Source organism: Nocardiopsis protaetiae, from assembly GCF_045446735.1.
GTDB classification, from domain to species: domain Bacteria; phylum Actinomycetota; class Actinomycetes; order Streptosporangiales; family Streptosporangiaceae; genus Nocardiopsis; species Nocardiopsis protaetiae.
The window spans coordinates 1-52,940 of sequence record NZ_JBJJBV010000031.1; the positions used below are offsets into that span (position 1 = coordinate 1).

Annotated in this window: 52 protein-coding genes; 35 read left to right on the forward strand and 17 right to left on the reverse strand. The window is 71.5% G+C overall.

Annotated features, from left to right (window positions below; translation table 11 throughout):
* Positions 1 to 127 precede the first annotated feature (127 nt).
* The 7 genes from ACJOT3_RS07605 to ccsB all read left to right on the forward strand — a co-directional run bounded on the left by ACJOT3_RS07605 (position 128) and on the right by ccsB (position 7,171).
* Complete coding sequence (locus tag ACJOT3_RS07605) at positions 128 to 1,288, forward strand: acetoin utilization protein AcuC (protein WP_406970351.1); 1,161 nt, start codon at positions 128 to 130, stop codon at positions 1,286 to 1,288.
* Positions 1,289 to 1,549: 261 nt separating this feature from the next.
* Positions 1,550 to 2,347, forward strand: a complete 798-nt coding sequence (locus tag ACJOT3_RS07610) for a phosphatase (protein WP_406970257.1) — start codon at positions 1,550 to 1,552, stop codon at positions 2,345 to 2,347.
* Positions 2,348 to 2,599: 252 nt separating this feature from the next.
* Positions 2,600 to 2,803 carry a helix-turn-helix domain-containing protein gene (locus ACJOT3_RS07615; RefSeq protein WP_013155995.1) on the forward strand — a complete coding sequence of 68 codons (204 nt, stop codon included), beginning with the start codon at positions 2,600 to 2,602 and terminating at the stop codon, positions 2,801 to 2,803.
* Between the two features lie 231 nt (positions 2,804 to 3,034).
* On the forward strand, positions 3,035 to 3,769 hold the full coding sequence (locus ACJOT3_RS07620; protein ID WP_406970260.1) for a TlpA family protein disulfide reductase: 735 nt from the start codon (positions 3,035 to 3,037) through the stop codon (positions 3,767 to 3,769).
* Positions 3,769 to 4,569 carry a cytochrome c biogenesis CcdA family protein gene (locus ACJOT3_RS07625; RefSeq protein ID WP_406970262.1) on the forward strand — a complete coding sequence of 267 codons (801 nt, stop codon included), beginning with the start codon at positions 3,769 to 3,771 and terminating at the stop codon, positions 4,567 to 4,569. Before ACJOT3_RS07620 ends, ACJOT3_RS07625 begins: the two co-directional genes overlap by 1 nt.
* Entirely contained in the window at positions 4,569 to 6,179 is a 1,611-nt protein-coding gene (resB, locus tag ACJOT3_RS07630; RefSeq protein WP_406970264.1) for a cytochrome c biogenesis protein ResB, read from the forward strand. Before ACJOT3_RS07625 ends, resB begins: the two co-directional genes overlap by 1 nt.
* A complete protein-coding gene (ccsB, locus tag ACJOT3_RS07635; RefSeq protein WP_406970266.1) occupies positions 6,176 to 7,171 on the forward strand; it encodes a c-type cytochrome biogenesis protein CcsB in 996 nt (331 codons plus the stop codon). The genes resB and ccsB overlap by 4 nt, the downstream gene beginning before the upstream one ends.
* Here ccsB and ACJOT3_RS07640 read toward each other — a convergent pair.
* Complete coding sequence (locus ACJOT3_RS07640) at positions 7,162 to 8,136, reverse strand: LacI family DNA-binding transcriptional regulator (RefSeq protein ID WP_406970268.1); 975 nt, start codon at positions 8,134 to 8,136, stop codon at positions 7,162 to 7,164. The two genes, ccsB and ACJOT3_RS07640, sit on opposite strands and share 10 nt — an antisense overlap.
* 161 nt (positions 8,137 to 8,297) lie before the next feature.
* Here ACJOT3_RS07640 and ACJOT3_RS07645 point away from each other — a divergent pair, with 161 nt between their 5' ends.
* Positions 8,298 to 9,587: a pectate lyase family protein gene (locus ACJOT3_RS07645; protein WP_406970270.1), complete on the forward strand. Its 1,290-nt coding sequence runs from the start codon at positions 8,298 to 8,300 to the stop codon at positions 9,585 to 9,587.
* A gap of 85 nt (positions 9,588 to 9,672) precedes the next feature.
* Here ACJOT3_RS07645 and ACJOT3_RS07650 read toward each other — a convergent pair whose 3' ends face one another.
* Entirely contained in the window at positions 9,673 to 10,029 is a 357-nt protein-coding gene (locus tag ACJOT3_RS07650) for a PLD nuclease N-terminal domain-containing protein (protein WP_406970272.1), read from the reverse strand.
* A 237-nt stretch (positions 10,030 to 10,266) separates the two neighbouring features.
* A complete protein-coding gene (locus ACJOT3_RS07655) occupies positions 10,267 to 10,467 on the reverse strand; it encodes a BldC family transcriptional regulator (protein WP_220563472.1) in 201 nt (66 codons plus the stop codon).
* A gap of 419 nt (positions 10,468 to 10,886) precedes the next feature.
* Between ACJOT3_RS07655 and ACJOT3_RS07660 the strand changes: the two genes are divergently transcribed.
* Positions 10,887 to 11,234, forward strand: a complete 348-nt coding sequence (locus tag ACJOT3_RS07660; RefSeq protein WP_406970274.1) for a DUF4229 domain-containing protein — start codon at positions 10,887 to 10,889, stop codon at positions 11,232 to 11,234.
* Here the strand turns inward: ACJOT3_RS07660 and ACJOT3_RS07665 are convergent.
* Positions 11,231 to 12,457, reverse strand: a complete 1,227-nt coding sequence (locus ACJOT3_RS07665; RefSeq protein ID WP_406970276.1) for an MFS transporter — start codon at positions 12,455 to 12,457, stop codon at positions 11,231 to 11,233. The genes ACJOT3_RS07660 and ACJOT3_RS07665 overlap by 4 nt on opposite strands.
* The gene (locus ACJOT3_RS07670) at positions 12,454 to 13,032 is read right to left on the reverse strand and encodes a helix-turn-helix domain-containing protein (protein WP_406970278.1); all 579 of its coding nucleotides are present in this window, start codon (positions 13,030 to 13,032) and stop codon (positions 12,454 to 12,456) included. The genes ACJOT3_RS07665 and ACJOT3_RS07670 overlap by 4 nt, the downstream gene beginning before the upstream one ends.
* A 406-nt stretch (positions 13,033 to 13,438) precedes the next feature.
* Here ACJOT3_RS07670 and ACJOT3_RS07675 point away from each other — a divergent pair, with 406 nt between their 5' ends.
* Complete coding sequence (locus tag ACJOT3_RS07675) at positions 13,439 to 13,879, forward strand: hypothetical protein (protein WP_406970280.1); 441 nt, start codon at positions 13,439 to 13,441, stop codon at positions 13,877 to 13,879.
* A gap of 36 nt (positions 13,880 to 13,915) precedes the next feature.
* Here the strand turns inward: ACJOT3_RS07675 and ACJOT3_RS07680 are convergent, their stop codons facing one another.
* Positions 13,916 to 15,178: a delta-60 repeat domain-containing protein gene (locus tag ACJOT3_RS07680; RefSeq protein WP_406970282.1), complete on the reverse strand. Its 1,263-nt coding sequence runs from the start codon at positions 15,176 to 15,178 to the stop codon at positions 13,916 to 13,918.
* A 149-nt stretch (positions 15,179 to 15,327) separates the two neighbouring features.
* Here ACJOT3_RS07680 and ACJOT3_RS07685 point away from each other — a divergent pair, with 149 nt between their 5' ends.
* From ACJOT3_RS07685 to ACJOT3_RS07765, 17 genes are all read left to right on the forward strand, one after another.
* Positions 15,328 to 16,038: a demethylmenaquinone methyltransferase gene (locus ACJOT3_RS07685; protein WP_406970284.1), complete on the forward strand. Its 711-nt coding sequence runs from the start codon at positions 15,328 to 15,330 to the stop codon at positions 16,036 to 16,038.
* A 505-nt stretch (positions 16,039 to 16,543) separates the two neighbouring features.
* Positions 16,544 to 17,860, forward strand: coding sequence for a geranylgeranyl reductase family protein (locus ACJOT3_RS07690; RefSeq protein WP_406970286.1), 1,317 nt, complete (start codon positions 16,544 to 16,546; stop codon positions 17,858 to 17,860).
* 140 nt (positions 17,861 to 18,000) lie between these two features.
* The gene (locus ACJOT3_RS07695; protein WP_306367399.1) at positions 18,001 to 18,360 is read left to right on the forward strand and encodes an NADH-quinone oxidoreductase subunit A; all 360 of its coding nucleotides are present in this window, start codon (positions 18,001 to 18,003) and stop codon (positions 18,358 to 18,360) included.
* A gap of 64 nt (positions 18,361 to 18,424) precedes the next feature.
* A complete protein-coding gene (locus tag ACJOT3_RS07700) occupies positions 18,425 to 18,970 on the forward strand; it encodes a NuoB/complex I 20 kDa subunit family protein (RefSeq protein ID WP_406970288.1) in 546 nt (181 codons plus the stop codon).
* 1 nt (position 18,971) lies between these two features.
* Positions 18,972 to 19,712: an NADH-quinone oxidoreductase subunit C gene (locus ACJOT3_RS07705; RefSeq protein WP_406970290.1), complete on the forward strand. Its 741-nt coding sequence runs from the start codon at positions 18,972 to 18,974 to the stop codon at positions 19,710 to 19,712.
* A 49-nt stretch (positions 19,713 to 19,761) separates the two neighbouring features.
* Entirely contained in the window at positions 19,762 to 21,057 is a 1,296-nt protein-coding gene (locus ACJOT3_RS07710) for an NADH-quinone oxidoreductase subunit D (RefSeq protein ID WP_406970292.1), read from the forward strand.
* Between the two features lie 38 nt (positions 21,058 to 21,095).
* A complete protein-coding gene (gene nuoE, locus ACJOT3_RS07715; protein ID WP_406970353.1) occupies positions 21,096 to 21,803 on the forward strand; it encodes an NADH-quinone oxidoreductase subunit NuoE in 708 nt (235 codons plus the stop codon).
* The gene (gene nuoF / locus ACJOT3_RS07720) at positions 21,800 to 23,119 is read left to right on the forward strand and encodes an NADH-quinone oxidoreductase subunit NuoF (RefSeq protein WP_406970294.1); all 1,320 of its coding nucleotides are present in this window, start codon (positions 21,800 to 21,802) and stop codon (positions 23,117 to 23,119) included. Before nuoE ends, nuoF begins: the two co-directional genes overlap by 4 nt.
* The gene (locus ACJOT3_RS07725) at positions 23,116 to 25,575 is read left to right on the forward strand and encodes an NADH-quinone oxidoreductase subunit G (protein ID WP_406970296.1); all 2,460 of its coding nucleotides are present in this window, start codon (positions 23,116 to 23,118) and stop codon (positions 25,573 to 25,575) included. Before nuoF ends, ACJOT3_RS07725 begins: the two co-directional genes overlap by 4 nt.
* Complete coding sequence (gene nuoH / locus ACJOT3_RS07730; RefSeq protein ID WP_406970298.1) at positions 25,572 to 26,939, forward strand: NADH-quinone oxidoreductase subunit NuoH; 1,368 nt, start codon at positions 25,572 to 25,574, stop codon at positions 26,937 to 26,939. Before ACJOT3_RS07725 ends, nuoH begins: the two co-directional genes overlap by 4 nt.
* Positions 26,932 to 27,483, forward strand: coding sequence for an NADH-quinone oxidoreductase subunit NuoI (gene nuoI / locus ACJOT3_RS07735; RefSeq protein ID WP_406970300.1), 552 nt, complete (start codon positions 26,932 to 26,934; stop codon positions 27,481 to 27,483). Before nuoH ends, nuoI begins: the two co-directional genes overlap by 8 nt.
* Positions 27,480 to 28,433 (forward strand): NADH-quinone oxidoreductase subunit J, encoded by a 954-nt coding sequence (locus ACJOT3_RS07740; RefSeq protein WP_406970302.1) that lies wholly within the window; start codon positions 27,480 to 27,482, stop codon positions 28,431 to 28,433. Before nuoI ends, ACJOT3_RS07740 begins: the two co-directional genes overlap by 4 nt.
* On the forward strand, positions 28,421 to 28,720 hold the full coding sequence (nuoK, locus tag ACJOT3_RS07745; protein WP_013156051.1) for an NADH-quinone oxidoreductase subunit NuoK: 300 nt from the start codon (positions 28,421 to 28,423) through the stop codon (positions 28,718 to 28,720). Before ACJOT3_RS07740 ends, nuoK begins: the two co-directional genes overlap by 13 nt.
* A 14-nt stretch (positions 28,721 to 28,734) precedes the next feature.
* Positions 28,735 to 30,678, forward strand: coding sequence for an NADH-quinone oxidoreductase subunit L (gene nuoL / locus ACJOT3_RS07750; RefSeq protein WP_406970305.1), 1,944 nt, complete (start codon positions 28,735 to 28,737; stop codon positions 30,676 to 30,678).
* Between the two features lie 3 nt (positions 30,679 to 30,681).
* Positions 30,682 to 32,301 (forward strand): NADH-quinone oxidoreductase subunit M, encoded by a 1,620-nt coding sequence (locus ACJOT3_RS07755; protein ID WP_406970307.1) that lies wholly within the window; start codon positions 30,682 to 30,684, stop codon positions 32,299 to 32,301.
* Entirely contained in the window at positions 32,298 to 33,944 is a 1,647-nt protein-coding gene (nuoN, locus tag ACJOT3_RS07760) for an NADH-quinone oxidoreductase subunit NuoN (RefSeq protein WP_406970309.1), read from the forward strand. The genes ACJOT3_RS07755 and nuoN overlap by 4 nt, the downstream gene beginning before the upstream one ends.
* 181 nt (positions 33,945 to 34,125) lie before the next feature.
* Positions 34,126 to 35,130: a polyprenyl synthetase family protein gene (locus ACJOT3_RS07765; RefSeq protein ID WP_406970311.1), complete on the forward strand. Its 1,005-nt coding sequence runs from the start codon at positions 34,126 to 34,128 to the stop codon at positions 35,128 to 35,130.
* 219 nt (positions 35,131 to 35,349) lie between these two features.
* Here ACJOT3_RS07765 and ACJOT3_RS07770 read toward each other — a convergent pair whose 3' ends face one another.
* The 3 genes from ACJOT3_RS07770 to rarD all read right to left on the reverse strand — a co-directional run bounded on the left by ACJOT3_RS07770 (position 35,350) and on the right by rarD (position 39,029).
* On the reverse strand, positions 35,350 to 36,807 hold the full coding sequence (locus tag ACJOT3_RS07770) for a hypothetical protein (protein WP_406970313.1): 1,458 nt from the start codon (positions 36,805 to 36,807) through the stop codon (positions 35,350 to 35,352).
* A gap of 204 nt (positions 36,808 to 37,011) precedes the next feature.
* Positions 37,012 to 37,956 (reverse strand): flagellar associated protein, encoded by a 945-nt coding sequence (locus ACJOT3_RS07775; protein WP_406970315.1) that lies wholly within the window; start codon positions 37,954 to 37,956, stop codon positions 37,012 to 37,014.
* A gap of 119 nt (positions 37,957 to 38,075) precedes the next feature.
* Complete coding sequence (rarD, locus tag ACJOT3_RS07780; protein ID WP_406970317.1) at positions 38,076 to 39,029, reverse strand: EamA family transporter RarD; 954 nt, start codon at positions 39,027 to 39,029, stop codon at positions 38,076 to 38,078.
* Between the two features lie 77 nt (positions 39,030 to 39,106).
* On the opposite strand from rarD, the gene ACJOT3_RS07785 reads away from it, so the two are divergent.
* Entirely contained in the window at positions 39,107 to 39,964 is an 858-nt protein-coding gene (locus ACJOT3_RS07785) for a phosphorothioated DNA-binding restriction endonuclease (protein ID WP_406970319.1), read from the forward strand.
* 3 nt (positions 39,965 to 39,967) lie between these two features.
* Here the strand turns inward: ACJOT3_RS07785 and ACJOT3_RS07790 are convergent, their stop codons facing one another.
* Positions 39,968 to 40,570 (reverse strand): Uma2 family endonuclease, encoded by a 603-nt coding sequence (locus ACJOT3_RS07790; protein ID WP_406970321.1) that lies wholly within the window; start codon positions 40,568 to 40,570, stop codon positions 39,968 to 39,970.
* 259 nt (positions 40,571 to 40,829) lie between these two features.
* Between ACJOT3_RS07790 and hppD the strand changes: the two genes are divergently transcribed.
* Both hppD and ACJOT3_RS07800 read left to right on the forward strand, forming a co-directional pair.
* The gene (gene hppD, locus ACJOT3_RS07795; RefSeq protein ID WP_406970323.1) at positions 40,830 to 41,867 is read left to right on the forward strand and encodes a 4-hydroxyphenylpyruvate dioxygenase; all 1,038 of its coding nucleotides are present in this window, start codon (positions 40,830 to 40,832) and stop codon (positions 41,865 to 41,867) included.
* A gap of 129 nt (positions 41,868 to 41,996) precedes the next feature.
* Positions 41,997 to 43,646, forward strand: coding sequence for an FAD-dependent oxidoreductase (locus ACJOT3_RS07800; RefSeq protein ID WP_406970325.1), 1,650 nt, complete (start codon positions 41,997 to 41,999; stop codon positions 43,644 to 43,646).
* Positions 43,647 to 43,699: 53 nt separating this feature from the next.
* Here ACJOT3_RS07800 and ACJOT3_RS07805 read toward each other — a convergent pair whose 3' ends face one another.
* Both ACJOT3_RS07805 and ACJOT3_RS07810 read right to left on the reverse strand, forming a co-directional pair.
* Positions 43,700 to 44,128, reverse strand: coding sequence for a phosphatase domain-containing protein (locus ACJOT3_RS07805; RefSeq protein ID WP_406970327.1), 429 nt, complete (start codon positions 44,126 to 44,128; stop codon positions 43,700 to 43,702).
* A 648-nt stretch (positions 44,129 to 44,776) separates the two neighbouring features.
* Positions 44,777 to 45,241 (reverse strand): winged helix-turn-helix transcriptional regulator, encoded by a 465-nt coding sequence (locus ACJOT3_RS07810; protein WP_406970329.1) that lies wholly within the window; start codon positions 45,239 to 45,241, stop codon positions 44,777 to 44,779.
* Between the two features lie 131 nt (positions 45,242 to 45,372).
* On the opposite strand from ACJOT3_RS07810, the gene ACJOT3_RS07815 reads away from it, so the two are divergent.
* Positions 45,373 to 46,248: an aldo/keto reductase family oxidoreductase gene (locus ACJOT3_RS07815; RefSeq protein ID WP_406970331.1), complete on the forward strand. Its 876-nt coding sequence runs from the start codon at positions 45,373 to 45,375 to the stop codon at positions 46,246 to 46,248.
* A 34-nt stretch (positions 46,249 to 46,282) separates the two neighbouring features.
* On the opposite strand, the gene ACJOT3_RS07820 is transcribed toward ACJOT3_RS07815, so the two are convergent.
* From ACJOT3_RS07820 to ACJOT3_RS07840, 5 genes are all read right to left on the reverse strand, one after another.
* A complete protein-coding gene (locus ACJOT3_RS07820; protein ID WP_406970333.1) occupies positions 46,283 to 46,774 on the reverse strand; it encodes a hypothetical protein in 492 nt (163 codons plus the stop codon).
* 606 nt (positions 46,775 to 47,380) lie between these two features.
* Positions 47,381 to 47,701: a hypothetical protein gene (locus ACJOT3_RS07825; protein ID WP_406970335.1), complete on the reverse strand. Its 321-nt coding sequence runs from the start codon at positions 47,699 to 47,701 to the stop codon at positions 47,381 to 47,383.
* Complete coding sequence (locus tag ACJOT3_RS07830) at positions 47,698 to 47,970, reverse strand: hypothetical protein (protein ID WP_406970337.1); 273 nt, start codon at positions 47,968 to 47,970, stop codon at positions 47,698 to 47,700. Before ACJOT3_RS07830 ends, ACJOT3_RS07825 begins: the two co-directional genes overlap by 4 nt.
* Positions 47,970 to 48,512, reverse strand: coding sequence for a hypothetical protein (locus tag ACJOT3_RS07835; RefSeq protein ID WP_406970339.1), 543 nt, complete (start codon positions 48,510 to 48,512; stop codon positions 47,970 to 47,972). The genes ACJOT3_RS07830 and ACJOT3_RS07835 overlap by 1 nt, the downstream gene beginning before the upstream one ends.
* 199 nt (positions 48,513 to 48,711) lie before the next feature.
* A complete protein-coding gene (locus tag ACJOT3_RS07840) occupies positions 48,712 to 49,797 on the reverse strand; it encodes a serine hydrolase (protein ID WP_406970341.1) in 1,086 nt (361 codons plus the stop codon).
* Positions 49,798 to 50,104: 307 nt separating this feature from the next.
* On the opposite strand from ACJOT3_RS07840, the gene ACJOT3_RS07845 reads away from it, so the two are divergent.
* The 4 genes from ACJOT3_RS07845 to ACJOT3_RS07860 all read left to right on the forward strand — a co-directional run bounded on the left by ACJOT3_RS07845 (position 50,105) and on the right by ACJOT3_RS07860 (position 52,590).
* Positions 50,105 to 50,980, forward strand: a complete 876-nt coding sequence (locus ACJOT3_RS07845; protein WP_406970343.1) for a helix-turn-helix domain-containing protein — start codon at positions 50,105 to 50,107, stop codon at positions 50,978 to 50,980.
* Entirely contained in the window at positions 50,977 to 51,222 is a 246-nt protein-coding gene (locus ACJOT3_RS07850; protein WP_406970345.1) for a DUF397 domain-containing protein, read from the forward strand. The genes ACJOT3_RS07845 and ACJOT3_RS07850 overlap by 4 nt, the downstream gene beginning before the upstream one ends.
* 234 nt (positions 51,223 to 51,456) lie before the next feature.
* On the forward strand, positions 51,457 to 52,107 hold the full coding sequence (locus ACJOT3_RS07855; protein ID WP_406970347.1) for a DUF4333 domain-containing protein: 651 nt from the start codon (positions 51,457 to 51,459) through the stop codon (positions 52,105 to 52,107).
* Positions 52,108 to 52,191: 84 nt separating this feature from the next.
* A complete protein-coding gene (locus tag ACJOT3_RS07860; protein ID WP_406970349.1) occupies positions 52,192 to 52,590 on the forward strand; it encodes a VOC family protein in 399 nt (132 codons plus the stop codon).
* Positions 52,591 to 52,940: the final 350 nt, after the last annotated feature.

Consider the following 52,940-nt stretch of genomic DNA (forward strand, 5'->3'; position numbering starts at 1 on the left):
CCCGCGCCGTTCCCGCACCCCCCGGGGTTCTGACCACTGCCCGCCCTTGCGTACTGTGTGGTTCGGAACACGCACACCTGAAACGGGGGTCACCGACATGGGAGGGCGCACGTCCTGCTCGCTCCGGGTGGCATGGGACGACGGGCTGACGGCCTACGACTTCGGCCCGCAGCATCCGATGGCACCGATCCGGGTCGAGCTGACCATGGCGCTCGCCCGTGAACTGGGAGTCCTGAACGCCCCCGGCGTCTCGCTCCTGGACGTGGAACCCGCCTCCGACGACCTCCTGGAACTGGTGCACGACCGCGCGTACATCGAGGCGGTCAAGCGGGCCGGGCGGACTTTGGAACCGGACGACGCCCACATGCTCGGCACCGCCGACAACCCCGTGTTCAAGGACATGCACGACGCGGCGGCGCTCATCTCCGGCGCCTCCGTCGCCGCGGCCAGGGCGGTGTGGACCGGCGAGTCCGTGCACGCCGCCAACATCGCGGGCGGCCTGCACCACGCCATGCGCGCCAACGCCTGGGGTTTCTGCGTCTACAACGACGCGGCGCTGGCCATCGCCTGGCTGCTGGAACAGGGCGCCAAGCGCGTCGCCTACGTCGACATCGACGTCCACCACGGGGACGGCGTCCAGCGCGCCTTCTACAACGACCCCCGGGTGCTCACCATCAGCCTCCACGAGTCGCCGGTCACCCTGTTCCCGGGCACCGGCCAGGCGGGGGAGACCGGCGGCCCCGACGCCGAGGGGTACTCGGTCAACGTCGCCCTGCCCGCCGGGACCGGCGACAGCGGCTGGCACCGCGCCTTCGACGCGGTGGTCCCGCCGCTGCTGCACGAGTTCCAGCCGGAGATCCTGGTGACCCAGCAGGGCTGCGACACCCACGCCCTGGACCCGCTCGCCAACCTCACGCTCAGCGTGGACGGCCAGCGGCGCGCCTACGCGGAGCTGCACAAGCTGGCCCAGCGCACCGCGGGCGGCCGCTGGGTGCTGTTCGGCGGCGGCGGGTACGGGCTGGTGCACGTGGTGCCCCGGGCCTGGACGCACCTGCTCGCCGAGGCGGCGGGCCGCCCGGTCGACCCCGACTCCGAGACCCCGCAGGCCTGGCGCGACTTCGTCCGGGAACGCACCGGCGAGCTGGCCCCGCTGTACATGACCGACGGCCGTGACGTGGTGTTCTCGCCGTTCGAGGACGGATACGACCCCGGAAATCCGGTGGACCGCGCCATTCACGCCACCCGGACCGCGGTGTTCCCGAGCCACGGTATCGACCCGAGTCTGTGATCACGACACGTTCGGGCGGCTTCTCACGAAGACACCCTTTCGTTCCGATCTCTTCTATTTTCTAACCCGATGTCCGTGATCCCGGTATCGTTTCCGGGTGAGCGATGTCGCCCGGTGAGTGCGGGGGTGAATTCCCGCGGACGGGGCGTGGCGCGCGTCCAGCGGGTAGGAAGAGGTTGAATACCGGGCGAACGTGAGCAGGCGCCGTGGTGGCCGTACGGCGCGTCACGTGTTCGCCCCGACGAGGAAGGGGAACACCTGGTGACGCCGCCGACACGTGCTGAACTCATCTCCCATCTGGTGCGGACGGGAATCGCCGGACACGTCGACACCTCGCGCCAGAACAACCTTCGGCACTATCGGCGCCTGGTCCAGAAGGACCCCTACCACCAGTTCGGCCTCACCTTCTCCCACGACTGGACCTTCTCCGAGGTCCTCGCGCTGATGAGCAAGCGGTGCGGCGTCGTCGGCGACGAGGAGTACGTCTGGGGCATCGACACCATCGACCCCGACCTCACCGTCGACGCCCTGGAGGTCGTCGCAGACCGGCTGGCGCTGGCCGCCGAGCGCCGCGAACGCGTCATGTTCGCCACCGGCCACCCCGACAAGCTCCAGGGCACCTACCGCGTCTGGAAGGACGCCCTGGCCGCCCGCGGCTGCCCCGTCCTCACCGCCGCCGCCGGCTACACCTACGAGGTCACCACCGAACGCCCGCCCAACCGGCGCTTCGTGGTCTGGCGGGACGACGTCGCCATCGTCACCGACGGGCACCTGGCCCGGCACAGCCACCACCCGTTCGCCATGCGGGCCATCCTCGCGGACCTCTCCGACCGCGGGGAGGCATGGCCGCAGTTGGTCATCGCCGATCACGGGTTCGCGGGTGCGGCAGGGGAGGCGGGAGTGCCCACACTGGGGTTCGCCGACTGCAACGACCCCGCCCTCTTTCTTGCGGAACACGAGGGAAAACTACTGGTCACGGTCCCTTTGGACGATGGTTATCTGACCGAGGACTACGCGCCGCTGCGCGATTACGTTCTCGCCCGGGCGGGCCTCTCCTGAGCCGTGGCGGCCATTTATACCCACCGTTAAACCTCACACGGGGTGCCTTCCGCGTATTGCTCGGAAGACACCACAAACGACCTTTCGCAGACGGGAACTCCGCTCTACTCTGAAAACGGACGTGTCAGTAGTGACAGCATGACACGCCGGCATGGCGTTGGGACGGGGCACATACCGGGGTCGCTCCGACCGGCACCACGCCGGGCTGAACTGGTAGGCAATACTCACGTCCGGGAATGAGGGCGTCGGAAGATGAACGGGAGCAAGCCGCCTCTCGAAGAGGTCAGGTTCCTGACCGTGGCGGAGGTCGCCACGATCATGCGAGTGTCCAAGATGACCGTGTACCGCATGGTGCACTCGGGTGTTCTCCCCGCGATCCGCGTGGGGCGCTCCTACCGGGTGCCCGAGCGGGCCGTCCACGACTACCTCCGTGAGGCTTTCGTCGAGGCGGGATGATCGCGGTACGGCCGGGCCGGGTCGGGGTGTGGAGCCCCTCCCGGACGGCCGCCGGAACGCGTAGGGCGGGACACCCGAACCCCCACGGGTGATCCCGCTCTCGTGACGGCCCCGTCCACCAGGGACGCACGCCTCTTGCACCGGGGCGAAGGAACGGGTCCCAGGGTGTCTACTACACTTTGTCGTTGTCGTAGTCCGCCCAGTTCACACCCCGTTCGCGAGGTCTCCTCGATGCCCAGTGCCAGAACCGGCGCGCGGTCCCGTCGCGCTCCGACGCGCCTTGCCGCGGCCGCGGCGGTCGCCGTCCTCGCCCTGACCGGCTGTGCCGGGGGCAACGCGATCGAGACCGGCGGTGAGGACGACCGCTTCATCTCCGGCGACGGCAGCGCCACCGCCTTCCCCGCCGACGAGCGGGTCGACGCGCCCGACGTCTCCGGCACCACCCTGGACGGCGACGAGATCGCGCTGGCCGACTACGCCGGCGGCATCGTCGTCCTCAACGTCTGGGCCAGCTGGTGCGGGCCCTGCCGCACCGAGCAGCCCGTCCTGGACGAGGTGTACGCCGAGTACGCCGACCTGGGCGTGGACTTCCTGGGCGTCAACATCAAGGACGACGACACCGCCGCCCGCACCTACCTCCAGACCAAGGGCGTCGAGTACCCGAGCCTGTACGACCAGCCGGGCGAGGTGCCCCAGGCGTTCCGCGGCACGGTCCCGCCGCGCGCGATCCCCAGCACCCTGGTCATCGACCCGGACGGGCGCATCGCCGCCCGCGTCATCGGGCCGACCACCTACGGCCAGCTCACCGAGCTGCTCAACCCGATCGTCGTGGAGTACGGCCTCGGCGACCCGGAGGAACGGCCCCGGGTGGCCGAGCAGGAGGCCGAGGCACGGGAGTCCGAGGGGGCGGAGGCGCCGGACGAGAGCCCGGAGCCGGGCCCGAGCCCCGACGGGGACGACGCCTGATGGACCCCGTCGGCACCACCGTCCTCACCGGATCCCTCCTCATGGCCGTCCCGCTGGCGCTCGCCGCGGGACTGGTCTCCTTCCTGTCCCCGTGCGTGCTCCCCCTGGTCCCCGGCTACCTCTCGTACGTGACCGGGATGAGCGCCGCCGACGTGCGCGGGCGCACCGCGGTCGGCGGCGGCACCGCCACCCTCGCCGAGGTCGACGACGAACTCGCCGAACGCCGCTGGACCATGGTCACCGGCAGCGTCCTGTTCATCGCCGGGTTCACCCTGGTGTTCGTGGCCGTGGGCGGCTTCATCGGCTGGCTCGGCGACCTCCTGGTCGACTACACCGACCCCATCACCCGGGTCCTGGGCGTGCTGACGGTCGTCCTGGGCCTGGCCTTCATGGGCGTCCTGCCCGGCTTCGCCCGCGAGTTCCGCTTCCACCGCCTGCCCAGGGCGGGGCTGGCCGGCGCGCCCCTGCTCGGGGTGCTCTTCGGCCTGGGCTGGACCCCGTGCATCGGCCCCACCCTGGCGGCCGTGCAGACGCTCGCGTTCGTCGAGGGCGGCGCCGGGCGCGGAATGCTCCTCTCCCTGGCCTACTGTGTGGGCCTGGGCCTGCCGTTCATCGTCGCCTCGCTGCTCTACCGCCGCGCGCTCACCGCCTTCGGGCGGCTCAAGCGCCACACCCGCACGGTCACCGTGATCGGCGGTGCCATGCTCGTCCTGGTCGGCCTGGCGATGGTGACCGGTCTGTGGACCCAGTGGACCATCGCCATGCAGGGCTGGGCCGCCGACTTCCAGACGGTGATCTGATGAGTACGACCACGACCGACACGACCGCGGGCACCGCGGAGGCCGCCGCGGCCGGGCCCAGGGGGCTGGGCCCCCTGGGCTGGCTGCGCTGGGCCTGGCGCGTCCTCACCTCGATGCGGACCGCGCTGATCCTGCTGTTCCTGCTGGCGGTCGGGGCCATCCCCGGCTCGATCCTGCCGCAGAACGTGGTGAGCGTCGACGAGGTCAACAACTACTTCCGGGAGAACCCCGACCTGGCCCCCTGGCTGGACCGGTTCCACCTCTTCGACGTCTTCTCCTCGCCCTGGTACGCGGCCATCTACCTGCTGCTGTTCGTGTCCCTCGCGGGCTGCGTCATCCCGCGCGCCCTGGTGCACGCCCGGGCCGTCCGCGCCCGGCCGGTGCCCACCCCGCGCAACCTGGGCCGGATGCCCTACGCCGCGAGGTTCACCACCGACGCCGACCCCGAGACCGTGCTGGAGCAGGCGGGGAGCGTGCTCAAGCGGTACCGGGTGGACCGCCACGGCGACTCCGTCTCGGCCGAGACCGGCTACCTGCGCGAGGCCGGGAACGTCCTGTTCCACCTGGCCCTGCTCGGCCTGCTGCTGGCACTGGCCGCCGGGTCGTTCTTCGGCTACCGCGGCAACATGCTCGTCGTCGAGGGCGACGGGTTCGCCAACACCCTGCCCTCCTACGACGCGATCTACCCCGGCCACTGGACCGACATGGACGCGATCGCGCCCTTCACGATCCACCTCGACGACTTCGAGGCGGGCTTCATCGAGGAGGGGGACCTGCGCGGGCAGGCCGCCTCCTACGTCGCCGAGCTCGGCTACACCGAGGAGCCCGGCGGCCCCGAGCGGACGCACCGGCTGGAGGTCAACCACCCGCTCAGCGTCTCCGGCGTGCAGGTCTACCTGCTCGGCCACGGGTACGCGCCGGAGTTCGTCGTCCGCAACGGCGACGGCGACGTGGTGTTCGACCAGGCCGTGCCGTTCCTGTACCGGGACACCATGAGCTTCGTGTCCGACGGCGTGGTCAAGGTCCCCGACACCGGGGACGAGGACGCCGCGCAGCTCGGCTTCGTCGGCGTCTTCCTGCCGACCGCCGCCGAGACCCCCGACGGCGAACTGACCTCCAGCTTCCCCGGCGCCACGAACCCGCGGGTCACCCTGGAGGGGTACGCGGGCGACCTGGGCCTGATCGACCCGCAGTCGGTGTACCAGCTGCGCACCGAGGGCATGGAGTCCCTCGGCGAATCCCCGGTCATGGAGATCGGCGACGTCTGGGAGCTGCCCGACGGCGCCGGGTCCATCGAGTTCTCCGGGTACAAGGAGTACGTCAGCCTCCAGGCCAACCGGGACGGTGCCCGGCTGCCCGCGCTGCTCACCGCGGCCACCGCCGTCGGCGGCCTGCTGCTGACCCTGTTCATCCGCCCGCGCCGGGTGTGGGTGCGCGCCACCCGCGGCGAGGACGGCCGGACCCGCGTGGAGCTGGCCGGCCTCGGCAAGACCGAGGTCGCGGGCAACAACGCCGAGTTCCACGAGATCACCACCGAGCTTGCCGCACGACTCCGCAACGGGTCGGACGACAACCCCCAGAACCCTTCCGACACCAGGAGTGACCGGTGACGTACACTCTCGCCGCGCCAGTGAACGAGTCCATGGCGTCGGCCAGCGACACGCTGGTCATCGCCATGATCGTGACCTACGCCGCGGCCCTGTTCCTGTTCGCGATCGAGGCCGCCTACGGGCAGCGGACCAGACTCAAGGCGGGACGGCTGATGCCGGTCGGCGCCGGTGCGGCCGACGGCGGCGCCGACGACGGCATCGAGGTCAACGTCCGCACCACCGAGGGCGAGGCCAAGGCCTCCCAGAGCGTCGTGGGCAAGGTCGCCCTGGGCGTGACCGCCCTGGGCTTCCTCATGGGCCTGGCCCAGATCATCACGCGGGGCGCGGCCGCGGGCCGCTGGCCCTGGGGCAACATGTTCGAGTTCGTGGTGGCGATGTGCCTGGTCGCGGTGGGTGTGCTGCTGTACGCCTCGTTCCGCTACCAGGCCCGCTTCCTGGGCGCGTTCGTGCTGGTCCCGGTGCTGATCCTGCTGGGCATCGGCGTCAAGTGGCTCTACGTCGACCCGGGCCCGCTGATCCCGGCGCTGCACTCCTACTGGGTGCCGATCCACGTCACCGCGGCCATCCTGGCGGGCGGCGCGTTCATGGTCTCCGGCGTCACCGGCATCACCTACCTGGTCTCGCACCGCACCGACGTCAAGCGGGCCGCGGGCGAGCAGGTCGCGGGCATCGCGGGCCGCCTGCCCAGCCCCGAGCTGCTGGACCGGATCTCGCACCGGCTCATCCTGTTCGCGTTCCCGCTGTGGACCTTCGGCATCATCGCCGGGTCGATCTGGGCGGACGAGGCCTGGGGCCGCTTCTGGGGCTGGGACCCCAAGGAGGTCTGGTCGTTCATCTCCTGGGTCGTCTACGCCGCCTACCTGCACGCGCGGGCGACCGGCGGGTGGCGCGGGCCCAAGGCGACGTGGATCAACGTGCTGGGCTTCGCGACGATCCTGTTCAACTTCTTCGCGGTCAACTACATGTTCAGCGGGCTGCACTCCTACGCCTGAGCACGGGCGGGCCCCGTCGAGTCGCGTTCGACCAGGCGGGTGCCCAGGGTGACGACCTCCGGGTCCGCACCCCGCAGCAGCAGGTCGACGGCGGCCCGGCCGGCCGCGTCCGCCGGCATCGCGACGGTGGTCAGGGCGGGCCGGGTGTGCCGGGCGGCCAGGGTGTCGTCGACCCCGACGACGCTCAGCCGCTCCGGGACCGGGACGCCCCGCTCCCGCGCCGCGGCCAGCAGGCCCAGCGCCATCAGGTCGTTGTGGGCCAGGGCCGCGGTGGCGCCGAGCCCGGCCACGGCGTCGAACGCGGCGGCCCCGCCCGCCTCCGTCGGCGGGTGCGGGCCGACCCGGTGCACGCGCACACCGCGTTCGCGGCCGACGGCCTGGGCGGCCAGCGCCGCCCGCCGCCCCGTCCACGAGGCCGCGGGCCCGGACACCAGGGCGATGTCGCGGTGCCCCAGGTCGGCCAGCCGGTCCAGGGCCAGGCCGACCCCCTCGCCGACGTCCATGAGCACACACGGCAGCCCGCGCATCCGGCGGTTGACGACCACCAGGGGCACCTCGGCGGCCAGTTCGCGGACGCGCCGGTCGGTCATCCGGGGCGAGGCCAGGATCAGCCCGTCCACCTGGCCTGCCAGTGACCGGACCGCCTCCTCCTCGACCTCGGCCCGCTCGTCGGTGTCGGCGATGAAGACGTGGTGGTCCCGCGCCCGCGCCTGCTCCTGCACGGCCTTGAGCAGCGGTGGGAAGAACGGGTTGGCGATGTCGGCGACGACCACGCCGAGGTTCCCGGTGCGGCGGGTCGACAGCGCCCGCGCGGCCCGGTTGGGGCGGTAGCCCAGCTCGTCGGCGGCGGCCAGCACCCGGGCCCGCGTTCGCGCGTTGACCAGGTGCGCCGCCGAGAACGCACGGGAGACGGTGGACACGTGGACCCCGCTGACCCGGGCCACGTCCTTGAGCGTCACGGGCATGGCGCCACCCTCTGTGCCAGAGCCCGGAGTGCGGGTGAGCAAACGGTTGCTCCTGCCGGGTTCGAGTTTTCCCATCTTTCCATGGATAGGAGCCTTGCTTCTTTCCGAAGGTTCGACGAGTTTGTTGCAAACGTTTGCAGTCTCATCCCCCAGGAGTGATCATGCGAAGGCAACTCGCCCCCGCCCTCGTCCTCGCGCTGGCCGCGGCGCTGACGGCGGCCCCGCCCGCGGCGGCGGACGACCTCGGCCGGGAGGTGCTCCCCGCGGGCGACGGCTGGGCCTGGGCGGGCGGCGGCACCACCGGCGGGGCGGCCGCCACCGCCGAGAACGTGTTCCGCGTGTCCACCCCGGCCGCGTTCCGGGCGGCCATCGCCGGGGACCAGCCCAAGATCGTGTACGTGGACGGCCTCATCGACGCCAACACCGCCCCCGACGGAACACCGCTGAGCTGCGAGGACTACGCGGCCGACGGCTACTCGCTCCAGGAGTACCTGGACACCTACGACCCCGAGGTGTGGGGCTGGGAGGACCCGTCCGGCCCGCTGGAGGAGGCCCGGGTCGCCTCGCGGGCGGCGCAGTCCCAGCGCATCCGCTACCGGGTCGGCTCCAACACGACCATCGTCGGGGTGGCCGACCGCGGCGAGCTCACCGGGATGAACCTGCTCGTCCAGGACGCGCACAACGTCATCCTGCGCAACCTGACCTTCTCCGACACCCACGACTGCTTCCCCGGCTGGGACCCCGGCGACGGACAGACCGGCAACTGGAACTCCGAGTACGACCACGTCGAGGTCTCCGGCTCCCGGAACGTGTGGATCGCAAACAACACCTTCGACGACGGCGAACGCCCCGGCGAAGCGCAGCCCGAGTACTTCGGCCGCAAGTACGAGGTGCACGACGGCCTGCTCGACATCGTGCGCGCCGCCGACCTGGTGACCGTGTCGTGGAACCACTTCGACGGCCGGGACAAGGCCCTGCTGCTGGGCAACAGCGACGGCCGCACCACCGACCGCGGGTACCTTCGGGTGACCTGGCACCACAACCACTTCGACGGGCTGGGCCAGCGCGCCCCGCGGGTGCGGTTCGGCCAGGTCCACGTCTACAACAACCTCTACACGGTGAGCGGCGACCTGTACCAGTACGCCCTGGGCGCGGGGGTCGAGTCGGAGCTGTACGTGGAGAACAACCTGTTCGACCTGCGCGACGGCCACACCGCCGACACCCTGCTCTACAACTGGGGCGGCACGGACGTGGCCGGGGGCGGGAACGCGCTCATGACCGGGGGAGCGGGCCGGATCACCGGCGTCGACCTGGTCGCCGAGCACAACACGGCCTACCCGGACCGGGCCCTGGGCTCGGAGGTCACCTGGGTCCCGCGGCACACCACCGGGGTCCAGCCGGTGCACGCCCTGCGCGGCCTGGAGCGGAAGGTGGGCGCGGGGCTGCGCTGACGCGGAACGACGCAGGGGGCCGCTCCGGGATGCGGAGCGGCCCCCTGCGGCGCAGGGACCCGTGCGGGCCCTGATGTCGGGCGGTCTACTCGTCGGGGTCGATCCGGCGATCGAGGCCGCGCAGGAAGTCGGGGTCGTCGTCCGGGCCGAGCGGGTGCGGACTGTTGGAGGGCTTGGCGAAGTCCGACGGGTCGAGGTCGTCGATCGAGGCGGCGGCCTGAGCCGGGGAGGCCGCGGCGCCCCATACGGCGGCGGACTTGCGCGGCCGTCCCAGGAACAGCCACAGGATCGAGCCCACGGGCATGAACAGCGCGATCACGACCAGCCAGAGGATCTTCGGAAGGTTCCGGGCATCCTGGGCCGGGGTGGTCAGCGCGTCGAAGAACGCGTACACCCAGAGAACGACCGACACGAGCGTGATCAGGCCACCTAGCCACACCATGATTCCAGCCTATCTCTCGCTGTCCACTCCCCATGGTCGGGCCGACTCCCACGGCCGTGACACCGCCGCGCCGTACGCGGCGAGGGGACCGCGGAGACCGGCGTGGCGATCCGGGTTGCGGTGGTACGGCTCCGGCGCATCGGCGCGATGTCCCGGAACCGGAAAGGGGGTGCGGCTCCCTTCCCCTGAGGTCCGTGCGGGACCTCGGGATGCCTCTCGGGGATGCGTCCCCTGGGGTCAGGAACTGCTCTCGCTCGGCTCGCCGAGCAGCAGGGCGCGGACTTCGGACTCCCGGAAGCGGCGGTGGCCGCCGGGGGTTCTGATGCTGCTGATCCGCCCGGAGGCGGCCCAACGGGTGACGGTCTTGGGATCAACCCGGAAGAGTGAGGCCACTTCCCCGGGGGTCAACAGGCGTTCGCTTGCTCGTTCCACCTTCACATTCCCCCAATCGTGCCCGCCTCGGACTGTGGGGGCGGCGGGCGTTTGATCCCCTAGTGTGCATGAGTTGGTCCGTTTCCTCCCTAGTTTTCGGAGAAATTGCGGTGTTGGGGGGAGGAGTACGGGATATGTGACCGTAACGTGATGTTCGGGCCCTGCTGTCGGGATTGGAAACATCCCATGACTATCTGAATCCAGGCCAGGAGCCCGCTCACCCGCGCGGATGGACACACGCCGACCCGGTGCGCACCCCCGGGCACCCACCCTTAACCTGGAGGTGAGAGCACATGAGCGCGCCGCGATCGGCCTCGTCGAGAGGTCGACCCCCCGGAAACCGCGAAAGCGGACCGGTCATCTCGTGCGTTGATGGGCGTAGCGACCAATCTAGTCCAGGTAATCGTCTGTTGTGAGGCTTTTCGATGCGTAGCTGGCTGCCCTATACCGCTGCCCGCGTGGGACTGTTCCTGGCGGCGTTCGGAGTGGTGTACCTGTTCGGCGCCCGCTCGTGGATGGCACTCATCCTCGCCTGGCTGGTCAGCGGCCTGGCCTCCTACGTCCTGCTGTCCTCCCTGCGCGACCGGATGTCGGCCACCGTGGTCGACCGGATCGAGCGCAACCGCGGCTCCCTGCTGACCGACCGCCTCGACGGCGGCGCCGCCCGCGAGGATCACCTCCAGGAGGCCGCCGACACCCCGGCCGGGGAGAAGCCGACCGCGGAGAAGGCGGAGGCGGCCGAGGAGACCCCGGCCGCCCCCAAGGAGTCCTAGGACTCCTGGGCCGTCGGCTCGGGCACCGGCTCGGGCCGGTCCAGCCCGTGCGCGGCCCGCCCGAACAGCGGCGCCAGCGCGAACAGCAGGTAGATCCCGGCCCCGGCCAGTACCGCCGGCGCGATCCCCACCAGGGCCACCGTCGTTCCCATCAGCGGCCCGCCCAGGGGCGCGGCGAGCCGCACCAGCGCGCCGATGGTCGCCGTGCCCCGGCCCACCGCCTCCGGCGGCAGCCGCTCGAACAGCACCGCGCCCAGGATCGGGTTGAGCAGTCCGCCGAACACCCCGCTGGCCGCGAACACCGCCAGCACCACCCACAGCGGGCCGTCCAGGGCCAGCACCGCGATGTGCGGCGGCCCGGCCAGCGCCAGCCCGACGAAGAACGTCAGCCGGCGCGGGAGGCGGTGCCCGACGGCCGTCGCCACCAGCGAGCCCAGCACCGAGGCCGCGCCCAGGGCGCCGCCGACCAGCCCCACCACCTCGGGGCCCATCCCGTTCTCGAACACCCACACCGGCAGGACCAGCGAGAACACGGCCATGTCGATCGCGTTGGTCACCGCCGCCACCAGCACCAGGGTGCGCAGCGTGGGGTCGCACCAGATCACCCGGAACCCCGAGAGCAGGCTGTTCAGGTAGCCGCCCCCGGCGGCCTCCGCGACCGGCGCGCCGACCCGGACCGCGCCCAGCACCAGCGCGGACAGCACCAGCAGCACCGCGTTCCCGTACAGCGCGGGCAGCGTGCCCACCGCCGCCACCACACCGCCCGCGACCAGCGGGCCGACGGTCTGCGACAGCCGGTCCACCGTCCCGGTCAGGCCGGTCACCCGCTCGATCCGCATCCCGGTCGCCGCGGCCACCGCGGGCGCCAGCGACACCTTGGACGCCTCACCCGGCCCCGCGGCCAGGCCGATGACCGTCACCAGCACCAGCAGCAGCGGGAAGGACAGCACCCCGGCCGCGTGCGCCACGGGCACGCACAGCACCGCGACGGCCCCCACCAGGTCCGCCCGGATGCTCATCACCCGCTGCCCCCACCGGTCCAGCAGCGGCCCGCCCAGCAGTCGGGCCAGGGCGTAGGAGCCCACCTCGAAGAAGGCGACCACGCCCATGTACACGGGGCTGCCGGTGGTCTCCAGCACGAACCAGGGGATGGCGATCAGCGCCAGCCGCGTCGCGGTGTAGCTCAGGGTCTCGGCCAGGAGCAGGCCGACGACGGGGTTCACCGCTCGTCCGGGTCGGGGAAGGCGGCGAACTGGACGTGCACGGCCCTGCTCCCCGGAGCGGACTCCTCGTGCGCGTACCGGTCCAGCACCTCCTTGACGTCCCGGCGCAGCCCGTCCAGCTGCTCCATGGTCAGCCGCGTCCAGCGCCCGGCCATCACCTGCGCCTCGCGCCAGCCCTCGGGCTGGGCCGCCCACGCGCCGATCGCCGCCGTCAGGTCGCGGCTCCAGCTCGTCGCGATCGCCAGCCGCACGGCGGTGCTCAGCTCGGGCTCCTCGGTGTCCAGGTGCTCGGGGAACCGGAAGCCCCGGTGGCTGGCCTTCCACCACCGCTCCCGGGAGGTGCCCAGCTCCGGGTCCTCCTCGATGAACCCGTGCGTCTCCAGCTGCCGCAGGTGGTAGCTCACCGACGCCGAGGACACGTCCAGCCGCTCGGCCAGCGTCTTGCCGGTCGCGGGGCCCTGCCCCTGCAACAGGTCCATGATGTGCATCCGCAGCGGATGCGCCAGCCCGCGCAGTGACCGCGCGTCCAGGTGCTTGGAGTTCTCGAACACATCGCGAGGGGTCTCTTCACTCATACCCGGCACTCTAAACGCCCAAGGGTTCTTGGCCAAGTCATCTTGGCCAAGAACCCTTGGGTGAACCTCCCGCCCTCGTCGGGGAGGGGGCATGTCCAGAAGTTTTCTAGTTTTCTGGGCGCTTGCCGATCTATGTCCCTAGTCTTAAGCTCATGGTGAATAAGAGGATCAGGGCGAGGGTGCTGCTCGCCCTCGTACGCAAGCGAGCACGTGAGCGTGGACTGCGCTTGGCGGAGGCCAAGGGCAGGGGGAAGGGATCACACCAGATTTATCTCCTGTGGGACGGAGACGCACAGGTCGGTAGGTTCGTTCTCCCGCATCACCCTGGAGACCTTGGTTGGTCCGTGCTTCAGAGCATCGAAGACGGACTGGCGCATCTGTTCGGCGAGAAGTGGATGGAGAAGTGATGACCCACTACACCGTGACCGTCACCAGAGACGAGGACCTGTGGGCGGTTCACATCGACGGCCTGCCCAAAGGTGTTATCGGCGCCATCGACTACATTCACTTCTCCGAGATCCGAGCAGAGGTTCCGGAAGTCGTCGCCGACCTGACCGACAGCTCTCCTGAGGACTTCACGATCATCTGGCGCTACGAGCTCGACGGCCGGGACGTCACCGAGGAGCTCTCCAGCTTCATCGAGGTCGAAGAGCGTTTCCACCGGGTCATCGAGGAGCACGAGAGCGGCAGGAGCCGGGCACTGGAGGCCATGCAGGAGGCGGGGCTGTCCCAGCGGACCATGGCCGATGTGGTCAACCTGTCCCACCAGCGTGTGCAGCAGTTGCTGAACGGGCTCGGCGGCACCGCCCGGCGGGGGCGCAAACCGGGCAAACGCACGGCGGTGTGAGGGTGGGCCCCGGCCTCCGGCCGGGGCCCACCGGCGTCAGGGGAGGGGGAACATGCCGAGGCGGGCGTGGTACTCGCCGGCCAGGCGTTCGGTGTCGCTGCCGACGTAGAGGCCGTCGGAGGTGGCGAGCAGGGCCTCGACGCCGTGGCCGCGGGAGCGGCCCGGGTTCCAGGCCAGGGCGCGGCCGGTGCGCGGGTCGACGGCGGCGATGCCCTCGCGGGCGACCGAGCCCGGGCCCGGGTTGAGCGCGCCCTGCTCGTTGTCCATCCAGCGCTGGTGGCCGCCCGCGTACACCGCGGCGCCGGTCACCTCGACCGAGTACAGGGAGTCGCCGCCGGTCTTGTTGACCCAGGTGGGCTCGGCGTCGGGCCTGTCGGTGTTCTCGAACCGCACCACCGCCTTGCACAGCCCCGGCTTGACCTGCGGGCCGCCCGCCGTGACCAGCGCGAAGTAGGAGCCGTCCGGCGCGTAGTCCATCTGCCGCATGTAGGTGTGCATGGCCGAGTAGTCGCACTGGGGCTCGAACGCCTTGGTCGACCACCCGGTGGGTTTGCCCGTCGCGGTGTCCAGCACGGCGATCTGGTACCGGTCCTGCCCGTCCACCTTGGTGAACGTGCCGCTGATCGCCAGCCGCCGCCCGTCCGGGCTCAGCGCCAGCTCCTGCACCCGCAGCCCGCCGCGGCGCTGCTCGGAGATGCGCGGGGCGAACCCGGTGTCCAGCGCCCCGGTGGTCGCGTCCAGGCGGGCGATGCCCAGCCGGGAGGTCCCGCCGATCCCGGGGAAGGACCCGCCGACGTACAGCCGGTTCCCGTCGGAGGCCAGCCGGTAGGCGGACCCGCCGTCCAGGGTGGCGGTGAACGCCGCGACCCGCGAGCCGTCGTGGAGCCGCATCCGGGCCAGCCCGCGGGCCGGGGTGCTGTTGACCGACCGGAACGTGCCGCCGATGATCACCGTCCCGTCGGGCCCGGGGACGACGGAGGTGACGGTCCCGTCCACGCGCGGGGCGAAGTCGCGGATGATCCGCCCGGTGCCGTGCTCGAACGCGAAGACGTTGCGCAGCTCGTGGGTGCGCCCACCGTCGGCGTCGGAGACCCGGCCGAACTCCCCGGCGACGACGACGGTGTTCCCGATCCGCACGATGTCCTTGACCGTCCCGTCCAGGACGTGCGGCGTCCACTGGACCGGGCGTTCGCTCACCACGGACCGGTGCGCGGTGGTGCCCGCGGCCGCCGGAGTCGCGGCCCCGAGGGGGACCAGCAGGGCCAGGCCCAGCGCCAGGGCGGTGAACTTCGGTTTCACGTGGTGTTCTCCTCGGTCGCGCGACGGGGAAGGGACACGACCGATTCTTGCAAAGAGTCGCGCCTAAATCACATACAGTAACGAAATCCGTGCGCTCGGGGGCCCGCCCCGCGGCACGGTGACACCCGGGCGGCCGTAGGCTGGTGGGCATGGCCCGCGCTGAACTCGACAAGAAGCCCCAGGACGTCGCGGCGATGTTCGACGGCATCGCCGACCGTTACGACCTCGTCAACGACGTCATCTCCCTCGGTCAGGACCGCGCCTGGCGCCGGTCGACCGTGAACGCCGTCGACGCCCACAGCGGAGAGCTGGTCCTGGACCTGGCCGCGGGCACCGGCACCTCCTCGGAGTCCTTCATCCGCAAGGGCGCCCGCGTGATCGCCTGCGACTTCTCGCTGGGCATGCTGTCCACGGGGGTCCGCCGCCGCGGCGGCGCGTCCAGGGGCGGGGTCACCTTCGTCGCGGGCGACGCGCTGCACCTGCCCTTCGCCGACGAGACCTTCGACGCGGTGACGATCTCGTTCGGCCTGCGCAACGTCAACGACGTGGACCGGGCCCTGCGCGAGCTGCTGCGGGTCACCAAGGTCGGCGGCCGCGTGGTGATCTGCGAATTCAGTCACATTCCGGTGGAATTCGTCGACCGCCTGTACTCGACCTACCTGATGGCCGCGCTGCCCAGGATCGCGGGCGCGGTGTCGGGCAAGGGAGAGTCCTACAACTACCTCTCGGAGTCGATCATGGCCTGGCCCGCCCAGGCCGACCTGGCCCGACACCTCCAGGACGCGGGCTGGTCCCGGGTGGCCTGGCGGAACCTGTCGTGCGGCATCGTGGCCCTCCACCGCGGCTTCCGCGAGAAGTAGAAACCGACATACGACGCACTGAGCTGCTTACTTCTTAAATAGCTTCAAAGCTCGCAAAACCCGGGGAACTCTGTGTTCCCCGGGTTTTTGTTGTGCCCTCTGTGGCGGGTGTGGCAATGAAAAGGGCGATGAGCTGCATATCTGTCAGCCTGTGGTGGCTTTGGTGTCTCTCGTGTGCCTATGGGGCGATTGAGAATGTTTCGCTACGTATACCCCCCGGGGGTCGCAACCCGGCCCGCAGGGGGCTAGACTGCCGAAAAGAAGCTTGTGAAGTGCTTCACAAGGGCACGAGGGATGCGACACATGGCCCTATGTCCGACATGACATAAGTCCCTAACCGTACAAAGCACGTGGTCACGGCCCCCGCACGCAGAGCCACCGGCAGGACCGTAACCCCGTCGCCCCATAACGCCGAGAGAACACGACAGGACAGCCCCCCGTGAGCGGGTCGAACCCCGCACTGGCCCGCCACGGTGCATCCGCGCGAGCAGTCGAGGACACACCCGTGAGCGAGACAGCCACCTCCTCTCCCGCCCTCAGAGGCCGAGGCCGGGACCGCGTCGAGTACGACGCCGACGTCATCGTCGTCGGCGCCGGACCGTCCGGCTCCACCACCGCCTACTACCTGGCGCAGGCAGGACTCGACGTCCTGCTGCTGGAGAAGACCGCCTTCCCACGCGAGAAGGTCTGCGGCGACGGCCTCACCCCCCGGGCGGTCAAGCAGCTCACCGCCATGGGCGTCACCTTCGAGGACGAGGGCTGGGTCAAGAACCACGGCCTGCGCATCGTCGGCGCCGGCGCCCGCCTCGAACTCCCCTGGCCCGACCTGGCCGCCTACCCGGGTTTCGGCCTGGTGCGCACCCGCTTCGACTTCGACCAGATCCTGGTCGACCGCGCCGTCACCGCCGGCGCCAAACTCCTGGAGCGCACCACCGTCACCGGCCCCCTCATGGACGAGCGCAGCAACCGCATCGTCGGGGTCCACGCCAAGAACGCCGACCGCGAACCCGTGTCCTTCCGGGCGCCGCTGGTCGTGGCCGCCGACGGCAACTCCTCCCGGCTCTCCGTCGCCATGGGCATCCGCAAGCGCGACGACCGCCCCATGGGCGTGGCCGTGCGCACCTACTTCACCAGCCCCCGCCACGACGACGACTACCTGGAGTCCTGGCTGGAGCTGTGGGACAGGAGCGGCGACAGGGACGTGCTGCTCCCCGGCTACGGCTGGATCTTCGGCGTCGGCGACGGCACCTGCAACATCGGCCTGGGCATCCTCAACTCCACGGCCTCCTTCCAGGACGTCGACTACCGCAGGCTGCTGCGGCGCTGGACCGACTCCATGCCGCCGGAGTGGGGCTTCACCGAGGAGAACCAGACCACCCCCATCCGCGGCGCCGCCCTGCCCATGGGCTTCAACCGCGTCCCGCACTACTCGCGCGGCCTGATGCTCGTCGGCGACGCGGGCGGCATGGTCAACCCCTTCAACGGCGAGGGCATCGCCTACGCCATGGAGGCGGGGAACATCGCCGCCGACGTGATCGTGCAGGCGCACGGCCGCTCCACCCAGCAGACCCGCGAGCGCGCCCTGCTGCGCTACCCGCAGGTCCTCGCCGACACCTACGGCGGCTACTACACGCTGGGCCGCTACTTCGTGAAGATGATCGGCCAGCCCGAGTTCATGAAGTACGCGACCAAGTACGGCCTGCGCCAGCGCACCCTCATGAAGTTCGCGCTCAAGATGCTCGCCAACCTCACCGAACCCACGCAGGGCGACGCCATGGACCGGGTCATCAACGGCCTGTCCAGGATCGCCCCCGCGGCATAAGCGGACCCGCCCCTCCGGGCGGGGCCCCGCAGCCGCGACCGGGGACGACGGGACGGATCAGAGAAGAGCCCGCACAAGTGAAAGCAATCACAAGCGCGACGCCCCGCGGCCGCGCCGATCAGCCGGAAGGAGGGTGACCGGTGGAGCTCTACGCACCGATTTTCGTGCTCGGCGGGATCGGAGCCGCGTTCGTCGTGGTGTCCATGGTCGCCGGGGCGCTGCTGGGGCCCAAGAGGTACAACCGCGCCAAGATGCAGGCCTACGAGTGCGGCATCGAGCCCACTCCGCAGCCCGCGGGCGGCGGCCGTTTCACCGTCAAGTACTACCTGACGGCGATGATGTTCATCGTCTTCGACATCGAGATCATCTTCCTCATCCCCTGGGCCGTGCACTTCGACGCCCTCGGCTGGTTCGGACTGATCGCGATCGTCCTCTTCCTGGTGAACGTGTCCATCGCCTACGCCTACGAGTGGCGCCGCGGAGGCCTGGAATGGGACTGACCCCGCGACCCCCCGCACCCCGCGTCCGCACCCCGCAGCCCCGCCCGGAGGAGGTCCGCAGCTGATGGGACTCGAAGAGAAACTGCCCAGCGGCATCATGCTGACCACCGTCGAACAGATCGTCGGCCTGGCCCGCAAGAGCTCGATGTGGCCCGCGACGTTCGGCCTGGCCTGCTGCGCCATCGAGATGATGGCCGTCGGCGGCCCCCACTACGACCTGGCCCGGTTCGGCATGGAGAAGTTCGGCGCCACCCCGCGCCAGGCCGACCTGATGATCGTCGCCGGCCGGGTGAGCCAGAAGATGGCCCCGGTCCTGCGCCAGATCTACGACCAGATGCCCGAGCCCAAGTGGGTCATCGCGATGGGCGTGTGCGCCTCCAGCGGCGGCATGTTCAACAACTACGCGATCGTCCAGGGCGTGGACCACATCGTCCCGGTCGACATGTACCTGCCGGGCTGCCCGCCCCGGCCCGAGATGCTCCTGGACGCCGTGCTCAAGCTGCACGACAAGGTGCAGAACACCAAGCTCGGCGCCCACCGCGAACTGGAGATCACCGAGATCGAGGAGCGCATGCTCCGCCGGTCGCTTCCCCTGGTGAGCAAGGACTGACATGAGCACCGACAACGAGCGCGAACGCGACGAGGAGGCCGCGCGCCTCCCCGACCGGCTGGGCGAGGAGCGCCTGGCCGCGCCGATCAGGCGCACCGGCATGTTCGGCACGACCACCTCCGGGGACACCTCCGGGTTCGGGGGGCTCCAGGTGCGGGGGAGCGCTCCCGTCTCCTCGCAGCGGCCGTTCACCGACCCGGACGACCCGCGCACCGCCGACTTCGACCGGGTGGCCGACGACCTGGAGGCCGCCCTGGGCGACGCCGCCGGGGTGGTGGAGCGGGTGGAGGTCGCCCACGGCGAGATCACCTTCCACGTCCGCCGCGAGGCGCTGCCGGAGATGTTCCGCATCCTGCGCGACGACCCGGCGCTGCGCTACGAGCTGTGCCTGGGGGTGATCGGCGTGCACTACCCGGACCAGGAGGGGCGGGAGCTGCACGCGGTCTACCCGCTGCGGTCGATCACGCACAACAGCGAGATCCGGGTGAGCACCACCTGCCCGGACACCGACCGGCACATCCCGTCGGTCGTGTCGGTCTACCCGACCAACGACTGGCACGAGCGCGAGGCCTGGGACTTCTTCGGGATCGTCTTCGACGGCCACCCGGCGCTCACCCGCATCCAGATGCCCGACGACTGGCACGGCCACCCGCAGCGCAAGGACTACCCGCTGGGCGGCATCCCCGTCGAGTACCGGGGCGCCACCGTGCCCCCGCCCGACCAGCGGAGGTCGTACACATGACCTCGCACCCGCATTCCACCCCGCACCCCGCACGGAAGGGAGGCACGGCATGACCGTCACCGAGGACTACATCGACGCCTCCGGCGGCGACTGGGACGACGTCATCGAGAAGGCGCAGGCCACCAGCGCCGAGCGCCTCGTCGTCAACATGGGACCCCAGCACCCGTCCACGCACGGCGTGCTCCGCCTCATCCTCACCCTGGACGGCGAGACCTGTACCGAGGCCCGGGTCGCGATCGGCTACCTGCACACGGGCATCGAGAAGAACATGGAGTTCCGGACGTGGACGCAGGGCACCACGTTCGTCACCCGCATGGACTACCTGACACCGCTCTTCAACGAGACGGTGTACTGCCTGGCGGTCGAGAAGCTGCTGGGCATCGAGGACCGGATCCCGGACCGGGCCAACGTCATCCGCGTGATGATGATGGAGCTCAACCGGATGGCCTCGCACTTCGTGGCGATGGCGACGTTCGGCATGGAGCTGGGCGCCACCACCGTCATGACCAACGGGTTCCGTGAGCGCGAGATGATCCTGGACATCTTCGAGCTCGTCACCGGCCTGCGGATGAACCACGCCTACGTCCGCCCCGGCGGCGTCGCCCAGGACCTGCCGCCCGGCGCGGTCGGCAAGGTCCGGGAGCTGCTCAAGGAGATGCCGCAGCGCATCAAGATCATGCGCAAGCTCCTCGACGAGAACCCGGTCTACCTGGCCCGCACCCAGGACGTGGCCTTCCTCAACCTGGCCGGCTGCATGGCCCTGGGCGTCACCGGCCCGCTGCTGCGGGCCTCGGGGCTCGCCTACGACCTGCGCAAGGCCAAGCCGTACTGCGGATACGAGGACTACGAGTTCGACATCCCCGTCTCCGACGGCGGCGACGTCTACGCCCGCTACCGGGTGCGCATCGCCGAGATGGAGGAGAGCCTCAAGATCATCGAGCAGTGCCTGGACAAGCTGGAGCCGGGCCCGGTGATGATCCAGGACGCCAAGATCGGCTGGCCCGCCAAGCTGGCCCTGGGGCCGGACGGCATGGGCAACTCGCCCGACCACATCGCGCACATCATGAGCAGCTCGATGGAAGCGCTGATCCACCACTTCAAGCTGGTCACCGAGGGCTTCCGGGTCCCGGCCGGCCAGGCCTACGCGGCCGTCGAGAGCGCCAAGGGCGAGCTCGGGTGCTACGCGGTCAGCGACGGGGGCACCCGCCCCTACCGCGTGCACTTCCGCGACCCCTCCTTCACCCACCTGCAGTCCGTCGCCGCCATGTGCGAGGGCGGCACGGTGGCGGACGTGATCGCGGCCGTGGCCAGTATCGACCCGGTGATGGGAGGCGTGGACCGGTGAGCGGACACGACCACGACCACGACCACGGCGCGCCCGCGATCCCGGAGGGGACCGACACGTTCCCCGCCGAGATCGTCGCGCGCCTGGAGCAGGACGCCAAGGAGCTCATCGGCCGCTACCCCAAACCGCGGTCGGCGCTGCTGCCGCTGCTGCACCTGGTGCAGTCCGAGGAGGGCCACGTCAGCCGGGCCGGGATGCGCTTCTGCGCCGACCAGCTCGGCATCACCCTCGCCGAGGTGAACGCGGTCGCCACCTTCTACACCATGTACCGCCGCCGCCCCGGCGGCGACTACCAGGTGGGGGTGTGCACCAACACCCTGTGCGCCGTGATGGGCGGGGACGAGATCTTCGCCGCCCTCAAGGAGCACCTGGACGTCGGCAACAACGAGACCACCGAGGACGGCAAGGTCACGCTGGAGCACGTCGAGTGCAACGCGGCCTGCGACTTCGCGCCGGTCGTGATGGTCAACTGGGAGTTCTTCGACAACCAGACCCCCGACTCGGCCAAGAGGCTCGTCGACGACCTGCGGCTGGGCAGGGACGTGGCGCCCACCCGCGGCCCGTCGACCCTGTGCACCTGGAAGCAGGCCTCCCGGGTGCTGGCCGGGTTCGACGACGGCCGCGCCGGCGAGGGCGTGCAGGCCGCCGGCCCCTCGCTGGCCGGGCTCAGGCTGGCCCGCGAACGCGGCTGGACCGCCCCGGACCCCGCGAACCTTCCCGCCAAGAGTGAGGAGGAGGGCAAGTGACCACCCTGACCCCGATCCTGTCCCACAACTGGGATCGCCCCGACTCCTTCACCCTGGAGGGCTACCGGGCCGACGGCGGCTACCGAGCCCTGCGCCAGGCCCTGGCCATGGAGCCCGAGGCCATCGTCGACCTGGTCAAACAGTCCGGGCTGCGCGGGCGCGGCGGCGCCGGGTTCCCCACCGGCATGAAGTGGGGATTCCTCCCGGCCGACAACCCCAACCCGCGCTACCTCGTCGTCAACGCCGACGAGTCCGAGCCCGGGACCTGCAAGGACATCCCGCTCATGCTCGCCAACCCGCACTCCCTCGTGGAGGGCGTGGCGATCGCCTCCTACGCGATCAAGTCGAGCCAGGCGTTCATCTACGTGCGCGGCGAGGTCGTCCACGTCATCCGCCGCCTGCGCAGGGCCGTCGCCGACGCCTACGCCGCCGGGCTGCTGGGCAAGGACATCCTCGGCACCGGGTTCGACCTCGACGTGGTCGTCCACGCCGGGGCGGGAGCCTACATCTGCGGCGAGGAGACCGCACTGCTGGACTCCCTGGAGGGCTACCGGGGCCAGCCCCGGCTCAAGCCGCCGTTCCCCGCCGTCGCCGGGCTCTACGCCTCGCCGACCGTGGTGAACAACGTCGAGTCCATCGCCAGCGTCCCCAGCATCGTCCTGGGCGGCGCCGAGTGGTTCACCTCGATGGGCACTGAGAAGTCCGCCGGGTTCGGGTTCTTCTCCCTGTCCGGGCACGTCACCCGGCCCGGCCAGTACGAGGCCCCGCTCGGTGTGACCCTGCGCGAGCTGCTGGACATGGCGGGGGGCATCCGCGAGGGCCACAGCCTCAAGTTCTGGACGCCCGGGGGCTCCTCCACCCCGATCTTCACCGAGGAGCACCTGGACACCCCGCTCGACTTCGAGTCGGTGGGCGCCGCCGGGTCCATGCTCGGCACCCGCGCCCTCCAGATCTTCGACGAGACCACCTGCGTGGTCCGCGCCGTCGGCCGCTGGATCTCCTTCTACGCCCACGAGTCCTGCGGCAAGTGCACGCCCTGCCGCGAGGGCAACTACTGGATGGTCCAGGTGCTGGACCGCCTGGAGCGCGGCGAGGGGTCCGAGGCCGACCTCGACAAGCTCCTGGACATCTGCGACAACCTGCTCGGCCGGTCGTTCTGCGCCCTGGGCGACGGCGCGACCAGCCCGGTCATGTCGTCGATCAAGCACTTCCGCCAGGAGTACATCGACCACGTCGAGCAGGGCGGCTGCCCCTTCGACCACTCCAGGTCCACCCTGTGGGCGGACCGCACGACCACGACGGGAGGGAACCCGTGACCGTCACCTCCAACACCCCGGGCGGAGCGGCCCCCGCACCCCCGCCCGAGGACCTGGTCACCGTCACCATCGACGGCTTCCGCATCCAGGTGCCCAAGGGCACGCTGCTCATCCGCGCCGCCGAACTGCTCGGGATCCAGATCCCGCGCTTCTGCGACCACCCGCTCCTGGACCCGGTCGGGGCCTGCCGCCAGTGCCTGGTGGACATCCCCGACATGGGCAACGGGCGCGGCATGCCCAAGCCACAGGCGTCCTGCACCATCACCGTGATGGAGGGGATGGTGGTCAACACCCACCTCACCTCCCCGGTGGCGGAGAAGGCCCAGCGCGGCATCATGGAGTTCCTGCTCATCAACCACCCGCTGGACTGCCCGGTCTGCGACAAGGGCGGCGAGTGCCCCCTCCAGAACCAGGCCATGTCCACCGGCCGGGGCGAGAGCCGGTTCATCGACGTCAAGCGGACCTTCCCCAAGCCGATCCCGCTGTCCAGCCAGGTGCTGCTCGACCGGGAGCGCTGCATCCAGTGCGCCCGCTGCACCCGGTTCGCGGCCCAGATCGCCGGGGACCCGCTCATCGAGCTGATGGAGCGCGGCGCCAAGGAGCAGGTCGGCATCGCGGGCGGCGAGCCGTTCAACTCCTACTTCTCCGGCAACACCGTGCAGATCTGCCCGGTGGGCGCCCTCACCGGGTCGGCCTACCGGTTCCGGTCCCGCCCCTTCGACCTGGTCTCCACCCCCAGCGTCTGCGAACACTGCTCCGGCGGCTGCGCCCAGCGCACCGACCACCGGCGCGGCAAGGTCACCCGCCGCCTGGCCGGCGACGACCCGCAGGTCAACGAGGAGTGGAACTGCGACAAGGGCCGGTGGGCGTTCGCCTACGCCACCCAGGCCGACCGGCTCACCCGCCCGCTGGTGCGCGACGAGGACTCCCGCGCCCTGGAGTTCGCCTCCTGGCCGGAGGCCGTCTCCATCGCCGGACAGCGGCTGGCCGCCGCCCGCGGCCGGGTCGGCGTCCTGACCGGCGGGCGCCTCACCTACGAGGACGCCTACGCCTACGCCAAGTTCGCGCGGATCGCCCTGGGCACCAACGACGTGGACATGCGGGCCCGCGCCCACTCGCAGGAGGAGGCCGACTTCCTGGCGGCCCGCGTCGCCGGGACCCCGATCGGCGTGGACTTCACCGGACTGGAGAAGGCCCCGGCCGTCCTCCTGGCCGGGTTCGAGCCCGAGGACGAGTCGCCCTCCACGTTCCTGCGGCTGCGCAAGGCCCACCGCAAGCGCGGCCTCAAGCTGTACTCCGTCGCCAGCCACGCCAGCCTCGGCCTCACCAAGGCGGGCGGCACGCTCATCGGCACCGCGCCGGGCGACGAGGCCCGTGTCCTCAACGCCCTGGAGGACGCCTCGCCCGAGGCCGTCGAGGCCCTGGGCGCGCCGGGCGCGGTCATCGTCGCCGGGGAGCGGCTCGCCGCAGTCCCCGGCGCGCTCACCGCCGCCGCGGCGCTGGCCGACCGCACCGGCGCCCGCCTGGTGTGGATCCCGCGCCGGGCCGGGGAACGCGGCGCCATCGACGCGGGGGCCCTGCCCGGGCTGCTGCCCGGCGGCCGCCCCGTCTCCGACGCCTCGGCCCGCGCCGAGGTCGCCCGCGCCTGGAACGTCGGCACCCTGCCGTCGGAGCCGGGCCGCGACACCGCCGCCATCATCGAGGCCGCCGCCCGCGGCGACCTCGACGCCCTGGTCATCGCCGGGGTCGAGCTCGACGACCTGCCCGACCCCGAGGCCGCCCGCGCGGCCCTGGCCCGGGTGCCGTTCATCGTCAGCCTCGAACTGCGGTCCAGCGAGGTCACCGACCGCGCCGACGTGGTCTTCCCCGTCGCCGCCGTCGCCGAGAAGTCCGGCACCTTCGTCAACTGGGAGGGCCGCCACCGGCCCTTCGGCGACGCGCTCAAGGTGCCCGGCGCCCTCTCCGACCTGCGGGTCCTGGCCGCCATCGCGGACGAGATGGACGTCCACCTGGGGCTGCCCGACTCCGCCACCGCCTACCGCGAGCTGCTCGAACTGGGCCTGTGGGCGGGGGAGCGGGCCACCGCACCCGCCGTCCGACCGGCCCCGGTCCCCGAGCCCCGCCCCGGCGAGGCCCTGCTGTCCACCTGGCGCCAGCTCCTGGGCACCGGGCGGATGGAGGACGGCGAGCCGTTCCTGGCCGGGACGGCCCGACCCGCCCGCGCCTACCTGTCCCAGGCCACGGCCGACGAGGTCGGGGTGCCCGACGGCGGATCGCTCCGCGTCACCGGCACCCGGGGCTCGGTCACCGTCCCCGTGGTCGTCACCGACATCGCCGACCGGGTCGTCTGGCTCCCGGCCAACGCCCAGGGCTGCGACATCCGTCGCGACCTGGGCAGCGGCGCGGGCGAGACGGTCCTGCTGTCGGCGCCGAGCACCGCCGGGAGGCACCAGTGACCCCCGTCGCCACCAGCGTGGCGCACCTGGCGTCGGAGGAGACGCTCAGCGCCTTCGGCAACGACCCGTGGTGGATCACCACCATCAAGGCGCTGGCCATCTTCGTCTTCCTGATGGTCTGCGTCCTGATGATGATCATGGCCGACCGCAAGGTCATGGGCCGCATGCAGCAGCGGCACGGACCCAACCGGATGGGCCCCTTCGGCCTGCTCCAGTCCCTGTTCGACGGGATCAAGCTCTCCCTCAAGGAGGACCTGATCCCCGACGGGGTCGACCGGTTCGTCTACATCGCCGCGCCGCTGATCGCCGCGATCCCCGCGTTCATCGCCTTCTCGGTCATCCCGATCGGGCCCGAGGTGAACCTGTTCGGGGTCACCACCCCGCTCCAGCTCACCGACCTGCCCATCGCCGCCCTGGTCGTCCTGGCCACCGCGGCGCTGGGGGTGTACGGGTTCGTGCTCGGCGGGTGGGCGTCCCAGTCGCCCTACGCCCTGCTCGGCGGCCTGCGCGCGTCCGCGCAGGTCATCAGCTACGAGATCGCGATGGGCCTGTCGTTCGTCGCGGTCTTCATCATGTCCGGCACGCTCACCATGTCCGGGATCGTCGAGGCCCAGCGCGGACTGTGGTTCGCGGTGCTGCTGCTGCCGTCGTTCCTCATCTACCTGGTCACCATGATCGGCGAGACCAACCGGCTCCCGTTCGACCTGGCCGAGGGCGAGGGCGAGATCGTCGGCGGCTTCATGACCGAGTACGGGTCCATGAAGTTCACGATGTTCTTCCTCGCCGAATACGTGAACATGTGCACGGTCGCCGCCGTGTCCGTCACGCTCTTCCTCGGCGGCTGGTACGCCCCCTTCGGGATCGGCACCGCCTTCCCCGGGGCCAACGAGGGCTGGTGGCCCGCCCTGTGGTGGCTGCTCAAGTTCGTCGGCGTCATGTTCCTGTTCATCTGGACGCGCGGCAGCCTGCCCCGGGTCCGGTACGACCAGCTCATGCAGTTCGGCTGGAAGGTCCTCATCCCCGTCCAGCTGGTGTGGATCACCGCCGTCGCGGTCGTGCGGATGCTCGTCCTGGACGGCGCCTCCCCGATCGTCATCGGCTCGGTCGTCGCCGCGTTCAGCGCCGCCACCCTCATCGCGTTCTACGCCTGGCTCCGGTCGGCGCGCCGCGAACGCGCCGAGGAGGCGGTCCAGCGCGCCGAGAACGCCCGCCGCGCACACGAGGACTCCGCCTTCGGCGGGTTCCCGGTGCCACCGAGCACCGCGCCGCACTACGGAAGCAGCGTGCTCGCCGAACCGCCGCGGACGGCCCCGGCCGCCGCGGGCCGCAGCGTCAAGCAGAAGGGGGAGGTCACCGGTGCTTGATTGGCTCAATCCCGTCAAGGGTTTCGGCGTCACCTTCCACACCATGTTCAAGAAGGTGCCGACCGTCGAGTACCCGGAGGTCAAGCGCCCCACGGCGCCGCGCTTCCACGGACGGCACCAGCTGAACAGGTGGGCGGACGGGCTGGAGAAGTGCATCGGGTGCGAACTGTGCGCCTGGGCCTGTCCCGCCGACGCCATCTACGTCGAAGCCGGTGACAACACCGACGACGACCGCTACTCGCCCGGTGAGCGCTACGGGCGGGTCTACCAGATCAACTACCTGCGCTGCATCCTGTGCGGGCTGTGCGTGGAGGCGTGCCCGACACGCGCCCTCACCATGACCAACGAGTACGAGCTCGCCGACGACAGCAGGCAGAGCCTGATCTGGACCAAGGAGCAGCTGCTCGCCCCCCTCAAGGAGGGCATGGAGGCGCCGCCGCACCCCATGCGCCTGGGCGACAGCGACCTCGACTACTACGCCACCGGCCGTGGCCAGCACGGCTCCCAGGACGGGCGGCACGAGGACACGGAGGCGGCCCGATGACCCCCGCCGTCCTCCTCGCCTCGCCCTACACCCAACCGCACGAGGTCCACCTCGCCGCCCCCATCGGCGGCGGGGAGGCCTCGGCCTTCTGGATCCTGGGAACCGTGGTCCTGCTCGGCGCCCTGGGCGTGGTGTTCTCCCGCAAGGCCGTCCACTCGGCCATGTCCATGGCGCTGACCATGGTGGGCCTGGCGATCTTCTACGGGATCAACGCCGCGCCCTTCCTCATGGTCGTGCAGATCGTCGTCTACACCGGCGCGGTCCTCATGCTGTTCCTGTTCGTGCTGATGCTCATCGGCGTCAGCTCCGCGGACTCCCTCAAGGAGACGCTGGGCGGGCAGCGGCTGCTCACCGCGATCGTCGCCCTGTGCTTCGTCGGCGCCCTGACCACCGGCATCACCCGCATCTCCGTGGGCGACCCGGTCGGCCTGGCCGCCGGGGCCGCCGCCGCGGGCGGCAGCATCCCCTGGATCGCCGGGGAGCTGCTGCTGCGCTACGTGGTCGCCTTCGAGGCCACCGCCGCGCTGCTGGTCACCGCGGTCCTGGGCGCCCTGGTGCTGGCCCACACCGCCCGCACCAAGAAGCGGCGCACCCAGCGGGAGATCTCCGAGGACCGCATCCGCGGCGACCACCCGACCCCGCTGCCCGGGCCCGGCACCTACGCCCGGCACAACGCGATCGACATGCCCGCGCTGCTGCCCGACGGCCAGGTCGCCCGGCTCTCGCTCAACCCGGTCCTCACCGCCCGCGACCCCGAGTACCAGTCGCGGGTCCCCGACGAGGTCCGGGCGGGGCGCCCGCCGCTCCCCGGCGGCGCGTCGGACTCGGCCCACTCCAAGGAGGGCGAGCCCACCGCGGGCGTCGAGGCCCACCCGCACGAGGCGGGCGCCGCTGACGAGGCCCGGGAGAACGGCGACGGCCAGGAGGTGGAGTCCACATGGACCCGATGAACTACATCGTCCTCGCGGCGCTGCTGTTCACCATCGGCGCGGTCGGCGTGCTCGTCCGGCGCAACGCGATCATCGTCTTCATGTGCGTGGAGCTCATGCTCAACGCCTGCAACCTGGCGTTCGTCGCGTTCGCCCGCATGCACGGCGACATCGAGGGGCAGGTCATCGCCTTCTTCGTGATGGTCGTCGCCGCCGCCGAGGTGGTCGTCGGTCTCGCGATCATCATGCAGATCTTCCGAACCCGCAGGTCCGCGTCGCTCGATGACGCCAACCTGCTCAAGCACTAGAAGGCGACGTGGCAGTGCAACAACACACTCTCCTCGCCGCCGACACCGGGACGGCGGTGGCCGCGGACGGCGCGGTGCTGTCGAACGCCTGGCTGCTCATCGCCCTGCCGCTGGTCGGCGCGGCGGTCCTGCTGCTGGGCGGCAAGAGGACCGACTCCTGGGGCCACCTGCTCGCCACGGCGCTGCCGGTCGGCTCGTTCGTGTGGGCGGCCCTCATCCTGTTCGACCTCCTGGGCCGGGCACAGGACGCGCGCAGCGTGTCGGTGCCCGTCTACGAGTGGTTCTCGGTCGGCACCTTCACGGTGGGGGCCGACCTGCTGGTCGACCCCCTGTCCATCAGCTTCGTCCTGCTGATCACGTTCGTCGGATCGCTGATCCACGTCTACTCGATCGGCTACATGTCCCACGACCCGGGGCGGCGGCGCTTCTTCGCCTACCTCAACCTGTTCGTGGCGGCCATGCTGGTGCTGGTCCTGGCCGACAACTTCGCCCTGCTGTTCCTGGGCTGGGAGGGCGTGGGCCTGGCCTCCTACCTCCTCATCGGGTTCTGGCAGTACAAGCCGTCGGCGGCCGCCGCGGCCAAGAAGGCGTTCATCATCAACCGCGTCGGCGACATGGGCCTGCTCGCGGCGATCATGATCATGTTCACCGCCCTGGGCGCGGTGAGCTTCAGCGACGTGTTCGCCGCCGTCCCCGGCGCCGGGAACGGGGTGCTGGTCGCCATCGGCCTGTGCCTGCTGCTCGGCGCCTGCGGCAAGTCCGCGCAGCTGCCCCTCCAGGCCTGGCTGCTGGACGCCATGGAGGGCCCGACCCCGGTGTCGGCGCTCATCCACGCGGCGACCATGGTCACCGCGGGCGTCTACCTCATCGTCCGCGCGGGGCCGGTCTTCGAGGCCGCACCCGCCGCCCAGACCACCGTCGCGGTGGTCGGGGCCGCCACCATGCTCGCCGGCGGCGTCATCGCCTCCGCCAAGGACGACATCAAGAAGTCCCTGGCCGGTTCGACGATGAGCCAGATCGGCATGATGGTGCTGGCCGCCGGGCTCGGCCCGGTCGGGTACGTGGCCGCCATCGCCCACCTGATCACGCACGGCTTCTTCAAGGCCGGGCTGTTCCTGGGCGCCGGCTCGGTCATGCACGCCATGAACGACGGCGTCGACATGCGTCGCTACGGCGGCCTGGCCCGGGTCATGCCCATCACCTTCGCCACCTTCGGACTCGGCTACCTCGCCATCATCGGCGTCCCGCTGCTGTCCGGCTGGTGGACCAAGGAGAGCATCATCACCGAGGCGTTCGGCATCGGCGGCACCCAGGGCGTGGTCCTGGGGTCGGCGGTCATCCTCGGCGCCGGGCTCACCGCCTTCTACATGTCCCGCATGTTCTTCCTGACCTTCCTGGGCGAGAAGCGGTGGGACGACGATGTGCACCCGCACGAGTCGCCGGTCAGCATGACCGCCCCCATGGTGGTGCTGTCCATCGGCTCGGTGTTCCTGGGCGCGTTCCTGGTGTTCGGCGACCGGTTCGCGAACTTCCTGGCGCCCACCATCGGCGCCCACCCGCACCACTTCGACCTGGCGCACGCGTTCACCTCGCCCTACGGGCTGGCGGCGCTGGGCGTGCTGGTGGTCGGCGTGGCCGCGGCCTGGGCCGTGTACCTGCGCCGTCCGGTCGCGCGCACCGCGCCCAAGGGGAACCTCGTCACCGTCGCCGCGAGCCGCGAGCTGTACGGCAACGAGATCAACGAGGGGCTGTTCGTGCGCCCCGGCCAGGTCCTCACCAAGGCGCTCGGCGTCATCGAGGACAAGGTCATCGACGGGTTCGTCAACGGGCTCGGCGCGGGCGTGCGCGACTCCTCCCGCGGGCTCGGGCGGGCGCAGACCGGGTTCGCCCGGTCGTACGCGCTCACCATGCTCTTCGGCGCCGTGATCGTCGCCGCGACGCTGGTTGTGAGGTTGTAGACAATGATCCCCTGGCTCACCATCGCGATCGCGTTGCCCGCGATCGGCGCCGTGCTCGTCTGGGCACTGCCGCGCACCGGAGCGGGAGGCAGGGCCGCGACCGCGTCGGCCGCCGCCGCGGCCGAGGGCGGTGGCGGCACCACCACGGCGGTCCGCACCCCCGCGGCCACCGCCACCGGGGCGGTCTCCGCCGAGAACGCCAAGCGCATCACGCTCGGCTTCTCCCTGGCCACCCTGGCCGTCCTGGTCGCCATGACCCTGCGCTTCGACCTGTCGAACGCGGGCTCGCTCCAGTTCGTCGAGGAGTACCCGTGGATCCCGCGGTTCGGGGTCCACTTCGCCGTCGGGGTGGACGGCATCGCCCTCACCCTGATCCTCATGTCGGCGATCCTCGTCCCGCTGGTGGTCCTGGCCGCCTGGAGGGAGCACGACGACCGGGAGGACGGCGGGCGCGGCTACTTCGCGCTCATCCTGGCCCTGGAGGCCATGATGATCGGGGTCTTCGCGGCCACCGACGTCTTCCTCTTCTACGTGTTCTTCGAGGCCATGCTCATCCCGGTCTACTTCATGATCGGGCGCTACGGGCGCGGCGACGAGCGCGCCAAGGCCGCCGTCAAGTTCCTGCTGTACAGCCTCGCCGGCGGCCTCATCATGCTGGTCGCCGTCATCGGGGTGTTCGTCCACGGCGGCACCTTCCTGTGGGCCGACCTGGTCGGGGAGAACGGGGCGCTCGCCGCCCTCGACCCGTCCACCGCCCGCTGGCTGTTCCTCGGCTTCTTCATCGCCTTCGCGATCAAGGCGCCGATGTGGCCCGTGCACACCTGGCTGCCGCAGGCCGCCGGGGCCTCCCGCCCCGGCACCGCCGTGCTGCTGGTGGGTGTGCTCGACAAGGTCGGCACCTACGGCATGCTCCGGTACTGCATGGAGCTGCTCCCCGCCGCCGTCTCCTGGTTCGTGTGGCCCGTGGTGGCGCTGAGCCTGGTGAGCATCGTCTACGGGGCGATCCTCGCCATCGGCCAGACCGACATGATGCGCCTGGTCGCCTACACGTCGATCTCCCACTTCGGGTTCATCACCCTGGGCATCTTCGCGTTGACCGCCCAGGCCCAGACCGGGGCCGCGCTCTACATGGTCAACCACGGGTTCGCCACCGGGGCGCTGTTCCTGGTCGTGGGCCTGCTCGTGGCCCGCCGCGGGTCCTCGCTCATCAAGGACTTCAGCGGCGTGCAGAACGTGGCGCCCAAACTCGCCGGGGTCTTCCTGGTGACCGGCCTGGCCGGGCTCGCCCTGCCCGGGCTGGCGCCGTTCGTCAGCGAGTTCCTGGTGTTCGTCGGCGTGTACGCGTTCAACCCCGTGCCCGCCCTGATCGCCGTCATCGGCGTGGTGCTCGCCGCGCTCTACATCCTGTGGATGTACCAGCGCACCATGACCGGGCCCACCGCCGACGGCGTGTCCGGGTTCAAGGACCTGTCCGCGCGCGAGGCGTGGGCCGTCGGTCCGCTGCTCGCGCTCATCATCGCGTTCGGGCTGTACCCGCAGCCGCTGCTCGACGCGATCGAACCGGCCGCGGAACGCACCGTGGTGGCCACGGTCGACTCCGCCGAGGAAGGAGGCGCGGAATGATCCCCCAGGACCTCCCCGTCATCACCCAGGGGGCACCGGTCCTCGACTGGTGGCTGCTGGCACCGCTGCTGACCCTGTTCGGCGCCGCCATGGTGGCCGTGCTGTTCGAGGCGTTCGTGCCCGCCGCGCGCCGCCGCCCGCTCCAGATCGGCCTGGCCGCCCTGGCGCTGCTCGCGACGTTCGTGCTCCTCGTGCTCCAGGTCGGGTCGCTGCCCGACGGGCAGGCCGGGGTCACCGTCGGCGTCGGCACGCTGGCCGTCGACCGGACCGTGCTGTTCTTCCAGGGCACCATCACGGTGCTGGCGCTGGTGAGCCTGCTGCTCATCGCCGAGCGCCGCGACGGCCGGGACGCGTTCGCCGCCCAGGCCGCGGCGGTGCCGGGCAGCGAGGAGGAGCGGGCGCACATCCTCGCCGGGTCGCAGCACACCGAGGTCTACCCGCTGGTGCTGTTCGCGGTGCTGGGAATGCTGATGTTCCCCGCCTCGAACGACTTCCTCACCATGTTCATCGCCCTGGAGGTCATGAGCCTCCCGCTGTACCTGATGTGCGGGCTCGCCCGCCGGCGCCGCCTGTTCTCCCAGGAGGCCGCGGTCAAGTACTTCCTGCTCGGCGCGTTCTCCTCGGCGTTCTTCCTGTTCGGCGCCGCCATGGTGTACGGCTACGCCGGGTCGGTGAACTTCGGCGAGGTGCGCGCCGCCGTGGAGAACGGCGGGGCGGCGATCTTCGCCGACGGCAACGGCGAGCCGCTGCTGCTCATGGGGATCGGGCTGGTCGCCGTCGGCCTGCTGTTCAAGGTCGGCGCGGTGCCGTTCCACAACTGGAAGCCGGACGTGTACCAGGGGGCGCCCACCCCCGTCACCGCGCTGATGGCGTCCTGCACCCTGGTCGCCGCGTTCGGCGCGCTGCTGCGGGTGTTCTTCGTCCCCTTCGGCGGGCGGATCGGCGACTGGGAGCCGATGCTGTGGATCATCGCGGTCCTCACCATGGTGGTCGCCGCGATCGTCGCCGTGTCCCAGCGGGACGTGAAGCGGCTGCTGGCCTACTCCTCGGTGGTGCACGCCGGGTTCATCCTCACCGCCGTGGTCGCCGGGACCACCGACGGCCTGGCCGGGGCGATGTTCTACCTGGCCGCCTACGGGTTCACCACCCTGGGCGCGTTCGCCGTGGTCACCCTGGTGCGCACCGCCGACGGCGGGCAGGAGCTGGGCGATCTGGACCGGTGGGCCGGGCTGGGCCGCCGCCACCCGCTGCTGGCGGGGGCGCTGGCACTGTTCCTGCTGGCCTTCGCGGGCATCCCGCTCACCAGCGGGTTCATCGGCAAGTTCGCGGTGTTCGAGGCGGCCGTCGCCGCCGGGGCCACCCCGCTGGTGGTCGTCGGTGTGCTCAGCAGCGCCGTCACCGCGTTCTTCTACGTCCGGATCATCGTTGTGATGTTCTTCCGGGATCCGGAGGCCGACGGGCCCACCGTCGTGCGCGCCGGGGCCGCCACCGGCGGGGTCATCGCCATCGGCGTGGCCGCCACCCTGGTGCTCGGCGTGTACCCCGGGCCGGTGCTCGACAACCTGCTGCCCTCCCCGGACGGCCCGCAGGAACCGGTGTCCGTGATGGTGGACCAGGCCTCCACCGAGGCCGGAGCACGCTAACAGGTCACGGCCCGGACCGGATGAGCTGCGGTTTCATTCCGGTCCGGGCCCTACCCGGGTGTGGCTTTGGACGATCATTCCGGGTCGGATACCGTGGCAAGTCGGATCATGTTCATGTGCTGAGCACGCGGCGACCACCCAGAGGCCGCCGCCGTGCCCGTTCAACAGGTGGAGCTTTACGGTGAGCGGTGCTGTCCCGAGCGGGTTTCTCGCTCTGCCGAGAGTCGACGCGGCCCTCGCCCGGGAGGTCCAGGACGGTCTTGAGAAGGTCGAGGACCTCCTGAGGGAGTCGGTGCGGGCGAGCGACCCGATGCTGACCGAGGCCGCCTCCCACCTGCTGGAGGCCGGGGGCAAGCGCTTCCGGGCGATGCTGGTGCTGCTGGCCGCGCACTTCGGCGACCCCGACATGCCCGACCTCGTCCCGGCCGCGGCCGTGGTCGAGCTGACCCACGTGGCGACCCTGTACCACGACGACGTCATGGACGAGGCGGAGCTGCGCCGCGGCCGACCCAGCGCCAACCAGCGCTGGGGCAACTCCATCGCCATCCTCACCGGCGACTACGTGTTCGCCAAGGCCTCGGAGATCCTCGCCGACCTGGGCACCGAGGCCGTCCGGTTGCAGGCCCAGACCTTCGGCCGGCTGGTCCAGGGGCAGATCCTGGAGACCTCCGGCCCGCCCGAGGGCGTCGACCCCCTCGACCACTACCTGGGGGTCATCGGGGACAAGACGGCCTCCCTCATCGCCTCCTCCGCCGAGTTCGGCGGCATGTTCGGCAAGGTCGACCCGGTCACCACCGGCACCCTCACCCGCGCCTCCGACGCGCTGGGCATGGCCTTCCAGCTCGCCGACGACCTCATCGACGTGGCCGCCGAGACCCGCGAGTCCGGCAAGGTCCCCGGCACGGACCTGCGCGAGGGCGTGCTGACCCTGCCGATGTTCTACGCGCTGCGCTCCACCGACCCGGCCGACGACCGGCTCAAGTCGCTGCTGGGCCGCCCCCTGGACGACACCGAGGCCGAGGAGGCCCTGGGCCTGCTGCGCGCCCACCCGGCGATGGCCGAGGCCGAGAAGACCCTGCGCGGCTGGTCCGACAAGGCCCGCGCCGAGATCGCCACCCTGCCGCAGGGCCCGGCGCGCGACGCCTTCGAGGCCCTGTGCGACTACGTGGTGGAACGCTCCGGCTGACCGCCCCGCCCGCCCACCGACGGCGCCGCCCCCCGAGGGCCGGCGCCGTTCTGCTTCCCGGCCCCGGACGCGCCGACGGCGCCGCCGGGGCGGCGCCGTCGGGCTGCGGAAAATGCTGCTCGGGAGAGAGCGGTGTCCGGGAGAGAGCGGGTGGGACGCCCCCGGGCGCGTCGGGGGCGTCCCGGTTCTCGGGCGGGTGCGTGCCCGAGGGGGAACCGCCTAGCTCACCAGGGGCAGGGCCTCGGCGCCGGGCAGCGGGTTCAGGAAGGTCGGGTGCGACACCATGCCCTCGGGGGTGGGCGGGGCCTCCGCGGTGCCGCCCTCGATGGCGACCAGGTCGCTGGTGTCCAGGTCCCCCAGCAGGGCGGGGCCGCGGCTCAGCCCCGCCACCAGGTCCTCGGCGGTGGTCAGGTCGGGGCCCTCGGCCAGGGACGGCAGCGACGAGGTGTCGGCGACCTGCGGCAGCGACCCGTCCACGGTGGGCACCCCGGTGCCGACCCGCGGCACCCCGGTGTCGGCGAGCGGGCCGTCCAGGGCGACCGTGTCGGCCGCGCCCAGGTCGGAGGCCCCGGTCAGCAGGGCGTCGGTCAGGTCCGACAGCCCCGGGGCCTGCTGCCCGGCGGGCATCTGCGCGATGGCGGGCGTCTCCACGACCGTCGGCCCCTGCGCCGGGACGGGCAGCTGCGGGGTGCTCTGGTGCTCGCGGCTCTGGGGGACGGCGGTGATGCTCCCGTCCAGGTTGCGGTTGCCGACCGCGCCCAGGATCTCCTCCTCGCCCAGGCTCACGTAGTTGTCGTCGGTGACCGGGTTGGACTCCACCACGTCCTGGAGGGCCTTGGGCGTCTCCACCCCGAACGCCCCGGCGAGGTCCCACATGTTCGGGACCTGCGGCGTCTCGGCGCTCTGCGGCACGGTGCCGGTGCCGGGGGCGGTGGGCAGGGCCGGGGCCACGTCCAGGACCTCGCTGACCCCCAGGCTGTTCTCCCGGGTCAGCGCGGTGGGGTCGGACAGGTCCACGGCCTGGGCGACGGTGTCGGCGTCGGGCAGCCGGGAGGTGTCCAGGTTCTGCGCCAGCTCGGTGGGCCGGGGCAGCTCCGAGACGGTGGGGACGCCCATCTCGTCGCGGAACTCGTGCACCGCGACCACCGTGTGCGGGAGCACCCCGGCGGCGGTCTCCTCCACGACCCCGCCCGCGCTCTGGGCGGTGGTCCCGAACTCGTCGCCCGCGCCGGTGGCCCGCCTCTCGACGGCCGCGCCCAGGTCGTGCCCGGCGGTGTCGTGCGGGTTCCCGTCCAGGCCGGTCGCGTCCTGGGTGGCGGCGACGGCGTCGGCCAGTGCCGCGCTCGGGTTGGCGACGCCGCCCACCGGGGTGGCGATCTCCGACCCGCCGGCGGGCAGCATCGCGGCCAGGTCGGGCGCGGGCTTCTCGGCGTTGCGGGAGGTCTCCTGGAGTTCGGCGAGTGTGCTCCCGGCGACCGGGCCGATCCCGCCGGGGAGAGCGGTGTTCACGGTCGGGGCGACGCCCTCCACGAGCGCCCGCTCGACGGTGGGGGCGAGCTCGGCGGCGGGGGAGGCGAGCGCCTCTGCGCCCGAGACACCGGCGCCGAGGGCGACGAAGCCCGCGGTTCCGGCGGCGAGCAGAACGGCCCTGGCCGAGATGTGCTTGGCCTGCGACATGGGTTTCCTTCCGGAAGGCTCTGTGGTTGCGGAGTGGTTCGGGGCGGCCGCGACACCGGGTCGCGGTCGGCCGGGAGCCGGTGGACCACCGGCTGACATGAATCACGTGGGCGGGGCCGCGGCGGTGCGGCACGGGGCACGGGACTCAGGTCAGCTCCCAGAGCGGAAAAGGGCTGGGAACGGGTCCGTCGGAGCGGCCCGTTCCTAGTCGGGGGAGACCGTGGGGTCGTCGGCGGCGCCCGCGGGCACCGGGTGCACGGCGTCGACGGCGTTCGAGAGCGCGTCGGCGGCGGGTGCGGTGAGCGGCACGACGGTGAGGAACCCGGCGACGGCCGGGGCGCCCGCGCCGGTGGGCGCGGCCGAACCGGTGGAGAGCTGGGACGTCTGGGGCGCCGCGGAGACCCCGCGGTCGGCCGGGGCGGCGGGGCGGTGCTCGTCCGCCGCCGCGGTGTCGGCGGCCGCTCCGGCGGCCCGCGGGGCCGGGAACAGGCCGGGGACGGTGTCCCGGAGGCCGTCGGGACCGGCCTCGGCGGTGTCCTCGTCGGCTTCCCCGGACCTGCCGGCCTTCTCGTCCTCGGCGTGGGCGCGGGCGTCGGGGAGGCCGGTCCCGGCGGGGTCGGCCGCGGCGGACACGAGGGCCGCGACGGCCTCCGCCGGTGCGGGGGCGGGGGCCAGCCGGGTGGAGGCCACGTGGGCCACCAGGTTCTCCGCCTGGTCCTGGTCGACGGCCGCGAGCTCGCGGACCACGCGCCGGGCGCCCTCCTGGACGCCCCCGCCGACCTCGCCGACGGCGGGGTCGGCCAGCACGGCCGCGGGGGCGGACCCGGTCCGCTCCTCCAGGCGCCGGTGGACGGTGCCCAGAGTGCCGGTGACGGGCGCGGCGACCTCGGTGACGCCGGCCTCCAGCGCGGGGTCCAGGGGGTCCAGCGCGGGGTCCAAGGAGTTCAGCCCGGGTGCCGGCCCGGTGTCGAGGGAGGCGGCCCGGTCCAGGCCGAGCGGCCCGGCGGTGTCGGCCTGCGCGGACGGGGTGCCGATCAGCCACAGGGCGGCCAGAGCCGCCCCGACGAACAGCGGCACCAGCAGCAGGGAGGGCGGGCGCACCACCGCGGCCGCGCGCGGGGCGCGGGCCGTGCGGCTGGTGCGGGACATGCGGGTGCCCTCCGTGACGTGCGGACCGTCGGGAACCGGGACGCACCCGGTTCGCGACACGACGTTAGCACAGTGTCACGGATAGTAGTTTCGGTTCTCCGAAACCGGGAAACCCGAGGTCAGTCGCAGGACTCGGGGGTCGGCCGCTCCGCCTGTTCCGCCTGCTCGGCCCGCTCCGTCCGCCGCCGCACCGACCGCGCCCGGGCGTCGCGCACCTGGTCGAGCGCGAACACGCTCAGCGCCAGCCACACCAGCGCGAACCCCGCCCACCGGGCGGGCGGCATCTCCTCGCCCTGCACCAGCCAGCCGATGAAGAACATCAGTGTGGGCGCGATGTACTGGAGCATCCCGATCACGCTCAGCGGCACCAGCCGGGTCGCCATCCCGAACAGCAGCAGCGGCAGCGCCGTCACGAACCCGCCGCCGACCAGCAGCGCCGTGTGCGCGGGGGACACCGACGCCGCCGTTCCGACCCCGGAGAACTCCAGGAACAGCACGTACCCGAGCGCGGGCAGGAACATCACCAGCGTCTCCACGGTGAGGCTCTGCATCCCGTCCAGGTCCACGTACTTCTTCACCGCCCCGTAGGCGGCGAACGACGACGCCATCAGCAGCGCCAGCCACGGCGTGACGCCGTAGCCCACCGTCATCACCACCACCGCGAGCACGCCCAGCCCTACCGCGACCCACTGCGCCGCGCGCAGCCGCTCGGAGAACACCACCACGCCCAGGCACACCGACATCAGCGGGTTGATGAAGTACGCCAGCGACGCCTGGAGGGTCTGCTCGCTGGACACCGAGTAGATGAACCCCCACCAGTTGAGGGCGATGAGCACCGCCGCCGCGGCCACCGGCAGCAGCCGGCGCGGGCTGCGGATCACCCCGGGCAGCCACTTCCAGCCCCGGCGGGCCAGCAGCAGGAAGACGGACATCGCCAGGAGGGACCACACCATGCGGTGGGCCAGGATCTCGGAAGGCGCGGAGGCGGACAGGAGGTCCCAGTACAGGGCCCCGAATCCCCAGAGGAGGAAGGCTGCCGCCCCGAGGGCGACGCCGCGATTGGAATCCGGCACGCTTGCAATGGTAGGACGAATTGTCCGCCTTGTCTCCTGTATTCCCCGCCTCACCGTTGCCGCTAAGGTCGTGCGCCATGGACTGGGAAGAGCGGATCGGCGGGATCAGGCAGTGGCGGCGCGACGGCAAGCGCGCCCCGCACAAACCCCTCCTGCTGCTCTACGCGCTCGGCCACCACCAGCGCCACGGCGACGCGCCGATCCCCTACAGCGCGGCCGAGGAACGCCTCCAACTCCTGCTGGACGAGTTCGCCCCGCCCGCCAAGGGCGGCACCACGCCCGCCTTCCCCTTCCGCCGCCTGGCCAACGACGACGGACTGTGGGTGCTCACCACGGACGACGGCGGCGACCCCGGGGACAACCCGGGCAGGCTGCGCCGCTCCGGCGCCCGGGGGAGCCTCACCCCAGAGTTCTCCCGGGCGCTGGCACAGGACCCGGGGCTGCGAACCCGCCTCGCCCGCATGCTGCTCGACGCGAACTTCCCGTCCTCCCTGCACGAGGAGATCCTGGCCCTGACCGGGCTCTCCCTCGTCCCCGAGCGGTGGGCCGCCGCGGGCGACCGCGACCCCGCCTTCCGGGAGGCGGTGCTGGACGCCTACGGCCACCGGTGCGCGTTCTGCGGCTACGACGCGTGGATGGACGGCGTCTCCGTCGGCCTGGAGGCCGCCCACGTGCGCTGGTGGTCCCAGGCCGGACCCGACACGGTGGACAACGGCCTGGCCCTGTGCTCCCAGCACCACCTGCTGCTGGACCGCGGTGTCCTCGGCCTCACCGGTGAGCTGACCCTGGACGTCTCCCCGCGCTTCGAGGCCCGCTCCGCCGAGGCCCGGCGGATCGTCAGCGACCTGGCCGGGCGCGACCTGCTGCTGCCCGCCGCCGGACACATCGACTGGCACCGGGACCAGGTCTTCAAGCACCCGGTCCCCGCTGCCTGAGGATCACTCCTCGCCGGTGCCCCCGCCGATGTTCTTCAGCCACGGGCCGTCCGCCGTCAGCCAGTGCGGGACGAGGCTGAGGGCGAAGGGGAAGTCGGTGGCGAACACGTCCTCCCCGTGCGCCTGGACGACCTCCCGGTACTGGCCGCCCTCCAAACGCAGCTCCACCAGGCCGACCTTGTCGGCCAGCGGGTTGATCACCCAGTACGCGGGGACGCCGAAGGCGGCGTACTCGATGCGCTTGGTGTGGTTGTCGCGGAGGACGCTGTCGGGGGAGACGACCTCCACCGCCAGGAGCGGCGGGACCGAGAAGTAGCCGCTCTCGGGGAGGGGGACGTCGAACACGGCCAGGTCGGGAAGACGGTGCCGTGTCCGGTCTCCGTTGAGATCGATGCCCGGTGACTCGTGGATCTCGAACTCGCCGCCAGAAGAAAGGCCCAGGTGGAACCCCAGGCGATACGAGGCGCGGGTGTGCAGCGGTTTGGGCGCGGGGGACACGTCAAGCCGCCCGTCGGCCAGTTCGTACCGCCGCCCGTCGTCCGGGAAGTGTTCCAGGTCGTCCGTGGTCAGGAGCCGTTCCGGGGTGTCCTGCTGCCTGGTGGTCATGACAGACATACTGCCTCCTCGTGCTCATGACGGCCAGTATTGCGGCGGGTACAGGGCTCCGATGGGAGAATCCGAGAAATCGGCTTTACGGTTCGGCCCCTTATCGCCGATCGGGATCCGAATAAAAGGGCGGGAGTGCGGAGAAGGAGGTGCCGGGTCCCGGTTCGGGGTGGAAACGCGCAGATCCCGGGATCCCGGGAACAGGCCCGGCGACGTCGTTACGCTGCGGAGCTTTGACGGCCATCGCCAAGGAGACACCGTGACCGCTCTGTCGGGTGCGACCATCGACCACCTCGGTTTCCACGTCGCGGACGCGGACAAGGCCGCGCACCGCATGCGCGAGGACTACGGAACGGCGGTGCTCGCCGAGGGCTCCCGCGCCGTCGGCGAGCGCTCGGTCCTGGTCGGCACCGGGACCATCCGGATGCTGTTCACCCAGCCCCTCGCCGACGACCACCCCGCCGCCCGCTACGTGCGCGAACACGGCGACGGTGTCGCCGACGTCGCCCTGCGCGTCGCCGACGCCCGCGCCGCCCACGACCTGGCGGTCTCCCGGGGCGCCCGCTCCCTGGCCGCGCCCGCCGAGATCGACGGCGTGGCCACCGCCACCGTCTCCGGGTTCGGCGACGTCGCCCACACCTTCGTACAGCGCGCGCCCGGCCGGGACCTGCTGCCCGGCCTGGACCCCGTCGCGGGCGTCCCCGCCGACCTGGGCCTGGCGGCCGTCGACCACCTCGCCGTCTGCCTGCCCCCAGGCGAACTCGCCCCCACCGTTGCCTACTACCGCGACGTCCTGGGCTTCTCCACGATCTTCCAGGAGCGCATCTCGGTCGGCCGCCAGGCCATGACCTCGAACATCGTCCGCTCCGACGGCGGCGACGCCACCCTCACCCTCATCGAGCCCGACCCCGACCTCGAACCCGGCCACATCGACGGCTTCCTGCGCGACCACCGGGGCCCCGGCGTGCAGCACATCGCCCTGAGCACCGCCGACATCACCGGCACCGTCGGCCTGCTGCGCGAGCGCGGCGTCGCCTTCCTGTCCGCCCCCGACACCTACTATCGGCTGCTCACCGAACGCCTCGACCCGCGCCGCCACCCCGTGGAGCGGCTGCGCGAACTGGCGGTCCTGGTGGACGAGGACCACGACGGGCAGCTCTTCCAGATCTTCGCCCGCTCCACCCACCCGCGGGGCACCGTCTTCTTCGAGGTCATCGAACGCCTGGGCGCCACCACCTTCGGCAGCGGCAACATCCGCGCCCTGTACGAGGCGGTCGAGCGCGAACGCGAGGACTGACCGGCGGCTCCCCGGCGCCCCGTCCCGTCCCCCGCACCCCCGGGCCCTGGTGTCCCCGCTTTCGACGGGGTAGGAAGGGGGCTACACGGGTCGGGAAGGGGCACCGATATGGGCTGGTCACACGAGAGCATGATGGATCGCCTCCGGCCGCGGCTGGACTTCGCCCGGTTCGACCGCCTGCGCTCCTACGGCTCCGAACACGAGGTGAAGGCGGGCGACGTCCTCACCCGGGCGGGCGGCTTCGAACGCGACCTCGTCGTCCTGGACGAGGCGCACGTCGAGGTCGTCCGGGAGGCCTCCTTCGACCGCCCCGAGGAGGTGTACATGTCGCTGGGACCGGGCGACTTCCTCGGCGAGGTCAACCTCCTCAGCGACCAGATGGCCTACGTGACGGTCCGGGTGGTGGCCCCGGGGCGGATCCACCGGCTGTCCAGAACCCAGTTCCGCACGATGATGGCGGAGGAGGTCGAGCTCTCCGACACCGTCCTGGAGGCCCTCCTGGTCCGCCGCGAGTACCTGCGCGAGGTGGTCCGCCCGGTCGACGTCGTCGGCCTGTCCACCTCCGCGGCCACCCTGGCCCTGCGCACCTACGCCGCCCGGGTCCGGCTGCCCTACCTCTGGCACGACGCGGACTCGGCGACCGGCCGGGCGCTGCTGGAGGCCGCCGAGCTGACCGGCGACGACCTGCCCGCCGTCCTGATCGGCCGGGAGGCCGTCCGCAACACCACGCCCGGCCTCCTGGCCCAGCGCATCGGCAAGGCGTACCGGCCCAGCTGCCGCGACGTCGACCTGATCGTGGTCGGCTCGGGCCCGGCCGGGCTGGCGGCCGGCCTGTACGGGGCCTCCGAGGGCCTGAACACCGTGGTCCTGGACGCCCTGGGCACCGGCGGCCAGGCCGCCTCCAGCTCCCGGATCGAGAACTACCCGGGCTTCCCGCACGGCATCTCGGGGGAGGAGCTGACCCGTCTGGCGGCGATCCAGGCGCTCAAGTTCGGCGCCGAGATGTACATGCCCTGCCACGTGACCCGGCTGGACACCACCGGCCCCGACCCGGTGCTGTACCTCGCCGACGGCAGCCGCATCGACACCAAGGCGGTGGTGGTGGCCTCCGGCGCCCGGTACCGGACCCTGCCGCTGGAGCGCTGGGCCGACTTCGAGGAGTCGGGGTGCATCTTCTACGCCGCCACCGAGCTGGAGGTGCGCACCTGCTCCCAGCACCCGGTGACCGTGGTGGGCGGGGCGAACTCGGCGGGGCAGGCCGCCCTGTTCCTGGCCGGCCGGGGCAGCCGCGTCGACCTGGTGGTCCGCGGCGACGACCTGTCCGCCAAGATGTCCGACTACCTGGTGGCGCGGCTGCACGACCACCCGGACATCACCGTGCACACGAACACCGAGATCACCGGGCTGGAGGGGGACACCCACCTGCGCGAGGTGGTGCTCACCGACCGCCGGACCGGGGCGGGCGAGGTGCGTCCGACCAGCGGCCTGTTCTGCTTCATCGGGGCGAGCCCCGCCACCGAGTGGCTGGACGGGGTCACCCGGGACCGCAGCGGGTTCGTGTGCACCGACACCGCGCTGGTGGAGCTGGGGCTGGAACCGCGCTGGGACGACCTGGGGCGCGGACCGCTGCCGTTCGAGACCAGCGCACCCTCGGTGTTCGCGGTGGGGGACACCCGCACCGGGTCGATCAAGCGGGTGGCGGCGGCCATGGGGGAGGGGGCCAGCGCCATCGCGTCGGTGCACACGGCCATCGCCGACCGGCGGGGCCGGTCGGCGTAGCGGCGGCCCGGCGCGGCTTCCCTCCGCACCGACCCGCGGTGATACGCGCGTCCTCAGAAATCGCCCTCCGCGACCTGGAGAACGGTCAGCCCCAGCTCGCGCCACATCCGGACCACCTTGTCCCGGTCGTCCAGGACGCACAGCACGTCCGTGCGGTCGCGCACGTGCTTCTCGTACAGCTCGCGCTTGACGGTGTCATCGGAGCGGAAGTCGCCTTTCCTGCGCATGTGCAGGTCGCCCCGCACCCCGACGTGTTCCTCCAGCCACCGCAGGGTGCCCCGGCGGCACTCGTCGCTGCGCCCGGACATGTAGACGACGTCGAGCCCGGTCAGCGCGAGCCGCTGCACGACCTGGATGACGGGCAGGTTGGGAAGGTCCTCGCCCACCCGGTGCCACTCGAAGGGCCCGCGCGCGTGCTCGCCCACGCGCAGCGCGAGGGTGCCGTCGATGTCCACGAGGATGCTCTGTCGTTCCTTGGCCACGGTGTCCTGTCCGTCGGGGGAGGTGCGGGGGTCCCCGGATCATAGACGCCCCTCCCGACATCCGCCCACCGCCGGTCGGGTGTGGAGAATGCGTGCATGGCCCTCGATGGACAGAGCACGCGGGAGCTGCTGCGTGAACTCGACGACCCCGAGCACGTGGAGTTCCCCCGGGACTACGACGCCCAGGCCACCCGGGCGCGGTTCGAGCGGCTCGCCGCACGGCTGGCGGAGCGGTTCGGCTGCACCTGTGCCGTCGACCGGTACGTCCAGGACGCGAGCCACCACGGGCGGATCGGGATCCCGGCGCGGGTCACCGAGAGCGGCGAACGACTCACGGTGACCGTCAGCGATTTCGGTGGCATGGCCGTGCTGACCCTGGGGAATCCGGGGGCGTACGACGCCGGGGAGGAACCGGGGAGGAACAGGTGCTCCTCGACGCCGCCGACCGGCTCCGCGTCGAGTTCGAGCTGGAGGCCCCCGGCTACGTGGTGTTTCCGAGCACCTGCTGTGGACCGAATACGACGGTGCGGCACGGTCACTCTTCCGTTCCCCGTCCGAGCATTCACCCACCTGGTGGCACCGCTTCTTCGACTACCTCTGCCCCAGCCCCCCGGAAGGCCTGGCGCGGGCGCGCCGCGGCGGCGTCCGCTAGGCGGTGGGGGCGTCGTGGGCGGCGCGGTTGTCGAGGACTTCGCCCATGTGCGCCTCGGCCCAGCCCTTGAGGCCGCGCACCTGGTGGTACAGCGACAGGCCGAGTCCGGTGAGCTCGTAGGAGACGGTCACGGGCACGGTGGCGGTCGCGGTGCGGGTGATGAGGCCGTCGCGCTCCAGCGAACGCAGCGTCTGGGTGAGCATCTTCTGGCTGACGCCCGCGAGGGTCCGGGCCAGCTCCGAGAAGCGCATCGCCCGCGGCCCACCGGCCCCGTCGGCGGTACGGCCGCCAGCGCGGTCACCGGTGTGCCCGGCCGCCCCACCGCCGAGCGCGCACAGGATCAGGGTGACCCACTTGTCGGAGATCCGGTCGAGCAGCTTCCGGCTCGGGCACACGTCCAGGAACGCGTCGTACTCGATCTTCGCCTGGGCCTTCTTCTCAGCCGCGGTCGTCGTTCCCATCGCCTGCTCCTGTCACCTGAGGGTCACCAGGGCACTCTGAAGTGCCTACTTCCCGCCGGGAAGTTGCATGCCCATTATGAAGAAGGGCTCCACAAGGAACCACCCCTCGGACCGACACGAAAGACATGGGCATGAGCGCGTACCCTCCTCCGCTTCCCGGCGGCACCTGGACCCTGGGCGATCTGACCGTCACCCGATTCGGCTACGGCGCGATGCGGCTCGCGGGTCCGTGGGTCATGGGGCCGCCCGCCGACCACGACGGGGCGATCGCCGTCCTGCGCGAGGCCGTCGACCTCGGGATCACCCACATCGACACCAGCGACGCCTACGGGCCGCACATCACCAACCGGCTGATCCGCGAGGCGCTGCACCCCTACCCGGAGGGTCTGCACGTGGTGACGAAGGTCGGTGCGCGGCGGGACGCGCAGGGCGGGTGGCCCACGGCGCGGCGGCCGGAGCAGCTGCGGCGCCAGGTCGAGGAGAACCTGGAGTCCCTCGGGGTCGAGACGCTGGACCTGGTGAACCTCCGCCTCGGCGACGCCGAGGGGCCGCAGGCGGGGTCGATCGCCGAGGCGTTCGAGGCGCTGGTCGATCTCCAGAAGCAGGGCGTCGTCCGCCACCTCGGCGTGAGCAACGCGACCGCCGAACAGGTCACCGAGGCCCAGGGCATCGCGCCGATCGTGTGCGTGCAGAACATGTACAACCTCGCCCACCGCGGCGACGACGAACTGATCGACCGGCTCGCCGCCGAGGGCGTCGCCTACGTGCCGTTCTTCCCGCTCGGTGGGTTCAGCCCGTTGCAGTCGTCGGTGCTCTCCGCCGTCGCCGCCCGGCTGGGGGCGGCGCCCATGTCGGTCGCCCTGTCGTGGCTGCTGCACAGGTCCCCGAACATCCTGCTGATCCCCGGAACCTCGTCGGTCGCTCACCTGCGCGAGAACGCCGCCGGGGCCGGGCTCCCGCTGTCCGACGAGGATCTCGCCGAACTGGACGGGATCGGCCGCGGGTGACGCCACCCGCGGCCGGCCGCCGTGATGCGCCCGGTCAGGACCGGCACGGCGGCCGCCGCCACCAGAACGCCCAGCCCGACGAGGCCGCCCATGCCGCCGGGGTACAGCGAAGCTCGCGCAGGCCGGAGAAATTCACCAGGTCGAGCCGGACGGCCCTCACCAGGGCGGCGACCAGGGTGGCCACGAGGCCCAGCAGCGCAAGCAGCACGAAGGCGAGCAGGGAGTAGCCGCCGAGGCGGCGTAGGGGGCGCAGTGGGATGAGCCCGAGGGCGCGAGCGAAGCGGCGCGGACGCCACAGCAGAAGGGTGACGGCGATGGCCACGACGCCGGAGGTGAACATGTACACCGTGGCTGCCAGGCCGTAGGAGGGGTCGTCCGGCCCGTTCCCGCTGAGCAGGATCGGGACGTGGACCGCCCAGGCCAGGGCGAAGGCGGCGAGGACGAAAGCACTGATCTCGCGGACGGGGATGGCCGCGCCGGGGGCGCCGCCGTGGTTCCGAGGCTGGGTCGCCGGGGGTGAGGTCATGCCGCCAACGCTAGGAAGGCGGGGGTGGCCGCACCAGGCGGCGACCGTCCGACCTCTCCTGAGACGGACCGCACCCGCGCCGATGGAACAGACCGCAGGCACACCGGTAACGGCTCGTCCGCCGAACACCGCCGGAGCCTTCGGCCCCAGGCTCGGGCCCAGGGACCACTCCATCCCCGCCTGCGCGGGGCTGACGGTGCCGACGGCCGCAGCGCTGGCGAGGTGACGGGTCCATCCCCGCGTGAGCGGGGGCCTGGACAGCTTGCGGTCGTCCCAGAACTCCGGCGGTCCATCCCCGCCTGCGCGGGGGTAACGCCCGCTGGGTGCGTGATGTGCTGTTCACCAACGGTCCATCCCCGCCTACGCGGGGGTGACGGCAGCACTACTCCCCGTGCTCCCGGAACTCCGGCCCATCCCCGCCTGCACGGGGTGACGCTTAATGACCTGCACTAACGCGGGGCGTTGTCTTCGCGTTATGCAGTCTGTCGAGGTGAGCAGATGCAGCCGGGACCACTGTGGCATGCGGGTGCGGCGGTGCTCAAGAAGGACGGCTGAACCAACGGGGTGAAGTCCGCTGGCGGCGGACCTCACCCCACTGGATGCGGGTCACGGGTGAGGGCGGGGCTCGGCGGGCCGAACGGTGGCGTGCTGACGCAGACGGTCCTCCAACTGGTCCGGGGTGGGTTCGACGTGGGTGCGCCACGGGGCGGCGGGGTCGCGGTGGACCGCGACCCAGAGCGCGCCGGTCCAGGCGATGCGGTGAGTGGTCCCCCAGGTATCGCGCAGGTGGGCGAGTACGGTTTCCGGGGGCTGCCAGGTCCAGCCGGTGGGGTCTTCGTGGTCGCCCGGGTGGTCGGCGTCGAGGACGCAGGTGCGGCGGGAGCCGTTGCGGTTGAGTGCGGCCTGCCCGCACAGCGGCGGGATCATCGGGGGCTCCCCGGGTGCCGGGGCGACGGGGGCCGGTGGGTGTAGGAGGTGGCCGGGTGGGCCTCCATGGCCGTGTCGAGGAGGTCGAGGGCCGTGGTCGGGTCGCCGGTGGTGCGGACGTGCTCGACCGCCGCGCAGATGGCGGCGATGCGGTGTCCGAGGAGGGTGGAGCGGGTGATTTCGTCGTCCGGGGTGGCGGCGGGCGGCAGGGCCAGGGTGTCGCCGATGGCCTCGAACAGGTCCGCGATGCTGATGTCGCCGACGAGCATCACCTCACCCCCTTCGCGAGGTAGGAGCGGATCGCCAGGGCAAGCGGCGCCAGGTCCCCGGCCGGGTGGGAGACATAGGCACGAACGCGGGAGGCGCAGCGCCGGATCCGGGGCCACCGCCGGGGTTGGCGGGCCGGGGCGGGAGCGGGAGGCGGCGCGGTGATAGCGAACGGTCGTTCGGTATCGGTGGTGGCTGTGATCCGGGCCAGAGCATCGGCCGAGGCCACTGCCGGGGCGGGGTGGTTGTAGCCCGCCAGGGTCAGGCGGACCGGGGCCTCGGGGCGGTGGTGGCGGCCCCGCCCCGGGAGCAGGTGGAGGGGTTCACCGCCGACGAGGGGCCGGGTCCACCTCGCGAGGTCGGGCCGCAGCGGGATGACCCGGCCGAGGGTCAGACCACCCGCCCCGGCCGGCCGGGGCGCGGGCCGCGCCGGGGAGAACTCAGGGGACAGCAGGTCCCCGACCGCACTGCTCATGCGGTTCAGGGAGAAGTCCCCGGCGATCCGCCTCACCTCGGTCAGCTCCGCCGCTCGCAGGTGCCGCACCTCCTGTTGCGGTCGCCCCCTGACCAAGGCCGATGTGTTGTGCACGCTCCCTGGAGGGGCGTGTTCTCCGGCGATACACTGCATTCCGTCTCTCCTCGATGGGTCTAGTCGATCTGAGTGGGGACACCCGCCCTGGGGCCGCCGTCAACCGGCTCCAGGGCACTTCTGTGCGTGTGGTGGGGGCCTACGCCCCCGGTGGCTACGAGAAAGCGCCGATCGCGACCTCCCTCACTTCGGCCGGCCCCTGCCGCCGCCGTCCGTAGGCGATGGCCTTCGTCAGCAGCACCAGGTGGCGACCCGTCGCCGGGTGCAGGAACAGGCTCGTCCCCGTGAACCCTTGGTGGTGGACCACACCCGAGGCCGGGTTCACCGACCACCCGAGCCCCCGGTGGGTGTCCTCGTCCACGCGCACCGACGGTCGCCACGACTCGCTCACGTAACCCTCCGGCTCCTCCGAACCCTCTGCCTCGCGCAGGATCGCGCCCGCGTAGTCGGACAGCCCTTCCGCCGTGGCGAACACACCCGCGTGCCCGGCCACACCGCCCAGGAGCGCGGCGTTCTCGTCGTGGACCGTGCCGTGGATCGGATGGGCCCCGGTGAGCCGCCGCTCGGTCGCGGCCACCGGTCCGTAACCGATACCTCGAACACTGAGGCCGCCCATGTACGCGTGGAGCATGACGCCGAGGCCGATACCGTGCAGCCGTTCCAGGAGCAGGCCCGCCAGGATGAATCCGCGGTTGACGTATCGGTGCCGCCCCGGCTCGTCCAGCGGTTCGGCGAGGACGGCCGCGACGATGTCCCGTTCGTCCCCGACGTACCGGTCCAGACGGCTGGCGGGCATCAGCCCCGACGTGTGGGTGAGGATCTGCCGGAAGGTGACCCCCAGCCCGGGGTGGGAGCGTGGGTCCAGGCCGTCGACGTACTTGGACAGGGGCGCGTCGAGGTCGACCGTTCCGACCGCCACGGAGGAGCCGATACGGCTTCCCGGGCCGATGACGCTGTGGTCGCGGACCAGGCCTCGGCCGATATAGGCACCGGAGCAGATCAGGGCGGGGCCGATGACGATCGCGCCCGCGTCCACCACGGCACCGGCCTCGACGATGACCGTGCCTTCGATCTCCGCTCGGGGGTGGACGGTGCCCGCCAGGGAGCGGTGCGCGGCGCCGAACCGGTCGCGCACCCGGGCCTTGACGTCGAACACGTCCTCAGGGAGGGGGAAGGGCAAGGGGAGTCCGGTGGTGTCGCAGTAGTAGTCGAGGCGGAGGAAATGCGAGTTCGGGGGCATTGCCGCTCCTAGGGGTAGAGCGTCTTACCTGGTCGTGGGCGATGAAGCGGCGACCCTTCGCTGCTTCACCCGTTGGTGCTGGTCGCTTCGGGGGCGTGTGTGACCGGTGCTTCTGATCTGCGCATGAGGTTTTCTCGTTCCCTGACCACAGGGCGACTCATGCGCGTACGGTTCTGAGTAGAGCGAGATTTCATGTGATCGCACTGAGTGACGACGCGATCTCATGACAACATGCTGATATGAAATCAACAGAAAATCAAGCTGATCCAAGAAGATTTCATTGTCTTGCTCGCTCTAGACTGAGGGCATGCCGACGCACCCCCGTACCGTGTTGAGCCCGACTGTCCGCCTCCGCCGTCTCGCCGCGGAGATGCGGCGTGCACGTCTGAACGCCGGTTACTCCCAGATCGGCGATGCCGCCAAGGACCTGGGGTGGTCCGCACCGAAGCTCAGCCGTATCGAGGACGGCAAGACCCGCTTCATCAAGCCCGACGACATCGACCACCTCTGCGACCTCTACGGGATCAAGGACCCTCAGTCCCGCGAGGCGCTGCATGCGCTCGCCAAGCAGGCCCGGGAGCGGGGCTGGTGGTCGGAGTACAAGGACGTTTTCGGGGACAACGTGCTCCCTGACTTCGAGACGGAAGCGTCCATGATCCGGGCCTATGAAGGGCTGGTCATCCCCGGCCTGCTCCAGACGGCCGAGTACACCGATGCCGTCTTCCGCGGAGGTCAGGCGCACCCCGAAGAGCTTGTGGAGCGCCATGTCTGGGCCCGGATGGAGCGGCAGCAGATCCTCAACAAGCAGAAGCCGCCCCACTTCTCCGTGGTGATCGATGAGGCCGCGCTGCGTCGACGGGTTCTTGCGCCCGGAGTCATGCGAGACCAACTACAGCACCTCGTTAACATGGCCACCAGGCACAACATCGACATACAGGTACTACCGTTCGACGCAGGCCCTCACGCGGCTACAACCGGGCCGTTCGTCATCATGGATTTCCCCGGCGAGAACGATCCCTCGATCGTGTACACCGAGACGGCGACCGGGCATGTGATCAGCGAGGGCGAAGGAGTGGCCCAGTACGTGACCATCTTCGGGCACGTCCAGGCGGCGGCCCTTCGGGCGACGGAGTCGGTTGGCTTCATCAGACAGCTACTGGCCGAGGAAAGTGATACCCGATGAGTGAGACCGAGACACTCCGGTTCCGGAAGAGCAGCTACAGCGGTTCGGGCAACGATTGCGTCGAGGTCGCAGAAGCGCTGTTCCACAAGAGCAGCTACAGCGCCAACAGCGCGAACTGCGTGGAGGTGGCTGAGGGGGTCACCGGAGCCGCTGTGCGGGACTCCAAGCACCCCGACCTGGGATACCTCGGGTTCGCCGCCTCCGAGTGGACCGCCCTCCTCGGCGCGCTCGACTCGAAGTGACCACCGGGAAGCCGCCCCGCCGCAGAAAGTGCGGCGGGGCGGCTTCATGTTCGGGTGCCCGGCCGGGGTCGGAAAGTCAACAGCGTTGACAAACCGTGCGCGGGTGATCACGGAAACGATGCAGAACAGCTGTTCAGGCCACAAATCCATATAGGGCCGGGTATTCGCGGAACCCGGAACCCCGTTCCGGAGTCTGTTCGGGGGCATGTTCCCCGCACACCCAAGGAGTCCGCGATGCGGCAGATCAGAACCGATCGAATCATCACCGGAGCCGTTCTGGGAGCCCTCCCCCTCTTCCTCGCCACCGGCTGCTCCTTCAGCTTCGGCGGCCCCGGCGCCGTCGACGCCGCACAGGTCGCCGAACGCTCCAGCGAGATGCTGGCCGAACAGGTCGGCCAGACCCCCGACGACTTCACCTGCGCCGACGACCTCCCCGCCGAGGTGGGCGCCGAGATCCGCTGTGAGCTCACCAACGGCGGCGAGACCATCGGCGTGACCGTCACCGTGACCTCGGTCGAAGGCGACAACGTCCAGTGGGACGTCGTGGTCGATGACACCGCCGCGGCCGGGGACTCCGCCGCCGACACCGCCGCCGAGGAGCCCGCCGCCGCCCCCGACGCCGGTGGCGGCACCACCGCCACGGCCACCGACGGCACCGTTCCCGCCGACCAGGTCGCCCAGCAGTCGGCCGCCGCCCTGGAGGCCGTCGTCGGCCAGGCCCCCGAGGACTTCACCTGCTCCCAGGGCCTGCCCGCCCAGGTCGGCGCCGAGATCCGGTGCAACCTGGTGGACGGCGGCATGAACTACGGCGTGACCGTCACGGCCACCGCCGTCGACGGCGACAACGTCCAGTGGGACGTCGTGGTCGACGACGCGCCCCTGTAACCCCTGACCCCACTCCCTCCCGGGCCGCGGCGGGGGCGGGACGGCCCCCGCCCGTGCCCGGCCGCAGCGGTCTAGCGTGGGCCCATGCACATGGACCTGGTCACCCTCGTGGTGGACGACTACGACCCGGCGATCGCCTTCTTCACCGACGCCCTCGGCTTCGAACTCACCGAGGACTCCCCCTCCCTCACCAACGACGGCCGACGCAAGCGCTGGGTGGTGGTCCGCCCGCCCGGCGCGGCCACCGGAATCCTCCTCGCCCGCGCCGACGGCGAGCACCAGAGCGCCGCCGTGGGCGACCAGACGGCGGGCCGGGTCGGCTTCTTCCTGCGGGTGGACGACTTCGCCGCCGCCCACACCCGCATGCGGGAGCACGGGGTCCGGTTCGTCACCGAACCCCGCGACGAGCCCTACGGCAAGGTCGCCGTCTTCCTGGACATCGCCGGCAACCGCTGGGACCTCCTGGGCCCACCCTCTGCCTGATCCCGCCCCCGTCTGATTCCGCCGGAACCGCGGTGTTCGTGGGACAGCTGGTCACGGCGGGGATCCCGGTCTTCACGGGGAACCGGCTCCTCGTGGTCCTCGGCCTCCGCGGCCCCCCGGGGCACAGCCGCCGAGGTCCGGTCACCTGAACGGCCCCCGGCTCCCCGGCACCCCGCTCCCGGCCCTCGGCCCCCCGCCCGGCTCCCCGGTACTCGACACCCAGCCTCATCCGCCTCCCCACCCGCCCCCACCCACGCGAACGGCCCCCGGCGGACGGGCCGGGGGCCGTGGGGGTCGACCCCCGGGAGTAAAGGGTCGACCGTGGAGGCCGATCCCGGGGAAGGGGATCG

Bases quoted from the DNA above. Each gene is read 5' to 3' on its own strand.
- ACJOT3_RS07615 (WP_013155995.1), top strand. From the start codon at position 2,600: ATGAACGGGAGCAAGCCGCCTCTCGAAGAGGTCAGGTTCCTGACCGTG.
- ACJOT3_RS07620 (WP_406970260.1), top strand. From the start codon at position 3,035: ATGCCCAGTGCCAGAACCGGCGCGCGGTCCCGTCGCGCTCCGACGCGC.
- ACJOT3_RS07625 (WP_406970262.1), top strand. From the start codon at position 3,769: ATGGACCCCGTCGGCACCACCGTCCTCACCGGATCCCTCCTCATGGCC.
- resB (WP_406970264.1), top strand. From the start codon at position 4,569: ATGAGTACGACCACGACCGACACGACCGCGGGCACCGCGGAGGCCGCC.
- ACJOT3_RS07640 (WP_406970268.1), bottom strand. From the start codon at position 8,136: ATGCCCGTGACGCTCAAGGACGTGGCCCGGGTCAGCGGGGTCCACGTG.
- ACJOT3_RS07645 (WP_406970270.1), top strand. From the start codon at position 8,298: ATGCGAAGGCAACTCGCCCCCGCCCTCGTCCTCGCGCTGGCCGCGGCG.
- ACJOT3_RS07650 (WP_406970272.1), bottom strand. From the start codon at position 10,029: ATGGTGTGGCTAGGTGGCCTGATCACGCTCGTGTCGGTCGTTCTCTGG.
- ACJOT3_RS07660 (WP_406970274.1), top strand. From the start codon at position 10,887: ATGCGTAGCTGGCTGCCCTATACCGCTGCCCGCGTGGGACTGTTCCTG.
- ACJOT3_RS07670 (WP_406970278.1), bottom strand. From the start codon at position 13,032: ATGAGTGAAGAGACCCCTCGCGATGTGTTCGAGAACTCCAAGCACCTG.
- ACJOT3_RS07675 (WP_406970280.1), top strand. From the start codon at position 13,439: ATGACCCACTACACCGTGACCGTCACCAGAGACGAGGACCTGTGGGCG.
- ACJOT3_RS07685 (WP_406970284.1), top strand. From the start codon at position 15,328: ATGGCCCGCGCTGAACTCGACAAGAAGCCCCAGGACGTCGCGGCGATG.
- ACJOT3_RS07700 (WP_406970288.1), top strand. From the start codon at position 18,425: ATGGGACTCGAAGAGAAACTGCCCAGCGGCATCATGCTGACCACCGTC.
- ACJOT3_RS07705 (WP_406970290.1), top strand. From the start codon at position 18,972: ATGAGCACCGACAACGAGCGCGAACGCGACGAGGAGGCCGCGCGCCTC.
- ACJOT3_RS07710 (WP_406970292.1), top strand. From the start codon at position 19,762: ATGACCGTCACCGAGGACTACATCGACGCCTCCGGCGGCGACTGGGAC.
- ACJOT3_RS07740 (WP_406970302.1), top strand. From the start codon at position 27,480: ATGACCCCCGCCGTCCTCCTCGCCTCGCCCTACACCCAACCGCACGAG.
- nuoK (WP_013156051.1), top strand. From the start codon at position 28,421: ATGGACCCGATGAACTACATCGTCCTCGCGGCGCTGCTGTTCACCATC.
- ACJOT3_RS07755 (WP_406970307.1), top strand. From the start codon at position 30,682: ATGATCCCCTGGCTCACCATCGCGATCGCGTTGCCCGCGATCGGCGCC.
- nuoN (WP_406970309.1), top strand. From the start codon at position 32,298: ATGATCCCCCAGGACCTCCCCGTCATCACCCAGGGGGCACCGGTCCTC.
- ACJOT3_RS07770 (WP_406970313.1), bottom strand. From the start codon at position 36,807: ATGTCGCAGGCCAAGCACATCTCGGCCAGGGCCGTTCTGCTCGCCGCC.
- ACJOT3_RS07775 (WP_406970315.1), bottom strand. From the start codon at position 37,956: ATGTCCCGCACCAGCCGCACGGCCCGCGCCCCGCGCGCGGCCGCGGTG.
- ACJOT3_RS07785 (WP_406970319.1), top strand. From the start codon at position 39,107: ATGGACTGGGAAGAGCGGATCGGCGGGATCAGGCAGTGGCGGCGCGAC.
- ACJOT3_RS07790 (WP_406970321.1), bottom strand. From the start codon at position 40,570: ATGACCACCAGGCAGCAGGACACCCCGGAACGGCTCCTGACCACGGAC.
- ACJOT3_RS07800 (WP_406970325.1), top strand. From the start codon at position 41,997: ATGATGGATCGCCTCCGGCCGCGGCTGGACTTCGCCCGGTTCGACCGC.
- ACJOT3_RS07810 (WP_406970329.1), bottom strand. From the start codon at position 45,241: ATGGGAACGACGACCGCGGCTGAGAAGAAGGCCCAGGCGAAGATCGAG.
- ACJOT3_RS07815 (WP_406970331.1), top strand. From the start codon at position 45,373: ATGAGCGCGTACCCTCCTCCGCTTCCCGGCGGCACCTGGACCCTGGGC.
- ACJOT3_RS07820 (WP_406970333.1), bottom strand. From the start codon at position 46,774: ATGACCTCACCCCCGGCGACCCAGCCTCGGAACCACGGCGGCGCCCCC.
- ACJOT3_RS07825 (WP_406970335.1), bottom strand. From the start codon at position 47,701: ATGATCCCGCCGCTGTGCGGGCAGGCCGCACTCAACCGCAACGGCTCC.
- ACJOT3_RS07830 (WP_406970337.1), bottom strand. From the start codon at position 47,970: ATGCTCGTCGGCGACATCAGCATCGCGGACCTGTTCGAGGCCATCGGC.
- ACJOT3_RS07840 (WP_406970341.1), bottom strand. From the start codon at position 49,797: ATGCCCCCGAACTCGCATTTCCTCCGCCTCGACTACTACTGCGACACC.
- ACJOT3_RS07845 (WP_406970343.1), top strand. From the start codon at position 50,105: ATGCCGACGCACCCCCGTACCGTGTTGAGCCCGACTGTCCGCCTCCGC.
- ACJOT3_RS07850 (WP_406970345.1), top strand. From the start codon at position 50,977: ATGAGTGAGACCGAGACACTCCGGTTCCGGAAGAGCAGCTACAGCGGT.
- ACJOT3_RS07855 (WP_406970347.1), top strand. From the start codon at position 51,457: ATGCGGCAGATCAGAACCGATCGAATCATCACCGGAGCCGTTCTGGGA.
- ACJOT3_RS07860 (WP_406970349.1), top strand. From the start codon at position 52,192: ATGCACATGGACCTGGTCACCCTCGTGGTGGACGACTACGACCCGGCG.